Genomic DNA, 57,671 nt, shown 5'->3' on the forward strand with positions numbered 1-57,671 from the left:
AGTTTAACTCTTTTTGACTAGCCAGGACATATTTCGGCTGAAAATTCAAAAATCTTACTTCTTACGCCCAATTACTACACAATAGCTAGGTAATTTTTACCGAGTTAAATTTATACTTAAATTGTCTAAAATATTGATTGCTATGCATTTTTTTAGCTAAATTGACTTGATTTTTTCTAATTAGACTAAACTATTTATAAGATATAAATCTTAATAAGTGGTAATTAGAGGGGAATATGAGTCTTAATAAATTAACCAGTCAGTTTCAAAACGCCTTAGCGGAATCTCAATCTCTCGCTATCGGGCAGGATAATGCTTTTATTGAACCCATCCATTTGATGTCTGCTTTGTTGCAACAAGAGAATGGTACGGTTAAACCTTTATTGAGTAAAGCTAATGTTAATTTAAATCAATTAACTAAAAACTTGGATGAGGCAATTGCGCGTCTACCTAAAGTTCAGACTGCAACTCCAGGAGAGATTTATCCTTCTAAAGAGCTCGTTCGCTTACTGAATGTATGCGATAAGCTTGCACAGCAACGAAATGATGAATATTTAGCAAGCGAATTATTTGTACTTGCAGCTATAGATGATAAAAATATTTTGGGTGAATTATTAAGAAAAGCGGGCGCTAGCAAAGCTTTGCTTGAACAAGCAATAAAAGATGTAAGAGGCGGAGAGGCAGTGAATGATTCTGAAGCAGAAGGTCGTCGCGGCGCTTTGGAAAAATACACTATTGATCTAACAGCGCAGGCATCCCAAGGAAAACTCGATCCAGTCATTGGACGTGATGATGTGATACGTCGAACTATTCAAGTGCTGCAAAGACGAACAAAAAATAATCCAGTCCTTATTGGTGAGCCTGGTGTTGGTAAAACTGCTGTAGTGGAAGGACTTGCGCAACGAATTATTAATCATGAAGTCCCAGAAGGATTAAGAAACAAACGTTTACTTGCTTTAGATATGGGCTCACTGATTGCTGGAGCTAAATATCGAGGAGAATTCGAAGAACGATTAAAAGCCGTTTTAAATGAACTGGCAAAACAAGAAGGACAAATTATTTTATTTATTGATGAGTTGCATACCATGGTGGGTGCGGGAAAAGCAGAAGGAGCTATGGATGCAGGAAATATGCTAAAACCTGCTTTAGCGAGAGGTCAATTGCATTGTATTGGTGCAACTACTTTAAATGAATATCGGAATTATATTGAAAAAGATGCTGCGTTAGAACGCCGTTTTCAAAAAATTTTAGTAGATGAACCTAGCGTTGAAGATACTATAGCCATTTTGCGCGGCTTAAAACAACGGTATGAGATTCACCATGGTGTTGAAATTATGGATTCAGCTATTGTTGCTGCAGCCACTTTATCTCATCGCTACATCTCTGATAGAAACTTGCCTGATAAAGCAATTGATCTTATTGATGAGGCGGCTAGTCGGATTAGAATCGAGATTGATTCTAAGCCAGAAAAATTGGATCGTTTAGATAGACGATTAATTCAGTTAAAAATTGAACGAGAAGCCTTAAAAAAAGAAACCGATGAGGCTTCCAAGATTAGATTGGAAAATTTAGAAAAAGAGATTACTGAGCTTTCAAAAAAATATGCTGATCTCAATGAGGTTTGGAAGGCTGAAAAGGCAACTTTGCAGGGGGAGCAAAAAATTAAAAGTGAGCTTGAAAAGGCACAATTTGAGTTAGAAAAAGCGCGTCGTTCTGGCGATCTAAATCAAATGTCTGAATTACAATACGGTCATATCCCCGCCTTAGAAAAAAAATTGGTCGCAGCTCAGAAGATGGCAAAAAAAGAGCCTCATTTAGTGCGCAATAAAGTGAGTGAAAAGGAAATTGCAGAAATTGTTTCACAATGGACCGGCATTCCAGTTGCTAAGATGCTAGAAGGTGAGCGAGAAAAATTATTACATATGGAAGATGCGTTACATCGACGTGTGATTGGTCAAGATGAAGCGATTGCTGTTGTGGCGAATGCTATTCGACGTTCACGTGCGGGATTGTCAGATCCTAAGCGCCCGATTGGGTCATTTATTTTTTCAGGGCCGACCGGTGTTGGTAAAACAGAAGTGTGCAAAGCATTAGCAAGCTTTTTATTTGATTCTGACGACGCTATGGTGCGTTTAGATATGTCAGAATTTATGGAGAAACATTCTGTGGCACGTCTAATTGGTGCTCCTCCAGGATATGTCGGTTATGAAGAAGGGGGTTATCTTACCGAAGCAGTTCGTCGGAAACCTTATTCTGTAGTCCTTTTAGACGAAATTGAAAAAGCACACGCAGATGTATTTAATATCCTATTGCAGGTATTAGATGATGGTCGATTAACAGATGGGCAAGGACGCACAGTGGACTTTCGTAACACTGTTATAGTGATGACATCAAATTTAGGTTCGCAAATTATCCAAGAGTTGACGTCGAAAAAAGATTATGCAGCTTTAAAAAGTACGCTTATGGATATTATTGCGCAACATTTTCGACCGGAATTTATTAATCGTGTTGATGAGGTAGTTGTATTTCATGCGTTGTCTGAAAAACAGATTCATAAAATTACTTTAATTCAATTGGAAAGCCTACGTGAACGTCTCGGTGATCGTGATTTACAACTAGAAGTTAGCGAAGCTGCGATTAATCATATTGCTAAAATGGGTTACGATCCTGTTTATGGTGCACGTCCTCTAAAACGTACTATTCAACAAGAATTGGAGAATCCGATTGCCAAAGATATGCTCGAAGAAAAATTCTTACCCGGAGATAAAATTTTTGTAGACTACATTAATGAAAAAATAAAATTAACGGCAAAAAAAACAAATCTTAAAACTAAAAAGTAATTATTCTTTATTTAATTTTTCGTTTAATCTTTGATTATTTGGCAGTGTAGTTAAATAAATAGGATATTTTATAATATCAAAATAGGGAGAATAATCAAAATCGCGGGGTGAATACAGTCTTGGATTGCTTTTGTAAAGTTTAGTGCTATTTTTTTCAGTTTTTAAAATAGGTAATATTGGAAAATTGACGGATTGAAAAGCCTCAGCTAATAAGGAAGAACAGCTTTCTTTGGTTCTCATCCCTGGCTTGTAATTAAATAATGTAGAGTGCCATCTACCGGGTAAAAGTGGCCAAGGCATTAAAAAACGCCCTAAATCAAAAATTAATCTAAAATCATACTCTATACCTAATTTTTTTATAGCGTAGTTAATGATTTTTTGTCCTTCTTGATAAGAAATATTTCTTGGACGACAAATGCGAGTATGCTCTTTTTCATATTTTTTTAATGGCGAGATTAAAGCCCCTTTTCCTAACAAACTTTCAAATACTAATTGTTCGTTTGGATCACCAGAGTAAAACTCGATATTCTTTTTTGCATATCTTTATCTTCAATGTCGTATAAACGACCAATATACAGTGCAGCATGTGACCAGGAGCTGTGGGTAATGACTTTAATTATTTGACTAATACGGTTGCGACCTTCTATTAATAAAACATCGCAAGGACGTAGTTCATAACGAAGTTTGCTAAAATCACTTAAGGGGACAGTTTGAGATGGTTCTACTTCCTTATTTAGCCATTTAAAAAAAAAGTTAAATAGTTTGTTTGTTAAATCCATTTGCATAAGGGTTTCCAAATACAATTTTTCTAAAATCTTATTTAATTAATAATATAAACGCATTAAAATTTCAGATTGATTGTGCCAGCTCAGTCGCATAACCTAAATAACTAGTAGGCGATAATTCAAGTAATTTTTCTTTGATATCGTCAGGAATTTTTAGTTCGTTAATAAATTGATGAAGGGTTTCTTGATTAAGTTTTTTACCTTGCGTCAAGATTTTTAATTTTTCGTAGGGCATTTCAGTAGCATATCGTCTTAAAATAGTTTGTATGGCTTCAGCCAAAATTTCCCAATGTTGATTAAGATCTTCAAGCAATTTAGTATCATCGATGGAAATTTTTTCTAAACCACACTGTAAACTATTGTAAGCAACTAAATTATATGCAAACGCCGTTCCAAGATTACGTAATAATGTTGAGTCTCTTAAATCACGCTGCCAACGGGAGATAGGTAAGGTTCTTGAAAAATGTTGATATAAGTTATTAGCTAAACTGAGATTTCCTTCAGCATTTTCAAAATCGATGGGATTAATTTTATGCGGCATGGTCGATGAGCCAATTTCACCTATTTTGACTTTTTGTTTGAAATAACCCAAAGAAATATAACCCCAAAAATCGGCTGTCAAATTTATTAATATATTATTAATCCGTTTTAAACTATCACAATATTCTGCAATATAGTCATGAGGTTCAATCTGTGTAGTATAAGCATTCCAATCTAAATTTAGACTGGTTACAAATTTTTTACTAAGCTCAGGCCAATCAATCTCAGGATAAGCAATCCGATGAGCATTGTAATTGCCAATAGCGCCATTAAATTTACCGTAAATTTTTACTGCAGCGAATATTTTTTCCTGAGCTAATAAGCGTTGAGTAAAATTCGCAAATTCTTTACCCATTGTCGTAGGTACAGCGGGTTGGCCGTGCGTACGACCCAGCATAGGATGTGTGGAGTATTGATGTGAATATTTTTTTAAATAAATTATTAATTGCTGAATTGCAGGGAGTAAATGTTGAGTCCGTACGTCCTTGAGCATTAAAGCATAAGCTAAATTATTAATATCATCAGACGTACAGCCAAAATGTATAAATTCACGGATTGATTCGAACTCTGGATTTTTAGCTAGTTTTTCTTTTAAAAAATACTCAACGGCTTTAATATCGTGTCGCGTTGTTTTCTCTAATGTTTTAATTCTTTCAGCATCTTCCAAATTAAAATTTTCAATAATATGATTCAATTGTTGCTGAGTTGTTTGAGAAAATGCAGGAATTTCCTTGATACCAGAATGGTTAGCCAGGGCTTCTAGCCAGCGTATCTCAATTAATACTCTAAAATAAAATAAAGCATATTCGCTACATAAGGGACGCAAACTATCGGTTTTATCTGAATAACGACCATCAATAGGAGAAATTGCGGTTAAAGGATTGAGTTGCACAGGGGCCTCGATAAGTTTATTTAAAGCTCTTCGGATTCCTCTGGACCATATTTTTCTGATCTATCATGTCTTTTTTCTTTAATTTTTTGTTTATGTTTATTAATTTGCTGCTCTATTCTGTCAATTAAATTGTCAATTGCAGAATATAGATTTTCATTTTCAGCACTAGCATAAAATTCAGTACCATGTGTATGAACTAGCGCTTTAGCGACTTGATCTAAATTTTCAAGACTTAATGTGATATGTATGGCAGTAGTTTTATGAGTTATACGTTCCAGTCGTTTAAACTTATCTAGTATATATTGTTTTAAAGCGTCCGTAACTTTAATACCATCATCTGTAATAGTAATTTGCATTAGACCCTCTATCTTTATAATGTATTGTCTTTGATATTCTAAAATAATTTAGTGATTATACCTTAGGTTGAACAGTAAAGTAGAGCACGATCTATTCCCTAGAGTATTTTTTAACCCTAAGGGAATTTTTAAAGAAAGGCGGAAATTTAATTTTTTTCATAGGACAATTTGAGTAAAATTTAAACAATTTTTATCTATTTTACACAGATCTATGACTATAGATCAAATTCATGACCCAAATAGACTTCCCTAACACGTTGATTATTTAATACTTCTTTTGGAGTCCCCACATAGATAGTTTCTCCTTCACTCACTATATAAGCACGTTTACAAATCGTAAGAGTTTCTCGAACATTATGATCGGTAATCAAAACTCCGATGCCACGCCGACTAAGATGAATAATCATGCGTTTAATATCAACAACAGAAATGGGATCGATTCCAGCAAAAGGTTCATCTAATAACATGAATTTTGGCTCCATGGCCAAAGCACGGGCAATTTCAACACGACGCCGTTCCCCACCCGATAAGCTAATTCCTAATGTATCGCGGATATGAGTTATATGGAACTCATGAAGAAGATTTTCGAGATGTTGTTTACGTTGTTCTTTTGAAAGATCTTTACGTAATTGGAGTATAGCGAGAATATTATCAGCGACAGATAATTTACGAAATATTGAAGGTTCCTGAGGTAAGTAACCGATGCCTGCCTTAGCACGAGCATGCATCGGCAAACGAGTAATATTATGATTATCTAATAAAATTTTACCTTGTGCACTTTCAATTAGACCCACAATCAAATAAAAGCTTGTGGTTTTTCCAGCGCCATTAGGGCCTAACAAACCTACTACTTCTCCGGTTTCTAGTTCTAAAGAAACATTTTTGACAACAACGCGAGAATGGTAGCGTTTAGCCAAATTGATAGCTTGTAATTTACTCATGAGCGAACAGGTTGCAATGGTGCTATTAGTATTTGAGTATGCCCTTCTTTTGAGATAGGGGAACCAACGGTTTTCTTTTTAAAATCATAGTTAATTTGGGGGCCTTTGAGATGATTTTGTCCTTGCACAATCTCAGCATTACCCACAGCTTCTAACCAATCTTTCTGTGGATAATAATAGATCGTATTTCCAGTAGCAATTAACTTGGGTTGATTAGGAAATATAAGTGCCCGATAGCGTGCTGGATTTCCAATCGCGATTACTTTGGTGACTTGACCATTCTGGTCAGAATAACTGGTGGCATAGTCTGCTGTGAGAACTCCGTTCCCTTGAGTCAGCTTAATATGTCCCTGATAGATGCCTAATTTTGTTTCATTATTATATGACAAGGTATCAGATTCAAAATAGATAGTTTGTGCTAGATCTTCTGGATTAGCATATACAGGGATAGAAAGAGTACTAATTATGGATATGGCTAGAAATAATAAATAGCTTTTATTTATTTTAGATGGCTTTTTTTTCAAATGATCTTGAACCAACATCTTAAACCTCATTTACTTTTTGCAGGTTTGAGTTGCCCCTTTACTTGAGATAACAGTCGAATCGTTTTCCTATTAAAATTAGCGTGTAATCCTACAGCGTGTATCTCTTGATTTATCTGCGTTATTACGACTGGGGCGGACGTGTCAGCCGTTTTTTCTTTTAGATGAATATCTAAAGTGGATGTCGTTAGGGTTGAGACAGTTTTATTAGCGGGTCCTTGTTTTTGTTCAAGTTTGACATTATCCCAAAGCTGTAGAAGATCTTTACTTTCTTTCAGTTTGCCATAAAGAGATGAAAGTTGCCATGACTCTTTATTTTTTAAAAATAAAGTGAAAATAGGTGTGGTGAGAGAAATAATTCCGTCTAAGGGATAATGGATTGATAAAGGGGTGTTTAATTGATCATAAAGGTTCCCTGATTTATCAATATGGTAGACTATAACTTTTGTTGCGTAGGCGTCAGGTTGGTTTCCAGTAATAGCCGAGTTAACAGGTCTAGTTAGCTGTAACCATGTATACCATGTGCCTAATAAAATTAAAAAAATAAGAATAAGATTAATCAATAGCGTTTTAGAAAACATACTATTATATGGCTAGTTTAAATGGTTTAATTTATGTGTTTTTAATCATTACGAGCATCTGATCACGGCAATCCAGCAAAAAGCTTAATTTTTCCTGATACCACCCCTTACCTAACGTTCGGTCTGGTCATGACGGGCTCATTAATTTTTTTTGTTCTGTGCTAAGAAATATTTTAAGTAATTCTCTGGCTCAGAATATCATGAATATGCACAACGCCGAGAGGTTTTTTATCTTCATTTACAATAATTAAAGTAGTTATCTTGCTAGCTTCCATTATTCGCAAAGCTTCGGCCGCTAACCTATCTTTACTTATTGTTTTACAATTAGAGGTCATTACTTGATCGACCGGAGTACTCTGAAGATTTAATCCTTGATCTATTGCTCGCCTAAGATCGCCATCAGTAAAAATACCTAAGAGACGTTGATTTTTGTCAGTAACTATGGCCATTCCCAGTCTTTTCTGTGAAACTTCAAATAGAGTCTGAACTAAAGGAGTTCCAGATTTTACGTTTGGAATAGCTGCTCCGGTGTGCATTATATCAGCTACTTTTAATAATAAACGCCGACCCAGTTGCCCTTTTGGATGAACCTTAGCAAAATCATCACTACTAAAACCACGCATATCAAGCAGTGATATTGCGATGGCATCACCCAAAACTAACGCTGCTGTACTGCTCGAGGTTGGAGCTAAGCCTAAAGGGCAGGCTTCTTGCTCTATAGGGATATGCACAGTGACGGTTGCTTGTTGTGCTAAAGTAGATTGAACATTCCCAGTTATAAGTATAAAAGGAATATTGAGCAGTTTGAGTGTAGGAAGAATAGTAATGAGCTCGTCTGTTTCTCCTGAATGTGAAATAGCAAGGACCACATCTTTGGAATTAATCATGCCAAGATCACCATGATTCGCCTCAGCTGCATGAATAAAAAAGGCGGGACTTCCTGTACTGGCTAAAGTAGCTGCGATTTTATTACCAATATGGCCTGATTTACCTATCCCAATGACAACGATATGGCCTTGGCAATTTAAAAGGAATTCACACGCTTGTTCAAAATTCGAGTCAATTTGGTTTAATAAACTCAAAATGGTTTTTCCTTCTGTTTCAATTACTTTTCGAGCAGACTCGGAAAATTTTTTAGTATGCATCAGTTTTAACCATAGAGAAAATTAGAGTAGACCACTTGCGTAACCTGCATAATAGACTTGATTTCATCGTTAAACGCTAATTTACTGCCTTCATTTACTCATGTAAATTCCGGTCCTCGATTTATCGTTTGCCCTGAACTCAAGCTCATCACTGAGTTATACAAATTGCTTAATAAATTAAATTAAATTATCATTTAAATTTTGCTTAATGTTATATTTTATTGACTTAATTCGGATTCTCTAAGCTTAGCATCCCTGTATTGTTCGCATAAGCAAAGAGCTCTGCGTAACGACCCCAATCAATCACAGTACGCAGAACACGTTCAGCTTCTTTTTCGCTCAAATAATCTTCTAATTCATTCAAGAAACGTTCTCGAGACGCACGTTGACCGGTTGTGCGTCTTTCTTCTAGAACTTGCCGTATATGCTTTGCTAAGGGCACATAACGTAATAAATGAGCAGCAAAGATTTTTTTCCGCTCTAAGATATCAGCATTTGCAAATAATTTTCCAGCTTCGGTTAGGATTAATTCTCCATTATTGACATGAGCAAAACCTAAAATATCTAATACTTCGGTTAATGGGAATAAATCATCGACATCTAAATGAAGTGATTCAGTAAGCTCAGGTAAACTAATATGTCCTTGGTATTCAGATTGATCTAAAGTTTCAAGTAAACCTGTTAATTCAGAAATATCAGCATCAGGAAGACGATAACCTATATCGGTGATGCGAGGTAACTGTTCTTTAAGTAACAATTTTTTACGTTCGTCCATTTGACGGGTAATTAAGGAATATATTTGATCGACATATTTTCGAAATTCAGGGTTTTGCTCATTTCGTGGATAAGGTAAATCAATGATCAATTCTGCTCGTATGCTGCCAGGATCGCTATCAAATACGATGACACGATTTGCGAGCAAAACAGCTTCTTCAATATTGTGTGTTACAAATAAAATTCCCCGAGTCCCTGTTTGTTTTGCTTCCCATAAATCAAGCAGATCGCTTTTAAGATTATCAGCCGTGAGCACATCCAAGGCTGAAAAGGGTTCATCCATTAATAAAACATCTGGATTAATGACAAGCGCACGTGCAAAACCTACACGTTGGCGCATTCCACCGGATAATTCTTTTGGATAAGCAGATTCGAATCCATCGAGGCCGATAATATCGATAGCTTTTAAAGCTCGAGTTCTGCGTTCATCACGAGGGACTCGCAAGGCTTCGAGACCTAATTCAACATTTTCTAAAACGGTTAACCAGGGTAAGAGAGCAAAGTTTTGGAAAACCATCGCCATGCCTTGTACAGGTCCATTTACAACTTTTTCTCGATAAGTTACTGTACCACTGCTCGGCTCAGAGAGACCAGAAATGATGCGTAATAGTGTAGATTTTCCTGAGCCTGATTTACCTAGTAGTGCAACAATCTCATCTTCATAAAGTTGGAAATTAACTTTATCTAGTACTAATAATTCTTGTTGTTCAGCTTTTTTAAAGGATTTACTGATATCTTTTACAGTAAAAATGGGTTTCTTATTCATGTTATTCCCTCCTAGTCCAATCGATAACGTGACTGAGCTAAATTGTATAATGGACGCCAAACTAAATGATTCATAACTAAAACAAACACACTCATCATTGCCATTCCGAGCGCCACTCTTGGAAAATCACCCGCATCAGTCGATTTTGCAATATAAGCGCCTAGTCCAGTTGCGGTGAGTGTAGTAGAACCCCAACTGATTACTTCGGTTAAGATAGTCATATTCCAACCTCCGCCAATCGCTGTAATGGTACCTGTTATCCAATGAGGAAAAATTCCAGGTAAAACTAAACGATGCCACCATTGCCAACCTTTAACACCAAAGTTGCTGATTGCTTCTTTTAAATCTTCTGGTAGAGCGGCTGTGCCAGCGATAATATTAAATAAAATGTACCATTGTGTGCCTAGCAACAATAATGGTGTGGACCATATCTCGATATTTAAGTGGTATCTTAAGATTAAAATAACCGCAACAGGGAATAAGACGTTTGCTGGAAATGCTGCTAAAAATTGTGCAATAGGTTGTACCCATTCCGCAATACGACGATTTAATCCTATGAAAACTCCAATAGGGATCCAAATGATACTAGCTATTAAAATAATGGTAATGATTCTTAATGCTGTTACACAACCTAAAAATAGTACATGAATTATTTCATGTAATGAAAGATGCTTTAAAATAAAGTGTAATAATAGCCAAAGTGATATAGACACCATAAGTGTAATACAGCTATACCAAATAATTTCGATCGATTTATTAGGACTAGTTTTTTTGAATATAGCTTTCTTTTTTATATCCTTTGAAAAAGAAATATTGACGATGGCATCACCTAATTTCCCAAAAAAACGACCTAAGTATTTTAATATATAGGTTTGTTGTAAGAGTATATTAATCCATGAACGAGATACATATTCTTGACTAACTTGCTCAAATGTAAATTTTTTTGACCAATTTAATAAAGGTCTGAAAAGGAGTTGGTCATAAAGTAAAATGACAATGAGCATAGTCAAAATAGTGTAAATCACACCTGAAATGCTGGCTTGACTGATAGCAAGTCCTAGATAAGAACCAACACCAGGTAATACGATAGTTTGATTATTGACAGAAATACTTTCCGATGCAATTAGGAAAATCCAGCTGCCTGACATAGACATCATCATATTCCATAATAACCCGGGCATACTAAAAGGAACGTCAAGACGCCAAAAACGTTGCCAGGCAGATAAATGAAACATATCAGCAGCTTCTTTCAATTCAGTAGGTACCGAGCGTAGGCTTTGATAGAAGCTGAGTGTGATATTCCAAACTTGAGCAGTAAAAACTGCAAAAATAGCCGCAGCTTCAGGACCAAGTCTACTTCCATGAAATAAAGCGATAAACCCTACTATGGTAATAGATAACAGACCAATAACAGGGACAGACTGTAAGATATCAATGCAAGGGATGATAATGCTAGCGGCGCGTTTACTTTTAGCGGCTAGAGTTCCCACAGTAAAGGTGAATAATAAAGAAAATGCCATGGCCGTAAACAAACGTAAAACGGTAAACAAGGCATATTTAGGTAGTTGATGAGGATCTAAGGATAGTGCTAAGGTTTGACCGACTTGATAAGGAGCTGACATTTGTTTGCCTGCCCAAACAAATGCAGCAAGCATCCCTAACACAAAAATAAAGGCAATTAAATCCCAACCATTTGGAAGGATTTTGAAGGAATTTCTAAAAGAAAATCGATTGTAGAAAGTTGACATGGACCACCCCCACTAAGTTTGGGGGAGGTAGATATTTGACCCCACTAGCTTATACTCTTCGCGTTGGAATTTTGGCTGTCTTATAGCTAAAAAAAACACATAGTGAATAAGTCAAACTAGGGGAGGCATATATTTACCCCCTGAAATTTAACGGGAGCCTAGTTATATTTTTTTATTTTGTCAATAGCTAAATTAAACATTTAACCTTTACAGACTGAACGATAGATCCATCCTAAAATACCGAGTGTTGATAACACGCCAAATAGGCTAGCTAGCAAAGTGAGATGTTCGGGCATAAGACGTAATACATCGGTAGATTGTGCTAAAGTAAAAGGAATTGCTAACACCACGCCCATTAAGCAAGCTCCAGCGACTAAACCACAAGCCAAAGTGAGCCCGCGTTGCCTGGCGGTATTATCCGCTGATTTTTCGGTCTGAATGGGATGTTGTTTAATCAAGGTTCTTTCTACGAAATAGGAAGCAAGTCCACCCAAAATTAATCCAGATGAGGTATCCAAAGGAAGATAAATACCTATACCGACCGCCAATACAGGTAAGCGCATCCCGCGTTTTTGCAATATTCGGTCAATGAAAATACAAAAAATAGCTACGACGAAACCAATGCTAATTAATTTCCAGGGTAAGTTATGTTTAAATGCACCGGCAACTAAACTTGCCATAAGAGTAGCTTGAGGGGCAGATAACATTTGGGCAGGATCCATATGCCGTCCTGGAGGGGAAATTCCCCCAATTCCGTAAGCATTAAATAATAGTTCTAATGTGGGTGCTAAAATTAAAGCAGAAACTACGACACCTAAAATTAATATAACCTGTTGTTTCCAAGGAGTTGCCCCTACAATTTGGCCGGCTTTCAGATCTTGAATGGTATCGTTGGTAATGGCGCAACTACTACTTACTAATGTTCCTATAATGATTGCTAAACCTTCCCCTTCAAGTAAATGCTTAGTATCGTGAGTAAAGCCAGGAGCCCAACTAAAAATAGCGAGCAATGTAAGAGACGCGAACAATAGCACAGAAAGAGAAACACCTGAAATGGGACTTTGGCTACTTCCTATAAGCCCTGCAAAATAGCCACATAGTGAGGAAAAAAAGAAGCCAGTGATTAAAATAAAAACAATACCGATAAGTAGAGTTATTATTTGGATACTACTGGTTAGTCCCAATGCAGGGTGGTTTATAAAGCTAAATAAAATATATCCTAGTGGTAATATTAAAATACCTAATAAAGCTAAAGTATAGTGAATAGGTATATCACGTTCATGCTTAGGTAAGGAAGTATACCCGCTTTCTTTAATGGTTCTTAATGAGACAAAAGATGAATGTACGCCTCTAATAATAGGTTTAACGAGCAGAACCATCGTCCATAAGCCACCTACTAACATCGTGCCTACACCAATTGGACGTATACTGGATTGCCAAATGCTATTGGCTAAGCTGCTAGCAGATTGACTAGTAGCTATTGCTAGAGGGTGTAAGTAACTAAAAATAGGAATTCCAATGATCCATCCGATTGCCACACCGAGTAATGTACTCAGCGCTACACCAATACCAACTATATATCCAGCTGCTAATAATGCAGGTTCAAAACCAAACGTAAATCCAAAAATAAATTTATTATCTGCTCTAAACCATATTGGAAAATTATCCGCTATGATTTGGAAACCTGATTGAAAAAGCGCTACAAAAGCACCTAAAAGTCCACCTTGGATTAATTCTTTAAAATTTCCTTTAGCATCTTGGCTAATTTTTAAAATTTGACCTATCGCGGTACCTTCTGGAAAACGCAATGTAGGATCCGCTAATAAAACTCGGCGTAAAGGAATAGAAAATAAGACCCCTAAAATTCCACCCGTCAGGGAAATTATTACAGTTTGCCAATAATCAAAATGCTGCCAATAGTGAAGAATTATTAAGGCAGGGAGAATGAATGCGGTCCCTGCGGTCAATGCTTCTCCAGCCGATGCACCTGTTTGGACAATGTTGCTTTCAAGTATCGAAGAATTTTTAAAAAAACGCAGGATACCCATAGAAAGAATAGCTGCCGGAATAGATGCAGAAATAGTCAAGCCGACTTTTAGGCCTAAATAAGCATTTGCAGCAGCTAAAATGACAGCAAGCAAAATGGCTAATAGGATGGCACGAAAACTTATTTCAGATGGTTGTGATGACATGAAATCCGAATTTTTTTTAGTAATCATTTTATTTATCACATTGTGATGTATAGGTCAAAAAATTGATGTAAGAAAAAGGGAAGCTTTTGGGATAATTATTAAGAAAAATTCTAATTTATTTTGGATTTAGCCAAGTTAATATCCTACGACGTGCGCTTTCAATACCTATAGATTTTGTCGCAGAGAAGGTTTGTATTTCATAGAGGCTATCAAGAATAGCCAATTGTTGGGTAGTTAGTTTTAAGGCATTTGCGGCTTGATTACGTGTTAGCTTATCGGCTTTAGTCAGAAGAATATATATTGGTATTTGATGATGAGAAGCCCACGCTAACATAGTTTGGTCCCGATCCCTAAGTGGATGACGAATATCCATAGTGATAACAAGACCTTTTAAAGATTTTCTCATTTTTAGATAACTGGCTATGGTTTTCTCCCAATTAGCTTGTATATCTTTTGGGACGTTGGCAAAACCATAGCCTGGAAGATCGACCAAACGGAGATGTTCGTTGATTTGAAAAAAATTCAATAATTGAGTGCGCCCTGGAGTTTTACTGGTTTTGGCCAAACCTTTTTTTCCAGTAATTGAGTTAATTGCTGTAGATTTTCCAGAATTGGAACGACCAATAAATGCAACCTCTGCGCCTTGATCTTTAGGCAATTGGTCTAATTGAGCAGCGCTTTTTAAGAAGATGGTAAGTGGAAATACGTGGGAACTCAAGCTTATCTTCCGCTTAATTAAAAAAGAAAAATTCCCTGGCCTTTATGTTATTTTTATAATTTGTCAAAGCCTGAGAAAACTATAAACTAAAAAATTGCGTTTAGCAATATTAATTATTTCCTTCAATGGTGTTAGAAAAAAATTTTCATATGTTAGATTACAAAAATTTTACTTTTCTCTTTATATTCTTTTTTTTATTTGGGTTTTCGCCGAGTGATGCCAAAATTATTGAACAAAAATTCAATGATATTATCGCCGGATGTGAGTTATGTCATGGTATCCAAGGAAATTCCACGGTTAATAAAAATTGGCCGAAATTGGCGGGGCAGAACGCTAATTATTTAATCAAGCAAATGCAGGATTTTCAACCGAATGCGAAATGTGGGCGTGATAACTCAATAATGAACGCGTTAATTGTAGCATTATCGAAAAAAGAAAAAATAAAAATAGCAAATTATTATGCAACTTTGTTAGAAACTATTGATAGCGCACAACCCCGTTTACTTTCTTTAGGGCAAAGAATTTATCGTGGCGGAGATGCAAATAAAGGAGTGCCGGCTTGTTTAGCCTGTCATGGACCTGCAGGTTTGGGAAATCCATCGGCTGGATTTCCTCGCTTAAGTGGACAACATGCACGGTATATTGCCACTCAATTAAAAGCCTTTCGTGATGGCAAGCGGAATAATGATAAATTTCAGATGATGCCAATAATTAGTAAGAAAATGAATGACGCTGAAATTATCGCAGTAGCCAATTATATTTCAGGTTTATATTCTTAGGAACAGAACCTAACATTTATTCAGTGATATTTTCATACTCAGGCGTTATCAATAGGCACATTCCTTGTGGTGGCATAATTTGGTTTGTTTTAGGATAAGCATCTGGCGATATAAAAATAGGTGTGCTTGCTCGTAAACCATCAGGAAAATCTAATTCGACATACGATGCGCGCCAACCTTGTGTAACGTTTGGAATTATTAATTTGCTCTCTTGTTCGTTTACTATTATATCCGTTGGTTGATAATTAATTGCACAGGAGTAACGAAAATCTCGGGTAAGGGGATTATTTGCAGACCATACTATTATTTTTTCAGGTTTTTCAGAATAATGAATTTTTATTTCACCAGTCGTTTTTCTATTCCAAGTAATGATCGGTAACGTTTGATGAGAAATAATTCTCTTATAAAAAGCGGATAATGTAGAAGCTAATTGTGAGATCGAAGGTGAATATTCTATATAATGAGGGGAGTTCGGTAAATAAAATAATAATTTCTTTCCTGATAATGCTGGATAATAATACTGAGAACTATCGGGTGGAAAAAAATCATCTCCACTTGCATTAATAATATATTTAGACATCTCAGCTAACTTTTTTTGATAAACTGTGTCAGTAAAGTAAGTAAAAGGGTCTTCTATTTGTAATAACTTCAAATAATTTGTAAAAAAAGGACTTTTGGGGTCAGCATATTCAGGGATGTGTTGCTGATAATAATCCTTCAATGCTATGGGCCAATGCTGAGCGTAAACTTTATAAATATGTGGTATTTGTTTTTCTACATTTAATACATCAACTACAATGGGGATCATTGCAATGACTCGATGATCAAGCAAGGCAGTCATCCATGTTGCCCACCCGCGCTTTGAAGCGCCTATAACAACAAAATGATTTATGCTTATATGATGTTTCAGTAATATATTTTGTGCTAAGGTCATGGCTTGCTGTGCAGCAATTGCCATAGGAATATGTAAAGGATAATAAGCTAATTTTGGATTATGGATAAAACGATTCCAGGTAAAAGCAATAATTTCATCTTCTTTTAATTGTTTATCATTGATAGTTAAATATTGATTAGGATCATCTTTGAGTACAACGACAATATTATGTTGAATTAATTGACTAATAATTTTATCCGGAGCGTTGTTTCTTGTTATTTTAGAATGGATATATCCACCTGTAATATAAAGAGCAGCCATATCAACATTAGAATTTTCTTTAGGAATGAAAATATCTATTTCGTGCTTCCAAGCATTGGGCGTAATAATATCCGGAATACCCGTCTGAAAAATTTTCGGCCAAATAAGTGATACGAAGTCATATCTATATTGAGTGTATCGATTTGTTTTTTCTTCGCCTAGATAACTTAATTGTGAAGTGTGACTAGGTAATATCTTTCCAGCACAGGGCAATACATGGTGAGGATGTTGTAATAGATAAAGAGTATTTTCGCAATTTTTCCAATCCAAAGGAAAAGAATAAGTTTTTATTGCAGGATAAAAAAAAGATAAAGAAAACAAAATTAAACAGATTAATTTTTTTGATTTCATAGAGCACTTTAGAATTAATATTTAATGGTTTAGATCGTTAGTTTACCGTTATTTTTTTCTGAAAAATAAATAAACCTGTCTGAATAGCCTTATTTTCTTGCTGACGCCCCACTACATTTTTATAATTTAAGAGTGTTAACCGATTTTTTTTAGCTAATTCTCTTACATAAATTTCAGCATGTTGATATCGCCCATTAGCTTGTAAAGTGTATGAAGAAAAAGATTGGTCAGAAAGCTCAATAGAGATAGCCAACAAGCCATTAGCAGTTAAACAATGTAAAATTTTAGTAAAAAAATCATTAAGATTGCCAAAATATACTAAGGTATCGATACACAAAATAAGATCAAAATTTTCTTTTAATTCTGTTAAGCTATTCAAAATATCATTTTCTATTAAGATATCATAGCACGCTTTTTCTTTAGCTTTATTAAGCATATTTCGTGAAATATCTATACCGGTTATTTTTTTAGAAATATCAACGAAACACCGACCACTAAGACCGGTGCCACAACCTAGATCTAAAAGATTATATTTTTTTTTCTCCAAAAAAGCATTCAATTGTTTGCGCAATAATTCAGGTGTTTTATAAAGTAAAATGTTTTGCAAATGCTCATCAAATTGAAAGGCGTAATTGTCAAATAAATTTTTAATATAATCTAAAGGTGCAGTTTCAGGTAGAGATTGTCCAGTGAGTGCACTGATCATGTAATTAGCAATGGAATGTTTGTTGTTTAAATTTAAAATGGTTCGATAATGGGTTAAAGCAGTAACTGGATTGTTAAGTTTTAAATAAATGGCAGCAAGATTACAATGAGTATCTATTTGTGTTTCATCTATAGTCAAAATCTTTTTTAAATCATATATGGCTTCATGTAAATTTCCGATCAACATTAAACTATATGCTCGGTTAAAAAGCGCCTCTATATTTGAAGGATCTAAATTTAGATACAAGGAATAATGCCATATGGCTTCTTTCAATTGATTGTTTTGTAGTAAAATAGCTGCAAGATTGTTTCTTGAGGCTTTGTGCTTAGGATCAATAATGAGTGCCCGTTTAAAATAATCGATAGCTACATTAATTTGCTCTTTTTTTAGCATTAGAGCACCGAAATTATTTAATAATTCTACTGAATTTGGATCTAAATCGAATATTTTTTGATAATGATAATGGACTTTTTCTAGATCTTGATTTTGCCAATAAATATTGGCGAGTTGCCAATGTCCTTGAATAGAATTTGGATGTAAGTTTATTACATTTTTAAATTGAGTTATTGCAGCATTTTTTTCTTGTTGAGCTAAAAATACTAAACCTAAATTAAAATGTGCTTCCAGATAGTCCGTTTTTATATCAATGGCCTGAATATAATGTTGCCGAGCTGCATTTAATTGATTTTGTTTATAAAATAAACTCGCTAAATTATTATGAACTTCAGCATAGCGTGGATTCAAACGCAAAGCAGTTTGATAATGTGTTAATGCGAATTCAAATTGATTAATGTTTTTAAAGAGATTTGCTAAATGAAAGTGAAAACGTGCTGAATCGGGTTGAATAGATAAAGCGCGTTGTATCCAAGCAATCGCAGTCTCCCATTGCTCTAATTCAGAAGCGAGCATACCTAAAGCATGCATAGTTTCTATATGATCGGGTTGTATGTTTAGTATATATTCATAAATATCTCTAGCATATTTTACATTGCCTGATTCATGGGCACTTAAAGCTTGCTGAAAAAAAACTTCAATAGTAGTAGGGTTTTTAGATTGGATTAATTGAGCCATTTCATCATGATGAGTATTATTCATGTCCAGGCTCGATGAAAAACAGTAACGTTCCCTGTTTAGTTAGTAGATCTTCCCATTTTTCAATGTCAAAATTTATTGAGATTATCCCTGCGGGAGGCAAAATGATAGATTTTGTAGTTAAACATAATTTGTGGGCCAAGCAACTTAATGTAGGATTATGACCAATTATGAAAGCCTGTTGAGTTAAATTTAACAAAAAAAAGTCTTGTAAAATAGTTTTGTTATCGCCTGAATATAGTATAGGGCTAATCTTTAGCAGTCTTGGATTTATTTTTAATTTTTCGCAGAGAAGTTGAGCTGTTTGTATTGCACGTGTAGCTGGGCTACAAAGCAAATAATCTGGCAAAAATTTTTTTTCTATTAATTGGTTTGAAATATTCTCAATTTGGCGAAGACCAAATGGAGTGAGATTTCGATCTGTATCACTTTCAAAAATTTGTTGCGGATAGGTTTCGGCATGTCGAATAAACGTCAAATTTTTCATAATTCAGTTTTTTGTTAATCAATTATATTGTTGTTAACTCAGTTGCTATATCGACGACGATAGTAGACACCATTTTCAAAGTTATCAAAAAAATAATCTAATTCAGGATGTTCAATTGGATCTAACGTATCGTCCTTACTTAGATTTATTTCGGCTGCATATGCATGATGAACAGAGCCATGAACTAAAATATGATACCAAGGTTGGTTTTTAGGTGGGTTTCCCGGGGCGTTTTTGCTATACCAAGCATCATCCCCTTGAAAGCCAGCATCAGCGTCAATAATGACACCGCGATAGCCAAATAAACTATGCTGAACAATTTCTCCGATTCCAAAACGTGCTTTTATAGGCTCCATTATAAATAAATCCTAGTTAATATGTTGATAAGTTGCAATGACGGGAACGTGATCCGACGGTTTTTCCCACAATCGTATTTCTTTATCAATTTCGCAGGCAATACATTGAGGAATTAAAGCATTACTGCTTAATATATGATCGATACGTAAACCATGATTTCGTCGAAAAGCACCAGCTCTGTAATCCCACCATGTGTAATAACCGGGCTCATTATGAAATAACCGAAAACTATCCTTTAACCCTAAAGCTAATATATCATTTAAAGCGTGACGTTCCTCGGGACTAACTAACACCTTGTCTTGCCAAATTTGCGGATCATGAACGTCTATATCTTCTGGAGCGATATTAAAATCTCCTAGTACGATTAAATGTGGATGTATACTTAATTCTCTTTGTAAATAATTTTTTAATTGCTTTAACCATTGTAATTTATAGATAAATTTTTCAGATCCTAAATTTGAACCATTAGGTACGTAAACGTTGACAATACGTAAAGATCCTATGTTTGCCACTAAAATACGTCGTTGTGTATCATCAAAGTCCGGCAAGAAAGTCATTTCATTTTGCATGGGAATACGACTAATGAAGGCAACACCATTGTAGGTCTTTTGGCCATTATATAAGATATGGTAACCCGCTTTTTTGAAGGGTTCTTCAGGAAAATGGTGATTTTCAACTTTCGTTTCTTGTATCGCAAGTAGGTGGGGTTCATAGGAAGTCAGCCATGTTAAAACATGTTCTAAACGTACGCGCAATGAATTAACATTCCAAGTGGCAATTTTAAATAATTGAGTCATTTATAATAAAAAATTTTAATATCAGTGATAAAGCTTTCTGTTGCCGTAATTTTTTTTAATTTAGTTTCCAAGTCACTTTGATTACTGAATTCAATCGGTAATTTCAAATCAATCGTGATTTTACTATCCAAATAGTGAAAAGCAGCGGTTTTAATTGCTATTTCTGGCAGTAAATGTTGCCAATGTTTCTGCAAAATTTTTTGTAATGTAGCTCGATTAGGTAAATTATAAGAAGGATTAGTTAATTCATCATCTTCTGTATCAATATGAACAGTAACATCAGTAATATCTGGAAATGATGCAATCAAACGTTTATCGACTTCTTGACCTATGTAATGTCCTTCTGAAACACTAATAAAGGGATCAACTAAAACATGAACATCACAAAAGATGGATCCTGCAATTGAGCGGGTGCGAAGTTGATGAATTGCCTTTACACCAGGGATTTCTTTTATAAATAATTTAATTTTTTCAGTTTCTTCTATGCTGAGAGCGGTATCAACTAATTCACGAATACTATGCCAACCAAAATCCCAAGCCATTTTTAAAATCATTAATCCAACAATAATAGCTGCAACGGCATCTAATTTAGGGAAACCAAACCAAGCTCCAATCACACCTAATGCAACGGCTACAGAAGAAGCTGAATCACTACGATGATGCCAGGCATTGGTCATTAATAGCCTGGATTTAATTTTATTTGCTACGTGTTTGGTCCAGAAATAAAGTACCTCATTGAGTACAACTGAGCTAAGAGCAATCCATAAAACAATTTGAGTTGGTACGATATGGACATGAACCGCAGCGATAGTATTAAAAGCGTTTACAATGATTGCAAAAGCTGCAATAGCTAAAATTAATGCTAAAAAAACGGTAGCTGCTGTTTCAATACGACCATGTCCATAAGGATGATCCTCATCCGCTGCTTTATTGCCAAATTTTGAGGCAATAATAACAACGCTATCAACAATTAAATCAGATAGGGAGTGAATTCCATCAGCTAGTAAGCCATGAGAATGACCAATAATACCAAAGATTATTTTCAATCCTGCTAATAGGATATTTTTTAATCCGCCCCACAATGCGATAAAGCGTGTTTGTTGATAGCGAGAAGTCTTCATTAACAAGTACCTATTTGTATCGACATGAAAATTTCTCGACATTGTGTACTACTAGACAGTAAATAATGACCATGGATGCGACACCAAGCTGAAATATCAGAGAGGCTACCTTTATCAGTACATACAACCTCCAAAATATCACCAGGATTTAATTTTTTTACGTATTCTTGTACCTTAATAACAGGTAAAGGACAAAGTAAACGTCGAGCATCTAATTGGTGAGTCATAATCATTGGTTTTTGTAGGTAATCTAATATTAATTTATTGGAATTAGACTTGCTTTTAATAAAATACTTTACTTGGAAAATAAGATTAGCCCGAAATATACCACTCTTTAGGGATCTGATCTGCAGTAAAAGGGTTAACCTCCATTGTTTGTACAGAACCACTCAATGAGCAAATTTCCAAAGTTACCTTATCATTGGATTTAGCGTCGGTAAAGCGAGCAGCAATTTTTGCGGCATAATGGATGTATTCAGCATTAATTTTACCATCAATTAGGCTTAAAGGACCTAGATGACTAATGGGCTTTATCGAGGTATATTGATGTTGATAGGCTTCAAGGAAATGATTTTCACCTTCATCTCGGCCAATAATGAGCTTAAAATCAGGATTGGGCCGAATGTGCCGACCTACTTTCAGCAAGATGATATCATCAAATTCATAGTCTTTTTTTCCTCGGTGCTTCCACAGATCTCTTAGTTTTTTTGTGTAATGACCGTTAGTTAAAAAACAACAGCCTCCAGCCGGCTGTGCATATTCTTGAAAATCAAATTTTTTTGCTAAATCGAATTGAGGGTTACGACTACGACCAGAAAATCCTTGAAGTTTCTCACGATCTACCCACCCCTCACGTTCTACCAAAGTGGGTGCTAATAGTTTGGCACAAAGTGGGCGTAATAGAATGTCGTCTGCTTTAGATTCATGCGCGACTATAGGCATATTTCTCTTAAGTTGGGATTTCGGACGCTGACCAATGACTTCTCCAGTAATGATAAAATCAAAGTGATTTTCCTCCATCCATTGCTTGGCCCTATTCACCATAAAAATTTTACAATCCAGACAAGGATTGAGATGAGCGCCATAGCCATGTTTTGGGTTCAAGACTATCTGTTTATAGTCTTGAATAATATCAATAATATGTAATTTAATTCCTAATTGTTCAGCAGCCCATAACGCATTGTTGCGTTTAGGTTTGCTAGGTTGTAAATTACGAATAGCTCCTGTATGACCCTCAATGCAAAATCCCGTATAAAAATTAATACCTTCAACATAAATCCCTTGTTCTTGGATAACACGGACGGCAAGCATAGAATCCAAGCCGCCAGAAATAAGAGCAACTGCTTTTTTCATAATCGAACCATTCAAAAATTAAATACAAAATGTACTTGTTGATTTAGTAAGCTATCACGACATCTGCCCAAATCCTTACTAAAAGAATGTTCTACATTTGATGAGGGTATAGAAGGTCCTCGGATGGGACCGAATCCAGCGGGCATCGTACTGGAAGGGGTCTTAGCTTTCCCAGGAATAATTTTAAAAGTAAATGGTTCTGACGATATTAACCACCTATCAGAGCTTGGACTTGAATGACAAGCTAACAAAAATAAAGAAAAAAAAAGTAATAAAAATTTACTTTTATCCATAATAAAGAAATAAAATTTTTAGAATGTTAATCCATGTTTAAGATCATCAATAAGGTCTTGGGCAGCTTCTATTCCTACTGATAAGCGCAGTAGGCTATCAGTAATGCCAAGACGCTCACGAGTTTCTTTAGGTAAAGCAGCATGCGTCATAATGGCAGGATGATCAACAAGACTCTCTACGCAACCTAGGCTTTCTGCCAATGTAAATAAACGACAACGTTCAACAAAATGACGTGTTTCTTCTAAATTTCCATGCAACACAAAGCTTACAATTCCTCCGAAGCGGTTATGCATTTGTTTTTTAGCTAATTCATGTTGAGGATGACTCGCTAAGCCAGGATAAAAAACTTTTTCAACCTTGTTGTGTTGTTCCAAAAACTGAGCAATTTTTAATGCGTTTTCACAATGTCTTTGCATCCGTAACGCTAAAGTGTGCAAGCCTCGCAAGGCAAGGAAACTATCAAAAGGACCTTGTATGGCCCCCATGGCATTTTGTAAATAAGCTATTTTCTCAATTAATTCAGCATTCTCACCGACGACTACAATCCCTCCGACCATATCGGAATGTCCATTCAAATATTTTGTAGCAGAATGAACAACAAGATCACAGCCCAATGTTAAGGGTTGTTGGATCCAAGGAGTTGCAAACGTATTATCAAGTACAGTAATTAATTTATGTTGGCGAGCAATTTTTACTACTTGTTGTATATCAACTAATTTTGATAAGGGATTAGTCGGGGATTCCATCCATAATAATTTAGTTTCAGGTTTTATTTGCTTACTTAAATTAGTTAAATCAGTCATGTCCACATATGAAAAATTTAAATCTGATGATCGCTGCTTAATTTGGTTAAATAAACGTACGGTGCCACCATATAAGTCATCCATACCTATGATATGATCGCCAGGATTTAATAGCTCAATTATCGTATTAATAGCCGCCATTCCAGAAGCAAAAGCAAATCCTGCCTGACCATTTTCTAAATCGGCAATACAACGCTCGTAAGCAAACCGAGTAGGATTTTGAGTTCTGGAATACTCAAAGCCTTGATGTATCCCTGGGCTTTTTTGAACGTAAGTTGATGTTGCATAAATGGGAGTTATTAATGCACCAGTACTTGGATCAGGTATTTGTCCAGCATGTATGCAGCGAGTAGCAAATTCTAATTTTTTTTCATTATTTTTCATAAAGATGAATTATAAAATTCGTCTATGGTTTTAATTAAACGCAAGCAAATTTCATCCGCTTCAGCTTCTTGTAAAATTAAAGCAGGTAGAAGACGAATCGTATTATTAGAAACGACATTAAAAAGTAAATGATGTTTTAATCCAATTCTAGGGATATTACGACATTCAACATCAAGCTCAATACCTAGCATAAGCCCTTGCCCTTTTATAGTGACGACATGCGGATGGTTATTAAAACTATTTTGTAATTTTGAAAGCAAATAAGCTCCAATTTTTTTTACATGCGCAGAGAATTTTTCTTTTTCCAAGATATTTATAACTGTAATTGCAACAGCACAAGCTAATGCGCTACCAGCAAACGTAGAGCCATGTTTTCCAATGGGAAAAATATTATTTGCTTTTCCACGAGAACAATAAGCTCCAATAGGAAAGCCATTGCCTAAGGTTTTTGCAATAGTAACTATATCAGGTAAAATATTATAAGTTTGGTAAGCAAACCAAGGTCCGGTACGACAAAGGCCGGTTTGTATCTCATCGAGTATCATCAACCAATCGTGTTGATCACAGTAATCTCGAATAGCTTTTAAAAAATTGGACGTGGCTATTTTGATCCCACCATCTCCTTGAATAGGTTCTAACATAATTGCGGCTATATTTTTTTTATGTTTTTTTATAGCATTTTCTAGTGCAGCAACATCATTAAATGGGATATGGATAAAACGTTCTAATAAAGGTTCAAAACCAATTTGTAAACGCTCGCTGCCGGATAGGCTTAAGGTGGCCATGGTTCTGCCATGAAAAGCATTTTTCATGGCAATAATGATGGGCTGATCGATCCCTTTTTTTCGGGCATAAAGGCGCGTCATTTTGATAGCCGCTTCGTTTGATTCTGCACCTGAATTAGAAAAAAAAACTTGATCCATTCCAGATAGTCGTGCCAGTTCTGACGCTAATATTTCCTGTTCCGGAATATGATAAGTATTTGATGTGTGAATTAATTTTGCAGCTTGCTGGCAAATTGTCTCAGTGATAGCAGGATGAGCATGTCCTAAACCGCAAACTGCAATACCTGCTAAAGCATCTAAATATTTTTCACCTTGAGTATCTGTCAGCCACACTCCTGAGCCTTTTTCAAAGGCAACAGGAAGTCGATTTGGATAAATAGGCATCAAGGCAGATGTCATAGTTTTTTTCTCAGTTAACTGTTATTTTTCGAAATTTTCAGCAACAAAACCCCAATTCATTACTTCCCAAAATTTTTCCAGATATTTTGGGCGTGCATTGCGGTAGTCAATATAGTAAGCATGCTCCCAGACATCACAAGTAAACAGGCAAGATTTGTTATCCTGGATAGGAGTTTGTGCATTACTCGTTGTTTTTATCGTCACCCCCTGCGCGTCTTTTACCAGCCAAGCCCATCCAGAGCCGAATTGTCCAATGGCGGCCTTGACAAAATTTTCTTTAAATTTATCGACAGAACCAAAGGATTTATTTATTGCATCTTCTAGAGGCCCTTTCAACTTGTTTTTTGATGCTTCAGGAGTCATACAATGCCAATAAAAGGTATGATTCCATACTTGAGCAGCATTATTAAAAATAGGGCCTGGAGGAGCTTTTTTGATAATTTCTTCCAGAGATAAAGCTTCGAACTCTGTGCCAGGAATTAATTCATTCAGTTTGTCGACATAAGCTTTATGGTGTTTGCCATAATGGTATTCTAAGGTTTCTTTTGAAATAACGGGTGCCAAAGCATCTAAGGCATAGGGTAATGGGGGTAACTCATGTTTCATGGGGTATCCTATTTTTATCGATTTGCTAAAATTGCTATTACCAGTTTAAAATCCAGATAATGATAAGGCAAGCATTTAAATATGGCTAATTGTATTTTCGTTAAATAGTTTTACATAGAAAATCTGAGCGTAGTTTTAGATTAAAATTACCAAAATATATTATTAATGAGGAAAATAAATGTCTATTACTGAAGTGAATACCTTAGAAACAATTAAGCAGCAAATTGCGAAATACCCGTTAATTCTCTATATGAAAGGAACTCCCGAAAAGCCTTGTTGCGGTTTTTCGGCACGGGTAGTACAAATTCTAAAAATTTGCAGTGTAAAATTTGCACATGTTAATGTACTTGAAAATAGTGATATACGTCGCGAATTACCACAATATTCTAATTGGCCAACTTTTCCACAGCTTTTTTATCAAGGAGAGTTAATGGGTGGATGCGATATCGTTGAACAGCTTTATAAAACTGGCGACCTACAAAAAAAATTATCAGAAACTTGATTTAAATGGATTTAGCATCTATTTTCCTTTAATTGGTAAGTTTTCTTTATAGTTAAGGTAGTAAGGCGTATTTTATAATGAAACCATTGACATAGGTCATGGTGTTAGGTATAAAATGCAATAGCTATCTGGTCTTTAAGAAAAGCTATTTTCAGCACTAATAACAAAGTCTTGTACCTTCCAAATCGCTGAAAACTTAAAAAAATAAATAAAATGTTTGTAAAACGGTTCTGGTAAACCGCTAAGCAAGTCTCCGTTTAGAGTTTGCGAAACTGTAAATTGTAAATTTACAGCGGTGCCAAGACCAGGGTTGTTTAATTTTCGCCGATATCGCTTTTATAGAGCAGGAATGGAAATTAAACAGCCTTGGTAGGAAATAACAAGGGATAAGTATAAATAAATTGTTTTTGAATTATTTTTATGAACGTAGCATATTCCAACTTTTATCGGTGTGTTGCGGGCATGAAATTAAAGAAGTAATAGATTTTTGTAAAACTAATTTTTTGCTTGAGTCGATGTCTCGATTATCGATAAAAATAGAGCTAAAAATCTAGTTTTAAAATAAATCTAATGTTGAGTTAACAACCTATTAAGGAGATGGATGAGTATGAAACTCAAAGCGATTGTTGCTTCACTCGTAACACTTGGGCTTAGCGGTCCTGTATTGGCGATGCAGCCGTATATGTTGGACACATCCTATCAAATGGATGTAATGCGTTATCAAGTTAATAAACTTGATTCGATCCTTGACCGAAATCAACCTGGCGGATTTGATCAACCTTGCGGTTGGACTTGTCGCATCAACATCAGCGGTTGGATCAATACCGACGCTTATTTAGCTAATAAGCCACCGGTTTTCTGGGAGCCTAATCCAGCCTTTAATCCTACTGCACCCATAAATCTTGCTATAGTCCCACCTAATTCATTAACGATTCCAACATCAGGCAGAGCAAGTGATTTATTGCTGAATAATGCCAATTTATTTGTAGATGCCCGAGTTAATAACTGGGTGACGGCAAATATGTCGGTAGTTTATAGTTCTTTGTCAGGCCTTCCCGGTTCGACAGGGCCTTATAATATTGCTAACTCACTCTTTGTGTATCATCCATTGAATCGAACGGCGATAGACACTGCGTATGCGACCATAGGGAACTTCCAAGCTTCACCTATCTATTTTAGAGTGGGTAAAGAGTATATTCCATTTGGTGCTTATGATCCGTATGGATTTGTAACCCAAGAAAACCCAACCCAGTTATTCACTGAGATTACTGCAACTGCTGCACAATTAGGCTTTATCGTTCCGAACGGTCTGTATGGTTCGTTATATACGTTTGCGGGTAATCCTAAGATCACAGATGCTGGTTCGACGCGCCGTATTCAAAACGGTGGTGCGGATTTAGGATGGGGATGGAGAATGTTTAATAGTAAGTGGAATTTAAATGCAGGTTATATTGCGAATATAGCGGATTCAAATTTCTTATCTTCCTATTATCTAAATCAGATTGTTGAGGGAACAACTGTTCCAGGTTTACCAAATACAAAAGTACCTGCGTGGAACGTGAATGCAGATGTAACTTTCGGACCTTTTGATGCAAATGGACACTATATTTCAACAACACGTAGTTTAGCGAATCCAATCTTTTTAAGCGGTAATTCTGCACCAGGATTTCCAGTGTTAACTGCTCCGCCCGCACAGTTAGGTAAGCCTAACGTCTGGGGTTTAGAAGCTGGCTTGACGTTTCCAGTGATGGCACATCAATCACGTGTGGCAATTGGTTATCAAAAAACCACGCATTTAGCAACTTTCTTGCCACAACGTCGTATCTATGCGGACTATATGGTTAATTTAGCCAAATGGTTTGATGTTGGTATAGCAATATTCCAAGACCGAGATTACAACATTGGCGAAGGTTCTATTATTCGTACTGCAACAGCTGCAACAACACCTGTTGTAACTCCAGCTATAGGTACTCTTGCACATCGGGGAGCTACCGGTAATAAGTCAACGGTTGGTCAATTACGTGCCAGCATTAAATTTGCTTAATACCGACGATATATTTGATTAAAAACATTAAGCCCGCGTTAGCGGGCTTTTTTATAAATACAAAAAAATATATCTATCTTATTGAGATAGTTATAAAGTACTGCTAAGATAAACTCGATTTGACTTATTTTATCTATAATAGGTTTTCATAGATAGAAAATGAATCTAGGAAAAAACCTTTAACCGGTTGTAATTCTTAGGTTTAGCAAGAAAAAGTGATAGATGGAGTTAATTAATTCTACAAGGAGATGGTTTAGGATGAAACTCAAAGCGATTGTTGCTTCACTCGTAACACTTGGGCTTAGCGGTCCTGTATTGGCGATGCAGCCGTATATGTTGGACACATCCTATCAAATGGATGTAATGCGTTATCAAGTTAATAAACTTGATTCGATCCTTGACCGAAATCAACCTGGCGGATTTGATCAACCTTGCGGTTGGACTTGTCGCATCAACATCAGCGGTTGGATGAATACTGATGTTTATTTAGCGAATAAGCCTCCTGTTTTCTGGGAGTTTAATCCCGGGTTTAACCCACTGGCAGCGGTAAATCCGGCTGCAGTACCTCCTAATGTATTAACTATTCCAACATCAGGCAGAGCAAGTGATTTATTGCTGAATAATGCCAATTTATTTGTAGATGCTCGAGTTAATAATTGGGTGACGGCAAATATGTCGGTAGTTTATAGTTCTTTGTCAGGCCTTCCCGGTTCGACAGGGCCTTATAATATTGCTAACTCACTCTTTGTGTATCATCCATTGAATCGAACGGCGATAGACACTGCGTATGCGACCATAGGGAACTTCCAAGCTTCACCTATCTATTTTAGAGTGGGTAAAGAGTATATTCCATTTGGTGCTTATGATCCGTATGGATTTGTAACCCAAGAAAACCCAACCCAGTTATTCACTGAGATTACTGCAACTGCTGCACAATTAGGCTTTATCGTTCCGAACGGTCTGTATGGTTCGTTATATACGTTTGCGGGTAATCCTAAGATCACAGATGCTGGTTCGACGCGCCGTATTCAAAACGGTGGTGCGGATTTAGGATGGGGATGGAGAATGTTTAATAGTAAGTGGAATTTAAATGCAGGTTATATTGCGAATATAGCGGATTCAAATTTCTTATCTTCCTATTATCTAAATCAGATTGTTGAGGGAACAACTGTTCCAGGTTTACCAAATACAAAAGTACCTGCGTGGAACGTGAATGCAGATGTAACTTTCGGACCTTTTGATGCAAATGGACACTATATTTCAACAACACGTAGTTTAGCGAATCCAATCTTTTTAAGCGGTAATACCTCGCCAGGATTTCCAGTAGCTATTCCATCTGGTCAATCTAAATTAGGTAAACCAGTTGTATGGGGCTTGGAAGCTGGCTTGACGTTTCCAGTGATGGCACATCAATCACGTGTGGCAATTGGTTATCAAAAAACAACGCATTTAGCGACGTTCTTACCACAACGCCGCATCTATGCCGACTATATGGTTAATTTTGCCAAATGGTTTGATCTCGGTATAGCTGTATTCCAAGACCGAGATTACAACGTTGGCGAAGGTGCTATTACTATTCCTGGGACTGCTGGCACAGCAGTCATACCTGCTAGAACAATACATTCTGGCGCAACAGGTAATAAATCAACCGTAGGTCAATTACGTGCCAGCATTAAGTTTGCTTAATACCGACGATATATTTGGTTAAAAACATTAAGCCTGCGTTAGCGGGCTTTTTTTATTGGGGGATCCGCTAAGCTTAGCTATCTTAAAGATTTTCTTATTGATGGAAAAGTTTTCTTAATAATTCAACAGATTTGTAAATGTTTGTGAACGTTATTAAAAATAGTACAGCTATTGAATGCTGAGAATTTGATGTACTCTACAGTCTAAATGCATTCAAATTTTCAGAGGATAATTATGTTTGAATTATTTTTTTCTCCGGAAGCTTGGATTAGTTTACTTACACTAACAGCTTTAGAAATTATTTTGGGTATTGATAATCTGGTTTTCATTGCTATCGTAACAAATAGGCTTGCACAATCTCAACAAAGTTCAGCTCGTCAATTCGGTTTATTACTCGCCTGTGTGACGCGTTTACTTTTATTGGCAACGCTTGCTTGGATGACTAAGTTTACGCAACCGCTCTTTACTTTGGTAGGGCATGTTTTCTCAGGAAGGGATTTAATTCTTATCTTAGGGGGATTATTTTTACTTGCAAAAGGGACAAGTGAACTTCATTTTAATGTAACAATTGTGACAGAGAAAAAAAGCAGCTTGCATCGATATTCGCGATTTTCGATGGTTATCATTCAAATTATGTTGTTAGATATTATTTTTTCATTGGATAGTGTGATCACTGCAGTAGGAATGGCCCAGGAATTTATAATTATGGCCTTAGCTATTATCATCGCAATCGCATTAATGATATGGGCTAGTGGACCATTGAGTCATTTTATTAACACCTACCCGAACCTAAAGATTCTCGGTTTAAGTTTTTTATTATTAATAGGATTAGTACTAGTAGCTGATGGATTTGGGATGCATGTACCTAGAGCTTATCTGTATTTTGCTATTGCTTTCTCTGTATTTGTAGAATGGCTAAATATTCTGGCTAACCGATGGCGACAGAAGAAAAATTCGAATTAGAAGGTTATTTCTTAAAACATCTAGCTGACATTAAGGGGATCGAATCCTTAGATAGGCCTGCCCTAGATAAATTAGGCTTGCATTCATCACTTTTTTTTGATACATAGAGGGATTAATACTTATTTTAATAATAAGGTGTCCCTCATGCTAAGTAACAAATATAAATTAACGACGCTTATGGCAGGGGTGTGTTGGTTAAGTTTACAAGGAAATGTTGCATTAGCTAATGAAATCACACAGCCAAGTAATGACAAGGAAATTATAAAATTGTCGCAACGGACTCAAGCCCTAGAATCCGAGCTACAGCGCGTGCAAAATCAAGTGGCGACCTTGCGCAGACAATCAAACCAGACAGCAGTTTCTACTACTACTGAAACACCTGCTGAAACGGCCGCACATCAAAGTTTGGTTACTGCTTTACATCCTTTTTTTATTATAGGTACACCAGTTATTAGTTCGCCCTTTATAGGTATTAACTCAGAATATAATGCATCTGATTTAGTGGTTAACCAACCCTATGTGAATGAAGATCTTAATTTATTGCAACAACGAAAACAAATTTACAATTATTTGCAACAAAATGGACATCAACTTTCAGATACTCCTATTATTAATTTAAGCGGAAAAATAGAATCGCAAATTTTTCATACCAGTCATTTTGGTAATTTTCAAAATAACTCGGCTACAGATATTGATTTGACTGGCATCGAATTAGATACTGAGATTTTAGTCAATCAATGGGTAACAGGCTTGATTGCGTTTGTTTATGATAATACCCCGCCAACGGATATGTCGCCTAGACGAATTGATAATTCTCGTGTTCTTTTAGAACGAGGGTTTTTAACGATAGGAAATTTAGCTAAATTTCCTCTGTATGCAACTATGGGTCAGTTTTATGTACCATTTGGTCAATATTCATCTTCGATGATTAGTGATCCATTTACTAAAACCTTAGGTAGAACCAAAGCTAGAGCTCTGGAGCTAGGTTTTTCAAAACAATTTAATGATGAAAATGATTTAAATTTATCGGCTTTTGTTTTCAGAGGGCCAAGCCGAACTAGCATAGATAATAATGGTCTACGAAATTATGGTGCTAACGCTGAATATATTTTCACGAAGCCAAAATGGAATATTGATATAGCAGGAAGTTATATTCGTAGTATTGCAGATTCTTTAGGTATGCAGCATAACGGTAACAGTGGACCTGGAAATTTTGAAGGATTTGCTACAAACAATAATACTGAGCTAATGAACCCTGTGTCAGGGTTGGATGCACGCGGAACTTTAAGCGTGGGTGCTTTTAGCTTAACTAGCGAGTATGTTACCGCTAGCCGCTCATTTACACAGTCAGTATTATCCATTAATGGGCAAGGTGCTAAGCCAGCAGCTTTTCACACCGAAGCGGCTTATAAGTTTGATGTCTTAGAAAAACCAAGTGCAATTATTATTGGATATGATCAATCAAAGGATGCCTTAGGGCTACTTATTCCTAAGAAGCGTTATATAGCCACAGTAAGTACATCTGTTTGGAAAGATACCATTGAAAGTTTAGAATTTCGTCACGATATTGACTATAGCGCAACGGATGTTGCCACTGGTCAATCCGGCTTTAATCCCATTAATGGAACAGGAAAAAGTGGTAATACAATTACTTTACAAATAGGTTTATATTTTTAAAAACTTACTCTGCGCACTTGAGTTTTTGACTGTGTTGACGTTCAATTCACAATCCGCATGTATTTGAATACATTCGGGTTGTTTTACTACGCAGTCCATTCTAAAAATCCAATTTGCTTTGAGTAAAAATTAAAATGTTATAAAAAGGGGCATTACTTTTAATGCTCCTTTTTGTTATTCTAAGCCAATGAACAAACGCATATTATTGGGTATTACAGGTAGTATTGCTGCTTATAAAACTCCGGAACTTATTAGAAAACTCAAAGAACAACATCATGATATCAGAGTTGTTTTAACTTCTTGTGGCAAAGCTTTTGTAACACCTTTGACACTGCAAACAGTTTCACAACACAAAATATATGAAGAACTTATAGATGTTGAAGCTGAAGCTGCAATGAGTCATATTGACCTTGCACGATGGCCCGATTGTATTTTGATAGCTCCTGCGACAGCACATGTGATTGCTAAATTAGCTCACGGTTTTGCTGATGATTTATTGAGTACCTTATGTTTGGCGTCCAACACACGTTTAATTATTGTACCTGCGATGAATCAAACGATGTGGTTTAATCAAGCAACGCAAGATAATGTTAATACACTTAAAGAAAGAGATTGTTTATTTATAGGGCCTGGAGAAGGGAGTCAAGCCTGTGGAGAGTTTGGATTAGGGCGGATGCTGGAACCTTTAGAGATAGTGGAATCTTTATCAAAAGTATTTATCAAACCCTACTTACACAATCAAAGAATTTTAATTACTGCAGGTCCAACTCAAGAATGCATCGATCCCGTGCGCTATTTATCGAATCGTAGTTCGGGTAAGATGGGGTTTGCTTTAGCCCAGGCTGCTATAGAAGCGGGTGCTAAAGTTACACTCATTAGTGGACCTGTCGCTTTAACACCACCAAGGAAATTGAAATTTATATCAGTGAAAACTGCCAGCGAAATGCTATCGGCTGTGGAGCAGGAAATTAGTCAACAGACGGTTTTTATCAGTACTGCTGCTGTAGCAGATTATCAAGTTGTAAACCCAGCGTTACACAAAATTAAAAAATCGAATGCACCGTTAACTTTACAATTAAAACCTACCATTGACATTTTGAATACTGTTAGTCAAATGAACTTAGAAGCTAAACCTTTATTGGTTGGTTTTGCTGCCGAAACTGAATATACCTTAAAATTTGCTGAAGAGAAGCGTAGGAGTAAAAACATAGATTTAATGGTGGTTAATGATGTTAGTCAAGTGGATATTGGTTTTGATAGTGATAAAAATGAAGTAACTGTATTATCTTCTGATGTTCCTATCCACTTAGCGTGTGCACCTAAACAATTAATAGCCCAACAATTACTGCAAATAGTGGCGAATCATATGCATAATACTGCAAAATGTTAACATTCTCTTAGTATTCTTTTTATTTCTTTAATAGTTGAAAAATACAAAGAAATACTTTTTTGATTCTAGGATCATTTCCAAAAATACAACTATATAGGCGGACTGCTTGATAATTGGACATTAGCACTTTAAACTATGCCTTTGCTCCTATTCCTGGTGAAAGGAGACAGTAATTCTTTTCAAAAAGCAATGAGGACTTGATCATGCGACAGGTACCTAATGTTCAATGCTATTGTTATCTCTTTTTGGTGACTAGCACATGAACGTTTTAGAATTTACTAAAAAAAAAATAACTAAAGAAAAAATCGTAATCTTAACTTGTTATGATTATAGTACCGCAAAAATCCTTAATGATTCTTCGCTAGATGCATTATTAATTGGTGATAGTCTTGCCATGACTATGCATGGGTTTAAAGATACCATTATGGCAACAATGACTATAATGGAACTTCATACTGCTGCGGTATACCGAGGTGCTCCTTCTAAATTTCTCATTACCGATCTTCCTTTTTTAAGTTATCGCCGATCATTAAGTCGTAGTGTCATCGCTGTACAAAAGCTTATGCAAGCAGGCGCACAAGCTGTTAAATTAGAAGGTGCAGCAGGAAATCTTTCCTTGATAAGGCATTTAGTCGAATCAGGTATTCCAGTTATGGGTCATCTAGGTTTAACTCCTCAATTTGTTCATAGTTTGGGTGGATATAAAGTCCAGGGAAAAACTCATATGCAGGCAGCGCGACTTAAAGAAGATGCCTTTGCTTTAGAGCAAGCGGGTTGTTTTGCTATAGTTCTCGAGTGTGTTCCAGCACAACTGGCAAAAGAAATAACAACTTCCTTAAAAATTTCAACAATTGGTATAGGAGCTGGTGTTGATACTGACGGTCAGGTTTTAGTTTTGCAAGATTTATTAGGGCTCAATCTAGATTTCAAACCAAAATTTGTTAACCACTTTCTAAATGGTAATCAGTTGATTCGAAAAGCAGTGGATCACTACAGCCATTCTGTTAAACACAAAGAATTTCCTGGTTATGAACATAGTTACTAATCTTGAAGATTGGCAAACCATAAGGAAAAAAAATAATAATAAAAATATAGGATTTGTTCATACCATGGGTCATTTGCATGCAGGACATTTAAGTCTTTGTGCTCGTTCTCAGGCTGAAAATGATTTGACTATAGTAGCTATTTTCGTAAATGCTAAGCAATTTAATCAAATAGAGGATTTTATACATTATCCACGTAGTTTAGATGAAGATATTGTTTTATTAACCAAGCAAAAAGTAGATTATTTGCTATTGTTAGATTCTGAAACCGTTTATGCTGATAATTATCAAATTCAAATTCACGATACCAGTGATCTAAGCCAAGAATTAGAAGCAAAGTTTCGTCCTGGGCATTTTATTGGGATGTTAACAGTCGTCTTAAAATATCTGAATATTGTAAGACCGACTCATGCATATTATGGCGAAAAAGATTATCAACAGTTACTACTCATCAAAAAAATGGCTCAAGCACTTTTTTTGGGAACAGAAATCGTTGCTTGTTCAATAATTCGTGCAACAGATGGTTTAGCTTTAAGTTCGAGGAATACTCGTTTGAGTTTAGAGCAACGCGCGAAGGCGAGTCATTTTCCAACAATTTTAAAACAAGCTCCAAGCTCAGAAGCTGCAGAGAAACAATTAAAAAACATAGGGTTTAAAGTTGATTACGTTGCGGATCATTGGGGGAGGCGTTTAGCAGCAATTTACGTGGGAGATATTAGGTTAATCGATGCTTTTCCTATTAGTCTTCACATTTGAATTTTTGATTGTTAGTAAAATTTAGGATAATTTTTTATAATGAAAGATGACGACTAATTTTTATTATACATTGGATTGTGCGTAAAAAGCGGATGACTTTGGCTAAATGTTTGCGATTGAATACTGATAAAGTAAAATGAATAATACTATGTTTTCTATCGCGACTTTCTACTTTAATATTTTCAATATTAGCATCGGCTTTAGCAATATTATGTGTTAATAATGCTAATACACCGTGTTGATTAATAGTTTCAATATAAATATCAGTTTTAAAAAAACCGTTAGTTTGTTTTTCCCATTGTATGGAAATGGCGCGTTCTGGATTTTTTTTAATAAGTCGTGTTGCATATTTACATCGTTGTAAATGCACAGTAAGACCATGCCCGGCATTGAGTAAACCTATAATTTCATCGCCTGGGATAGGTCGACAACATTCGGCAAACTTGATTAAACCATTATCTGCATTTTTAAGAAATAATGGCAATGAATTAATTTGATTTTTAAAATTGGGTTTCAAAATACATAATGAATAAGCGACTAAAGTAGGGTGTATATAACCGAGTCCAATAGCTTCGAGTAAGTTTTCTAAAGAATCGTATTGAAACTTTTGTAAGGTCTTATTTAAATTTTTAGAGTTGATATTTGTACTATCTTGTCCTAAAGGAGTTAAATTGTTGTCCAGCAGGCGCTGGCCTAATTGTACTGCTTCATTATGCTGCTTATTTTTGAAAAATTGTCTGATATGACTACGAGCGCGTCCTGTTGCTACAAACTCTAACCAGCGTGAATCAGGAAAAGTTTTCTGATCAGTTATGATTTCTACTGTTTGACCACTTTGTAGGTGGGTGCTAAGTGGTACTAGATGCTTATCAACTCTAGCTGCAATACAATGGTTCCCAATATCAGAATGGATTGCGTAAGCAAAATCGATCAAAGTTGCTTTGTGAGGGAGCTCAATGATGTCACCTTTAGGAGTAAAGATATATATATCCGTGGGAAAAAGATCGATTTTAACTGTCTCCATAAATTCTAATGAACTAGGAGTCGTTTGTTGAATGTCAAGTAAGCGTTTAAGCCATTCCCTTGCTCGTAAATGTGGACGGAGTTCGTTAGCTTTAGTTTTTTCTTCTAACCAGTAACTTACAATACCGTGATCAGCACCATTATCCATCATAGTCGTACGAATTTGTATGTGAATTGAAGTGGCAGCAGGGCCAAATAAAGTAGTATGTAATGCTTGATAACCATTCGCTTTAGGAAGTGCGATATAGTCATGGAAATGATCCGGTAGAGGTTTATAAAGGTTATGCACAGCACCCAATACGCGATAGCAACTATCAATATTATCTACAATAATACAAAAAATAGGGACATCAATGATCTCATTGAAGGCTAAATGATTTTCCCGCATTTTTTTATAAATTTGATAAAGATGCTTTTTTTTATGCCAAATAGTATGAAAAGGTAAATGATGTTTGTCCAAACACTCTTTTAAAGCGGATTCTATTTTATGGATACTTGTTTTATGCTTGCGACGATTTTTTTGTATCGTTTCTTGTAATATTCGATACCGCCATGGATATAGATTTAAAAAACAAAGATCTTCTAATTCTATGCGTACTATATGCATACCTAATCGCTGTGCGATAGGGGCGTAAATATCTAATGTTTCTTTAGCAATACGATGACGTTTTTCTGCAGGAACTGCAGATAATGTGCGCATATTATGCAAACGATCAGCTAATTTTATGATAATGATGCGAATATCTTTTGCCATGGCTAGCAGCATTTTACGAAAATTTTCTGCTTGAGCTTCAGCGCGACTTTGGAATTGAATTTGGGTTAGTTTACTCATCCCATCAACAAGTTCTGCTATTTCATTGCCAAATGTCGTAGTTAAAACAGTTTTTTCAATAGGAGTGTCTTCAATCACATCATGTAAAATTGCAACGTTTATGGTTTGAACGTCCATGCGCATTTGAGCGAGAATTTTAGCAACTGCAATTGGATGGCTAATGTAAGGATCTCCACTATGGCGTTTTTGGCCAGAATGGGCCCTAGCAGCAAATTGATAAGCGTTATAAACTTGTTTTATTTGCTGAGGGGATAGATAGATTTGTAGTTCTTGTTTGAGGTCACTAAACATGTGCATGCAAGCGCCCCCGGCTTTTTAAAAGCCCATAGATTGTGATCCACTTATGCCGCCGCCAATTTCCTCATTTGATTTTTCTCCTGCATCATTGAGTTTTCCATCAGCGATTTCTCTTAAGGCTATTACTGTAGGTTTGTCGTTTTCGGGGTCAACCATGGCCATGCCGCCTTTAGCAATTTGCCTGGCCCGTTTCGAGGCTAGAATGACTAATTCAAAATGATTTTTAACTTTCTTTAAACAATCTTCTACAGTTACGCGTGCCATATGAATTCTCTATTAATTGAGCGAAATTGAACCTAATACTATAACATTATTTGGCTATATCTATACTATATTTCCGATAAAAGTATAGCTTTTCCCTTAATTTCTCGGGTTTATACTTCAAAGTCCTTCTCATAACCTGTTAATTTTCGAGCCCACATTTATGTCTAAAATATCATTTTTACCGATAAATTAAGCTGCATTCATTAATGCAGTGGTAACATCCAGCATCCGATTAGAAAATCCCCATTCATTGTCATACCAAGCAAGAACCTTAACAAAATCGCCAATGACACGAGTTTGGTTTGCATCTACAGTGGAAGATGCTGGATTGTGATTGTAATCTATAGAAACGAGGGGTTCTTCACTGTAATTAAGCAGACCTTTGAGCGAGCTACTTTCAGAGGCTTTTTTTAAGATTTCATTGACTTCTTTTGCGGTCGTTATGCGTTTTGCTTGAAAACTTAAATCGACTAAAGACACATTTATCGTAGGAACGCGTATAGCTAAACCATCAAGTTTTCCGGCGAGTTCAGGTAACACTAAACCGAGTGCCGAAGCCGCTCCTGTTTTGGCAGGTATCATAGAATGAGTTGCGGATCGTGCCCGATACATATCGGGGTGATAAGTGTCGATAAGCACTTGATCGTTAGTGTAAGCATGAATAGTGGTCATTAAACCCTGCATAATCCCTAAATTTTCATGTAAAGCTTTAGCTAGAGGGGCTAAACAATTGGTGGTGCAAGAAGCATTAGAAATAATAGTATCGCTACTTTTTAAGGTATGGTGATTAACCCCATAAACAATAGTGGCATCAGCCCCATTACCAGCGGGAGCGGAAATAATAACTTTTTTTGCCCCTGCTTTGATATGTTTCCCAGCTTTCTCTGGTGAAGTGAATAGGCCAGTACATTCATGAACAACATCAATATCTAATTCTTTCCAAGGTAGATTTTCTGGATCCCGTTCTGAGAAAATTTTTATCCGCTGGTTATTGACAATTAAATAATCTTTATCGATGTTTATGGTTCCTTTAAATTTCCCATGAGTAGTATCGTAGCGGGTTAGGTGAGCATTAATTTCGATATTACCTAAGTCATTTATTGCTATAATTTCTACATCATGCTGCTTAGGATTTTCAAAAAAAGCTCTTAAAATATTACGGCCTATACGACCATAACCATTAATAGCGATACGTATTGTCATAATGCTTCCCCCTAGTTTAATCGGTTAATAGTTGATTTAGTGTTTTAATAATATTTTCAGTAGTAAACCCAAAATTTTTAAAGACTTCAGTACCCGGTGCAGATTCGCCGAACTGGTTAAGTCCGATCACTTTACCTTTATTACCTACATACCGGTACCAAAAATCTTCAGTTCCTGCTTCTATAGCGAGGCGTAATGTAATCGAATTAGGCAAAATTTTAGCTTTATAGGCTAAATCTTGTTGTTCAAAACGATCAGCAGAAGGCATAGATACCACTCTGATTTGTCTGCCTTGTTGATTTAAAGATTGTGCAGCACTCATAGCTAAACTGACTTCAGAGCCTGTTGCAATGATAATGGCTTCCGGTGTTGATGAACTATCCAAAAGAATATAAGCGCCACGATGGATAGATTGTAAAGTTTCTTGGTTGTGGGTTTGCGAGGGTATAGCTTGTCGCGTGAGTAATAAACAAGTGGGCCCTAAATGTTGTATAGCTTGTTGCCAGGCAACTGTGGTTTCTAGTGCGTCACAAGGCCGCCAAACCGAAAGATTTGGTATAAGTCTTAAACTATTGATATGTTCAATAGGTTGATGTGTTGGACCGTCTTCGCCTAGTCCGATCGAATCGTGAGTATAAATAAAGATTACATGCTGTTTCATTAACGCGGATAAACGAACAGCGTTGCGTGCATAATCACTAAAGACTAAAAAAGTTCCTCCATAAGGAATGAATCCTCCATGGAGGGCTATACCGTTCATCATGGCGGACATACCGAATTCTCGCACGCCGTAGTGAATATAATTACCTGATGGGTTTTTTTTAGTTAAAACAATAGAGCCTTTCCAAAGGGTAGAATTAGATTCTGTGAGGTCTGCAGATCCACCTAAAAGTTCTGGTAAAAGCGGGGCAAGGACATTTAACGCATTCTGCGAGGCTTTACGTGTTGCTATTTTTTCTGAAGGATTTTTGTAAACATCCTCTATAATTTTTTTGGTTTTTTCTTCCCAATTTGAAGGCAATTTTCGATTAATTCTGCGTTGGTATTCTTTGGCGAGCTCCGGAAACGCTGTTTGATAGACATGCCATTTTTCTTCCCAAGCTTTTACTAAAGCTTTTCCCTTAGAGCGAGCATCCCATGCTTGATAAATATCTTCTGGTATTTCGAAAGGTGGATAATTCCAATGTAATGCCAGTCTGGTGGCAGCAACTTCTTTTTCGCCTAATGCGGCTCCATGTGCTTGATGACTGTCCACTAAATTAGGGGCGCCAAATGCAATTTTTGTTTTACAACAAAGTAAGCTTGGCTTATCAGTAACAGCACGAGCATTTTCTATAGCTATTTTAATTTGCTTAGGATCATGGCCATCAATATCAGAAATAACATGCCAATGATAAGCCCTAAAGCGTTCAGGGGTATTATCTTTAAACCAGCCTGAAACATTACCATCAATAGAAATGTTATTGTTATCCCAAAAAGCAATTAATTTACCTAAACCTAAACATCCTGCCAAAGAAGCTGCTTCATGAGAAATGCCTTCCATCAAACAGCCATCACCCAAGAATACATAAGTAAAATGATCGGTAATGGTGTGAGAAGGACGATTAAAATAAGCGGCTAAATTTTTTTCGGCTAAGGCCATACCCACTGCATTTGCAAATCCTTGACCGAGAGGTCCGGTTGTTGTTTCTATACCAGGAGTTAAATGAACTTCAGGATGCCCAGGTGTTTTTGAATGTAATTGACGAAATCTTTTAATTTCGTCTAGTGAAAGATCATAACCGGTCAAATGAAGTAGCGCATAATGCAGCATCGATCCATGACCATTGGATAAAATAAAGCGGTCGCGATTACTCCAGTTTGGATCACTGGGGTCATGAATTAAAAATTCTCTCCATAAGACAGTTGCAATATCAGCCATGCCCATGGGCATGCCAGGATGACCTGATTTAGCTTTTTCCACAGCATCTATGCTTAGAAATCGAATCGCATCCGCATATTTTTTTTGGTAAGACATTTAAGATTTCCTATTTACCCCATTATCAGAAATATTCAGAACTCAAAAAATACAATTTAAATATACTCACAGCAATGGATTTTTTGAGAGCGGCTCGCTTAGTGAAGCAACCAGAATGTATTCAAGATACATCAGGATTGCGAGTTGAACGGCAACGCAGACAAAAATTCAAGTGCGAAGAGTATAAATTAAAAAACATCAGCTATAATCGCATGCGCAATAATAATAGAGGAGCACAGGATCAGCAAACATAATAATTTTTTTCCGCCCATTACGCGATAGGAGGCATTAATTTGTTGTTGGTAACGCCCAGACCAAGCCATTAATGCGGGAAGCAAAGCCAATAAAACAGCACAGCATATGCCAGCATAATTCAATGCTAGCATAAATGAAGCGGGGTAAAATAAAACAACCATTAAAGGAGGTAAAAATGTAAGTAAATACACGATAAATTTATTTTTTTCGGTTTGGCTCAACGCTAAACCATCAAGTAAGAAATCAGATAAACTAATACCGACACCTAAAAAAGAAGTTGCTAAACAAATGGATGTAAAAATCCAAGTAAATAAAGTAATGCTATTTTTGTTTAGTAAATGGCTCAATGTGTTGGTCAGATGGCTAGTAGATTGGCTGGACTGGGCAATTGTTAAAAGTTTATTGATAGGAATAACTCCCATGATAGCTCCATTCCAGAAAATGTAACAAATAAGTGGGATTAAACTACCTAAAATAATGACTTGACGTAATTGTTTAACATTACTATGAAAATAACTGCGTAAACTTGGAATAATGGCGGCAAAGCCGAATGATGTAATAATGATAGTAAGGCTTTTTGGTAAGTAATGTATATTACCCTGCGCTAATTGTTTGGCAGATATAAAAGGCAATAAAAATAATATAAGGAGAAAAAAAATAAGTAATTTTCCTCCCATTAGAATTCGATTCATTAAATCCACAGAATGCATTCCTTTGTACACAATAGGGCCTAAGCACAGTACAAATAAAATGGTTGTAACAATTGTTGAAAAATGGAAATTTATTTTCTGTAAGATACCTTGTAAAAAATCTGAACCACCCGCGATATACGCTGCTAGCAAAGCATATAGCAATAATAAATAACATAACCAGGCAATGATCTCGCCTGGAACTCCCAAAGTTGCACGCGCCATGGATATTAAATGACTATTAGGAGGGAACCAAAGATTTATTTCTAAAATGAGTAACCCTCCGGCTAGCATAATACCCCAACAAACAATCAAAAAAAGTGACGAATTTAAAAAACCTACTTGAACAGTTGCAAGAGGTAAAGCTAACATCCCGCCACCTATGGCATTGCCAGTAATTAATAAAATACCGCCGAATTGTTTTATATTCATAGGATTTGTTAGTAAGTGAAGCTTAAAATAATAATAAATAATGCTATTATCATTAAACTAAGTAATAAAAGCTTTCCTCCGCCAACTTGATATCCTAAAGCACATTTTTTAATGTACCGTCCACTCCATGCCATCATAGCGGGAAGAAGTATTAATAAAATGGCACAAAGAACCCCTGCATAAGATAAAGCCATAATGAAAGCATGAGGATAATGATTGGCAATGAATAACGGAGGAAAAAAAGTAAGTGCATAAAGAGCCAACTTCTTTAAACCTTTTTTTTCAATTTGTAGTCCATCACTAAAAAAATCAAATAGACTTAAAGCAACTCCTAAAAAAGAAGTAGCAAAACATATGGATGTAAATATTTTTGCTAAAAAATTCACTAATCTATTATCCAGTAAATGATTCAAGGCAGATATTAAGTCGCTAGTGGAATGTCCCGAATGATACATGAATAGTAAACCTAAATTTCCATGTGTGGGTATGGCGCCCATAATAGTTAATTCCCACAAAATATAGCAGAATAATGGAATTAAGCTGCCAATAAGAATAGCTCTACGTAACATAAAAAAATCATTATTAAAATAGCTACGTAAGCTTGGAACAATTACAGCAAAGCCAAATGAGGTCATAATAACCGTTGTACTACTTAAAATAACACTAAGCTGAAATGCATTTTCCAAGCTAAATAAGTAATGAAAAGAAATAAAAGGAAAAATACAAATCACTAATAAAATAAAGGCTAATAATTTGCTAGACATTAAAGCTCTGTTAACATAATCGACCGAGCCTAATCCTTTATAAACGATTACACTTAATAATCCTGCAAATAATAATGCGGAAATTTTTGTGGATAGGTGCAAATGAAATGTTAATAGTAGATGTTGTAAGAAATCGCTGCCACCCGCAATATAAGCCGCTAATAAAGCATATAACAATAAAAGATAGCTAAGCCAGGCAACGGCTTGACCAAACTTACCTAGGGTCGTTTTAGCCATACTAATTAAATTGCTGTTTACACTATGCCAAAGATTAACTTCTAAAATAAGCAATGCAGCAGCGGTCATTATAGCCCAACACAATACTAAAAAAATTAGTGCATTTATAAAGCCTAATTGTGCAGTAGCAATTGGCAGGGCTAACATTCCTCCTCCAATACTGGTGCCAATGATAAGTAAAATGCCGCCGATAAGTTTATTGTTCATATTTGTTTTTAATAGAGATACGGATCATTTTTGGGGCGTGTTTTAAAGCGTCGATGTATCCAAAGATATTGATCGGGGTGGGCACGAACAGCTTGTTCTAACAATTGGTTAAAACGCAGCATATCTTGGTAGTCATCTTCCTGGCCAAAACTTTCTAAAATAGGCCCGATAGTTATTTGATAACCTTTTCCTTTTGGAAGGCGATGATAAAATAGGGTGACAACTTGTGCTTCAGTTCGATTGGCATAGCGACTTGGTGTTGAGATGGTAGCAGTAGAAATGTTAAAAAATGGCGGAAAAATGCTGTGCGTAGGTCCATAGTCTTGATCGGCAGCATACCAAATAGCTTTGTTTTGTTTCAAAGTTTTAATAATTTGGCGAATAGCATGGCGATGTATAGGTTGCATCCAGTTAAAATTACGATGTTGTTTTAATAATCTATCGATGACTCGGTTCTTTTGTTCACGGTAAACAACATACATCGGAAAAATATTAGAAAAAAGACGCCCACAGATATCCAAAGATGTAAAATGGGCACTTAAAATAAGTACACCTTTTTTTTTGGCGAGTGCTTCTTGCAAATGTTCTAAGCCTTGTACATGAATTAGAGAATCTAGTTTATGATCAGGCATCCACCACGCCATGGCAGACTCAATGAGTCCCATTCCTAAGGATTGAAATTGTTTTTTAAGTAAATTTTCTCGTTCTTCATTGGATAATTCAGGAAAACAAAGTTTCAGGTTAATTTCTGCAATACGTCGAAATTTTTTTAATAAATAATAGGAAATTCGACCTAAATTTTTACCAAATTGGAGTTGTAGTTTATAAGGAAATTTGATTATGAGATATAGGATTCCTAATCCTAACCAAGTAGGCCAATAACGAGGATGTATCAGTTCTAAAAAATTATTTTGCATTAGGTAATAGTAATCGATGTGCTATTTGTTGTTTAACTAAGTGTTGTTCAATAATCTCGTCAATATCATGCTGTGTTTCATAGTGATACCAGGCGCTTTCAGGGTAAATCACCAAGATTGGCCCTAAACTACACCGTCCTAGACACCCGGAAGAGCTTACTCGAATTTTTTGTTGCTGATTTTCAGTCAGTTGTTTTATCTTATTTTTTAGATAATCAAATAAGGGCTGGGCGCCGCGTTTAGCACAACAATCTTTATTATTTTCCCGTAGATTAGTACATACGAAGATATGATGTTGATAATAGGACATAAATTTTATTTTAAAGTAAAAATAAGAAAGTTTTTACTTTACCAGAAATACGCAAGTATCTCTATTAAACAGCCGTTTTTCTGCCTTGAATTCGAATTTCTGGAAAAAGGATGAAGTAAATGATTAAAGTGATCAAATGAGCCTTTTTGAGTTAAACTAATAGCTTAAACAAGGAGGAAAATAGTTTATGTCAAATATTATACGGTATAGATCCCCTTCTTTATTACACCAATTACACCGGCTTTCGCAAGAATGGGATCAGTTGTTTGATCCCAGTCACCAACTTATTGAAAATAGTTCCATGATAGAAACTAGTCATTGGGCGCCTGCAGTGGATATCAAAGAAGAACCTACTCGTTTCGTGCTTTTTGCAGATATTCCAGGTGTTGATCCGAAAGATATCGAAATTTCAATGGAAAATGGAATATTAACAATTAAAGGCGAAAGAGCTGCTATCCGCACCGAAGAAAATGAAGGGTATACACGAATTGAACGATCCAAAGGAAGTTTTTATCGCCGTTTTGCTTTGCCTGATACTGCAAACGCCGATGAGATAACTGCAGAAGGAAAGCAGGGGGTACTTAGAATCATTATTACTAAAAGGGATAAAGTTGCAGCCAAAAAAATAAAGGTGGAGGATCAAAAAGATTAATTTTTTAATCGTCAGCATATGAATTCGATTAGGAATTCGTGTATAAGCTAATAATCTCTAAGCAGATCTTAATACGGTAGTGCATGCTGCATGTAGAGCTGGGAGGGTGATTTTTTCAAACCATGAATTTCGCTTTAACCAAATATTATTCCTGGGTGAGGGATGAGGTAATGGAAAATAGGTCGGAAGATATTCTGTGTAGGCAGCGACGGTTTCTGTTAAATTTACTTTAGCACGACTACCTAAGTAATGTTTTTGTGCATACTGACCAATTAATAAGATTAATTGAATGTTTGGAAGATTAGCTAAAAGTTTAGGTAACCAAGTACTTGCACATTCTTTTCGCGGAGGTAAATCGCCCGAAGGTCCTGTTCCTGGGTAGCAGAAACCCATGGGAATGATGGCAATTTGATTTGTATCATAAAATGTTTTTTTATCAAGTTGTAACCAGTGCCGTAAACGATCTCCACTAGGATCGTTCCAAGGAATTCCTGTGTTGTGTACGCGAATTCCTGGCGCTTGACCAACGATAAGCAAACGACTTAGGTTGTGTGCTTGCAGTATGGGTCTGGGAGTTAAGGGTAAGTGATTGGCACAGAGTTGACATTCACGAATGTTTTTGATTAGAGGTAAAATTTTATTCATAACAGGATGGAGGTTCTATACTCTTGTAATTGGACTTTGTTATTTGCTGTGGCTAGGATGCGAGTTGGGCAGCAATACAGACAAAAATTCAAGTGTAAGAGTATACTTGCCAAATGGGTATTATACCCACTAAAGTAAGCGCTAAAAATAGGCTGCTATTATTTAATAGGTAGGATCTATGGAGTATAAAGAAACAGAGGCTTTATTAGAAGAAGATGATGGTGATGGAAGTAGTGATACTGAATTGCCACCTAATATCTTAGATATTGAAGATGAAGAATTAGATACATGGCCTGAAGAATTGGCCTTAGATGCATTAAATAAGAAAGCAAAAGTCTCACCTGTTCGATTTTCGCTTGAAAAGCGCCGAGCTATTGAAGATTATTTAGAGCAACGACGATTACGAGAAGAATTCGATTATGAGTTTGAAAATGAACTCATATCAGAAGCTTCTGATGCAACAAAAAGTGAGTAGCTATGCACTTTAAGTTTTTGGATTTTGAACAACCCATTGCAGAGCTTGGGGCAAAAATAGAAGAGCTACGTAAGTTGGGTAACGATGCCGATCTTAATGTCAACGAAGAAATTAAACGTTTAGAACAAAAGAAAATAGAATTAACTGAATCTATTTTCCAGTCCTTAAATGCTTGGCAAATAGTTCAATTGGCCCGTCATCCACACCGACCTTATTTTTCAGATTATATTAGCAGAATTTTTTCTGATTTCGATGAACTACATGGTGATAGAGAATTTTCAGATGATCCTTCTATTATCGGTGGAATTGCTTATTTAGCGGATCAACCGGTTGTTATCATGGGTCAGCAAAAAGGACGTACCACCAATGAAAAAGTTCTACGTAATTTTGGAATGCCTAAACCAGAAGGTTATCGTAAAGCAATTCGGTTAATGGAATTAGCTGAAAGATTTAAACTGCCCATTCTGACTTTTATTGATACACCGGGTGCTTATCCTGGTATAGATGCAGAAGAACGTAACCAAAGTGGTGCGATCGCACAAAATTTACAAATGATGTCCCAGTTAAAGACACCAATTATTTCCACAATAATTGGAGAAGGTGGTTCAGGAGGAGCTTTAGCTATTGGTGTGGCAGACAGAATTTTGATGTTGCAATATAGTGTTTATTCAGTTATTTCCCCTGAGGGATGTGCATCTATTTTATGGAAAAGTGCTGAAAAAGCGTCCGAAGCAGCAGAAGCGATGGCTATGAATGCTGATCGTTTATATAAACTTAAATTGATAGATGCAGTGATTCAAGAGCCTTTAGGTGGTGCCCATACCGATTTTGATGAAATGGCTAATCAGCTAAAAATTGAACTTGTTAAGCAATTAGCACAAATCCAATATTTTTCTATGGAAAAATTACTCGAACTGCGTTACAACAAGATTTTAGCTATTGGTGTTTAATTTATAGCGCATATAGCTGCCAATTTAAAATTAAAATATGAAACTTTTATCTATCGAAGCAATAGCTTTTACTTCAGGAATAGTAAACATTTATCTTTTAACACGTTGTAGTTTATGGAATTGGCTTTTTGGGATATTGACCGTTTCTCTGTATGCAATCATTTTTTTTAATATCAAGCTGTATGCCGATATGAGTTTACAGGGAGTTTTTTTATTTTTTCAGTTTTATGGGCTGTACCAATGGCGCTATGGTAGTAAAGAAAACAAGCCAATTGCTATGCAAGTTGTGAGTTTATCTACTTGCTTGATGTTATTTGCAGCGGCTATTATTTTATTTGCAGGCATTAGTTTTATTTTAAAATATAGTACTGACTCTACAACTATTTATGCCGATGCCACGATTACAGCATTAAGTTTGATTGCTCAATGGATGATGAGTAAAAAATATTTACAGCATTGGGTTTTATGGATAATTATCGATTTAATTTCTATTAATTTGTATATTAGTAAAAACTTGTATTTAACAGCATTGCTTTATTTGGTCTTTATGCTGCTATGTTTCAAAGGCTACTATCAATGGAGGGAAACTTTAAATAAATCGACATGGGCTTATTCCATCGCATAAATTAAATCTAATTTATTCTCATTATTTTATTTTTTCATAGATATTTCTATTAAGCTTTACAATTCCCAGGCAAATTTTGTATGGTTGCTGTATGTTTACACACGAAAAACTTGAGTATTTATTAAAACAATACCCCACATCGGCTAGGTTTTGGGTTGCCTATAGTGGAGGGTTGGATTCGCAAGTTTTACTCCATGCATTAAGTCGCATGTTCCCTAAACAACGTTTACGGGCTATCCATGTCAATCATGGTTGGCATGCTGATTCAATTAAATGGGCTAATATTTGTCGAGATAACTGTGAAAAATTAGGTATTTATTGCAATATTGTTCCCATAGATGCCTGTCCTAAATTTGGTGAGAGCCTAGAAGCATACGCCCGAGTGGCACGGTATGGGGCCATAGCCAAACTAATTCCCAAAGGAGATTATTTATTAACAGCGCATCACCGCAATGATCAAGCAGAAACTTTTTTATTACAAATGTTACGAGGGGCAGGTCTAAAAGGCTTAATGAGCATGCCATTTTGTCAGGTATTTTCAAAAGCCTATCTAATACGACCTTTGCTAGATTTTACTCGTTCAGAGCTTTATGAGTATGCTCATGTGCATCAATTAACTTGGATCGAAGATGATAGTAATATGGATTTACGCTTTAATCGTAACTATATTCGTCATCAAGTGTTGCCACTTATTCAGCAACGTTGGCCTCAGGCTGACAAAACTATCGCAAGAGCTGCTGCAAATTTAGCTGAAGCCCATTCACTGCTTGATGAAATAGCCTACCAGGATTGGTGTATGGTTCAAGGATCTGCACCGAATATGATAATTATTTCTTGCTTAAAGAAGCTAAGTGCTAAACGGCGAACTAATGTTTTACGTTATTGGTTAAGGCAGTTACATTGCGCTTTACCTAGTCAGAAACAATTACAGCAAATTGAATTTTTATTAGAGAGTAGAATGGATGCATCTCCGCAAGTTAATTGGGGAGATATACAATTACGTCGTTACAGAGATTATATGTATGTTCTTAATTTGGTAGAAAATGAAAAAATTTTTAAAAGAGGTTTGATTACATGGAAGTTGGGTCAGACAATTACATTGCCTACATTGGATCAATTGACAACAAAGCAGGTTTTTGGCGCAGGATTGAACTATTCATTACTAAATGAACGGCAAGTCGATGTGACTTTTCGCCAAGGAGGAGAAAGATTTTATGCAAGCAATCGTCAAGGTTCTCATCCTTTAAAAAAATTATTTCAAGAATGGGGCACCCCTCCATGGCAGCGCAATAAGGTCCCGCTCATTTACTATCAAAAGGAACTAATTGCTGTGGCTGGCTATGATGTAGATCCTCGTTTTGCAGCAAAGGAAAATGAGTTAGGTCTTGTTATTGAACTTATTCCAAATTTTTCCAGTAATAATCGATTTCTAACCAATTGATTAGAGCCTTTTATTTAATCACCACGAATCTAATGCCGCCCCGCGATAATACGTTAACTAAAAGTTCTTGTTTACTATGTTTAGCGACCTCTTGGAGCTGAGCAACATTAGTTACATCGACTTGATTCGCAGATATTATGACGTCTCCAGGTCGGATACCCGCATGCCAGGCCATACTATCTTCATCTGTATCAACGACTTCTACTCCAATCAAATGACCTTGGCCAGTAATAGTTTGACTGAAATCACGTAATACTAATCCATACAGAAACGGATTATCATGTTCAGCTATTTTTTTATAATCTTTAGGATCAGTTAGGGTTATTACTGTATTGATGGTTTTCCCTTTGCGTAATAGTTTAATATTAACTTTATCTCCGACTCTTAACATACCGACGATATTTTTTACTTGCCCGCCATTATGGATGGGTATGCTGTTAATCGATTGAATAATATCACCGGTTTGAATTCCTGCAGTTTGGGCTGGTGAGTAGTTAGGCACCTGGGAGACTAATGCTCCGTTAGTCTCTGTGGAAATATGCAGCGCGGTTGTAAGTGCAGGTGTCAAATCTTGGACTAGCACACCCATTAATCCCCGTTTTACTGAACCATATTCAGCTAATTGTTTCATAACACCGTGCGCCATATTAACAGGAATAGCAAAACCAATACCTATGTTTCCTGCATTGGAGCCGGGTGCCAATATAGCTGTGTTGATTCCCATTAATTGTCCTTGTAAATTAATCAAAGCACCACCAGAATTACCTGGATTAATAGGAGCATCGGTCTGAATAAAATTCTCAAAACCTTCTATCCCCAATCCAGTACGCTGTAATGCGCTGACAATACCTGAAGTGACTGTTTGATTAAGTCCAAAAGGATTTCCTATAGCAGCTACAAAATCACCTACTTTTAGGTTATCCGAATTACCCAGAGGAATAGCAGTTAAATGATCAGGTGTAATGGTAAGTAAAGCAATATCAGAAGCAGGGTCTGAACCTTTTAGCGTCGCTTTAAAAACGCGACCATCACTTAAAGTGACTGTAATGGTTTTAGCTTCATGAATAACATGTGCGTTAGTTAAAATATAGCCTGCTTTAGCATCTACAATGACGCCTGAACCCATGCTTTCAAAATGGCGTGGATAAGGATGTCCAGGTACAGGAGGTGGTAATTGATTGAGTGGAATATCGCCCTGAACAGAAACATTCACCACAGCCGGTAAAATAGGCTGTAACATTTGAGAGATACTATCTTTGTTTATTTGATGAGCTAAGCTAAAAGGCCAGCCGGCGTAGCTTAAAGGGCAAAAACCGATCACGAGTAAGGAACTGAGTAATAATTGGTATAATATTTTTTTCATAGATGTATGAGATCAAATTAACAGCTTGTTAAGCTTAACGTATTTTTTGGTTTTGTTGCAATTATTGAGTATTATACACTCTAAAGGTTATTAAATGCGCTATTATTCTCTCTGGGATCAGTTAATTATTCATATCGATGAAGCATTATCTTCCATACAGCCGCTTTCTGCTTCTACTCGCCCCAGTCCGGCCGAAATTTTGACAACGCAAGATAGCAGTTTAAATAAAAAGGAACGTCAGCTTTCAGGTGGTTTAATGCGAATAAACCATGTGGGTGAAGTTTGCGCCCAAGCGCTATATACCGGTCAAGCGATTACTGCTCGCTGCAAAGATACTAAAGAAAAATTAAAAAAAGCTGCGAAAGAAGAGGTCGATCACCTTAATTGGTGCCAGCATCGTATTCACCAATTAGATACCCACGTTAGCTATTTGAATCCCATTTGGTATATAAGTTCTTTATTAATAGGTTTGACTGCCGGTTTAGGGGGAGATAAGGTGAGCTTAGGTTTTTTGGCTGAGACAGAACATCAAGTAGAAAGGCATTTGCATAAGCATTTGAATAAATTGCCTTTACAGGATAAAAAAAGTCGTGCAATTGTGGAGCAAATGCGTAAAGAGGAACTGGAGCATGCTCTAACAGCTGAAGGTGCTGGGGCTATTCCTTTACCATTAGTAATTCAATGGGGCATGCAAGGCTTAGCTAAATTTATGTCTATAGTTGCTTATCGAATTTGACCACCGTGTCAGAAAAAAGGTAAATTTTTTGCAAACATTATTTAAAACCTTACTACAATTTTGTATGCTGAAAGCATTAATTATCCTTACAATAACGGCTGTACTCTGTTTTTTATTGCCCATTGTCTATCAGAAATACCAACAACGTTTAGGCCGTAATTCCCATATTTTAAGCGTTGCATTACTAGAGTCTATTTATAGACCGTTATTGGTGTTGATTGCTATCATGGGCATACTTTATGCGTTAGAGTCACTATGTATAACTTGGCAAGGGATTAGCGCTGCTCAATTTCATTTAGTTCGGAATTTAGCCTTTATAGGATTACTCGCTTGGTTTTTATGGCGGTTTGCTTCTTTTGCTGAAGAAGCTTTTCTCCAAGCCTATAAAAACAAAACTATTGATAAAACCCTAGTCCATGCAATGAGCCAGATCGCAAAATTCGCGATAATTATTTTAACTGCTTTATCCTTATTTCAAACTTTTGGTTTAAGTATTGCAGGAGCCTTAGCTTTTGGTGGCATGGGAGGGGTCGTTATAGGATTTGCCGCTAAAGATCTGCTCGCTAACTTATTTGGTAGCTTCATGCTTTTTTTAGATAGGCCTTTTGTGATAGGTGATCAAATTAGCTTACCTGCACTTAAAGTGGAAGGTACTGTAGAAGCAATAAGTTGGCGTGTTTGTAGAGTTCGAATGCCTGATTGTCGTCCTGTGTATATTCCTAATGCTTTATTTTCAAATTTAGTCGTAGAAAATCCATCAAGAAGAAAATATAGACGATTCTATTGTCAAATTAGTTTACGTTACCAAGATTTAATGAAGGTTCCGGCTATATTAGAAGACATGCAAGCATTATTAAAAAAAAATACAGCGATTGATAAAAATAGACCTATAACCGTTAATCTTAACGAATTAGGGAATACTTCTCTTAATTTAGTAGTGATAGCTTATACTAATATCATTAACAGCACAGACTTTTTAAAGATACAACAAGCCTTGTTTCTGGAGTTATTAGCATGTATTCAACAACATGGGGCAGAATGGTCTTTCCCAAGTCATAATGTATATTTAAATAAAGAAGCGGGTGAATTGATTAGCTCTCAAAATAATAAACAATGAAATTAAAACTTAGCATTATAGGTTGTGGACGTTTAGGTAAAACTTTAGGGGCTCTACTTGTTGGTACAAAGCTTGTTTCTATTCAGGATATCGTTAATTTAAGTAGAGTTAGTAGTGCAAAGGCTGTTGCTTTTCTAGGGCAAGGTAGAGTTTGTTCGACGTTTAAACAACTAAAACATGCTGATATCTATTTAATTGCTACACCGGATGATCGTATTGAATTTATAGCCCAACAAATAACTTCGCAAGGCGCATTAAAGCCAGGGGACGTGGTTTTTCATTGTAGTGGGTTGTTATCCTCTGAATGCCTGAATTCCGTTGCGAGTTTAGGTTGTTATGTAGCTAGTTTACATCCAGTTTTAAGTTTTTCTGAGCTGATGCTGGATATAAAAAACTTTAGCGGAACGCATTGTGCATTTGAAGGCAATGTTAAAGCCTTAGAACGATTGTTACCATTACTTAATGCAATAGAGGCAAAGATATTTTCAATCGAAAAAAAAGATAAGCCGCTTTATCATACTGCCAGCATATTGGCATCTAATTATTTGATTACCTTATCGGCTATGGCTAAGGATTGTTACTCTAAAGCTGGTTTAAATGATGCATTAGCTGAAAATCTTACATTAGGACTCATGTCTCAAGCCTTAGGAAAAGTACAAAGGTTGAAGCCTAAAGAAGCATTGACAGGGCCTTTGCAACGAGCGGATATAGAGACTCTAAAAAAACATTTATCTGCGTTGAAATCTTTTCCCGAATTAGAATATATATATAAAAGTTTGGGTAAAGCTACCTTAGCATTGACTAGGCACGAAGAAAGCCTAAAAAGATCATTAACGCAGATTTTTAATAGTTAATTGAGAACTTTAGGCAGCAGTAGGTGTTAATTTACGAATTCTAGCTAATAAACGACTTTTATGTCTAGCTGCTTTGTTTTTATGAATAAAACCTTTATCTGCCATACGATCAATTACAGGCAGAGCGATTTGGTAGGCTGCATCAGCTTCTGGCGCTTTTCCACTCTCAATAGCAACAACAACACGTTTAATATATGTCCGCATCATAGAGCGATAGCTAGTATTATGCTGGCGGTGTTTTTCTGCTTGTCGTACACGTTTTTTTGCTTGTTTTGTATTGGCCAATGGACAACCTCCTGAATTAACAACAAACGAACTTACAATAATAGAATTAATGTAAGTCGAGTAAAATAGGCGCCAATCATGCCCTTATAGAGGTTATTTGTCAATCCAGAGAAGAGTTATTATCATTTATTTCCAAGGAATCTTCTGTATCGTGAGTTTTGTTGGAATTTGTTTTTGAAAAGTCTTGATCCGAAGGATTTTTGTTAGATCTATCTGACTGTGCATCTTGATTTTTATCAGACTTAACAGGAGGGACATCATCTTCAATTTCGTTGATATCTTCATCGTCTTCCTCATCTTCGGCTTCTGTTTTTTTAACTTTGGGTGGAGTTGAAGTATCTGTTTGTGGAGAATTTGATAGATTTTTAGATTCGTCTAACGAGTTATTCGATTTTTTTTCAGGGGCAATTACTGGAAGAACTTGCGGAATAGTTATCGTTGGTATGGGCGAAGGCGGGATTAAGTAATAATCTAAAAGCTTACGAGCAATTTGAGGGGCTGGCGTAACGCTATTCTGGATAACAATAGCAAGAGCAATAGAAGGTTTTTCAACTGGGGCAAAAGCAATAAATAATGAATTATCACGCAGCTTGGCAGCGACTGTCTTGGTATCATAACGTTCATCGTTTTTTAAACTATATACTTGCGCAGTTCCAGTTTTGCCTGCCAAGGTATAGGGAACACCTGGAAAAAAGCGTTCGGCCGTTCCTCCTGGTGCATTAACAACATGTTGCATAGCGGTACGGATAAAGCTCAAAATATCTTGAGGTAAATTAATGGGCTCTAAACGTTGTGGTTTAATAAGCTCTACCGCTCCATCATTCTTGCGCCAGCTTAATACCACATGGGGTTTCCAACGTTCTCCCCATTCTGCAAGTGCGCTGACTGCGAATGCTAACTGTATAGGCGTCACTAATAGAAAACCTTGGCCAATGCCGCAATTCAACGTGTCTCCGCCATACCAGGGTGTGTTATAGGATTTTTCTTTCCATTGAGGATTAGGCAAAATTCCACTGCTTTCATCAGGCAGATCGATACCTGTTGGGCTTCCAAATCCAAATCGTTTTAAGCTAGTGTAAATCCGATGTATTCCCATACGAAGGCTCAGATTATAAAAATAAATATCAGAAGAGACAGTCAATGCTTTAAGTAAATTGACATCACCATAAGCATGACGACGGAAGTTATGATAGATCCTTCCTTTTCCGTTTATTTGAAATTCTCCTGTATCATGAATGCTAAAGGTGGGAGTAACCACATTTTCAAGGAGAGCGCCCGTGCTGATGAAAGGTTTGATGGTTGAGCCAGGGTGATAAGCGCCACGTAAGGCGCGATTAAAGAGAGGGGTACCCGGTTCGTTTTGTAATATTTCGTAATCATGCTGCCGAATCCCACTTACAAATAGATTGGGGTCAAAAGATGGATTGCTGACAAAAGCTAGAACTTCACCATTCCGAGGGTCTAAGGCTACTATAGCTCCTTTTTGGCTACCTAAAGCTTGTTGCGCAAGTTTTTGCAAACTACTATCGATAGTTAAAGTAATACTTCTGCCTGCTATAGGTCGGGTTTGTTTTAGTACACGTATAATTTGACCATGCACATTTGTTTCTACCTGCTGATAGCCGACTGTACCATGAAGTTGGGCTTCATAATATTTTTCTACGCCTGTTTTACCAATGAAATTACTTGCACTGTAATTGACCGGATCTACATTTTGCAGTTCTTTTTCATTAATTCTCCCCATATAACCCACTATCGCTGCAAAAGGGGTACCCTGAGGGTAATAACGTATCATTTGCGCTTGAATTGCTACTCCCGGAAAGTGATATCTTTCAAGCGCAAATTTAGCGACTTCTTCTTCATTTAATTTTAAGCGTATTGGGACAGGTTCAAAACGGTGATGTAAGCGTCGTTGACGGTTAAACTGTTTTAAATCCTCAGCATCTATTTTTATGAAAGCGCTTAATTGTTGGATAGTAGCATCTATATTTTTTACTAAATCAGGCGTAATAACAAGATTAAAAATAGGTTTATTTTCTGCCAGTAAGACGCCATTTCTATCATAAATTAAGCCGCGATTAGGCTCGATCGGCACTAGACCTAGCTGATTTTGACGGGCTAAGGTGGTATAAAGCTTATGCTGAAAAACTTGTAAATAAATTAGCCGACCCAGTAACAAAATACTTAGAAAAGATATACCGATAAGGATAGCGATAGCCCTACGCTTAAACAATTTATGCTCTTGATGAGTATTTTTAAATGTATTAATTGGCTTGAGCATAAAGTTGATCGTGCCTTATTTAATGCTGAATAACAGCATGGTCCTTGTTATATACTCTTCACTATTGAATTTTTGGCCTATGTTGCTATTCAAATTGTATTCCCTCTAAAGCACAAATGTAGGCCTAATGATGACATTTTTGCTCTAATTTATCGTTTACAATTGAGTAAACTATCGCCAGATACAAAAAAGTATATTTTATCAAACATTTAATTTTTCTGAGTATATAAAAAACTAAAGGTTTAAGACAGGTCTAAGTTATATATGATTTCTTCACATGAGTTATTTAGTAAAGCTAAGCAGTTTATCCCAGGAGGGGTTAATTCCCCGGTTCGTGCCTTTAATGCCGTGGGTGGCGATCCGATATTCTTTTCACATGGGAAAGGAGCTTACTTATTTGATGTTCAAGG

Annotated in this window: 55 protein-coding genes (1 of these 55 only partly in view); 19 read left to right on the forward strand and 36 right to left on the reverse strand. The window is 36.2% G+C overall.

Annotation, left to right across the window (positions count from 1 at the left end):
- The first annotated feature begins 236 nt into the window (after nucleotides 1-236).
- On the forward strand, nucleotides 237-2,840 hold the full coding sequence (gene clpB, locus AAHI99_RS00300; RefSeq protein ID WP_342227705.1) for an ATP-dependent chaperone ClpB: 2,604 nt from the start codon (nucleotides 237-239) through the stop codon (nucleotides 2,838-2,840).
- On the opposite strand, the gene AAHI99_RS00305 is transcribed toward clpB, so the two are convergent.
- The 12 genes from AAHI99_RS00305 to yihA form a co-directional block, all read right to left on the reverse strand.
- Complete coding sequence (locus AAHI99_RS00305) at nucleotides 2,841-3,317, reverse strand: hypothetical protein (RefSeq protein WP_342227706.1); 477 nt, start codon at nucleotides 3,315-3,317, stop codon at nucleotides 2,841-2,843.
- A gap of 11 nt (nucleotides 3,318-3,328) precedes the next feature.
- Nucleotides 3,329-3,625 carry a hypothetical protein gene (locus tag AAHI99_RS00310; protein WP_342227707.1) on the reverse strand — a complete coding sequence of 99 codons (297 nt, stop codon included), beginning with the start codon at nucleotides 3,623-3,625 and terminating at the stop codon, nucleotides 3,329-3,331.
- Between the two features lie 64 nt (nucleotides 3,626-3,689).
- Nucleotides 3,690-5,057, reverse strand: coding sequence for an adenylosuccinate lyase (gene purB / locus AAHI99_RS00315; protein WP_342227708.1), 1,368 nt, complete (start codon nucleotides 5,055-5,057; stop codon nucleotides 3,690-3,692).
- Nucleotides 5,058-5,077: 20 nt separating this feature from the next.
- Nucleotides 5,078-5,413 (reverse strand): ribosome hibernation-promoting factor, HPF/YfiA family, encoded by a 336-nt coding sequence (hpf, locus tag AAHI99_RS00320; protein WP_342227709.1) that lies wholly within the window; start codon nucleotides 5,411-5,413, stop codon nucleotides 5,078-5,080.
- A 215-nt stretch (nucleotides 5,414-5,628) separates the two neighbouring features.
- On the reverse strand, nucleotides 5,629-6,354 hold the full coding sequence (lptB, locus tag AAHI99_RS00325; RefSeq protein ID WP_339050580.1) for an LPS export ABC transporter ATP-binding protein: 726 nt from the start codon (nucleotides 6,352-6,354) through the stop codon (nucleotides 5,629-5,631).
- On the reverse strand, nucleotides 6,351-6,896 hold the full coding sequence (gene lptA / locus AAHI99_RS00330) for a lipopolysaccharide transport periplasmic protein LptA (protein ID WP_342227710.1): 546 nt from the start codon (nucleotides 6,894-6,896) through the stop codon (nucleotides 6,351-6,353). Before lptA ends, lptB begins: the two co-directional genes overlap by 4 nt.
- 8 nt (nucleotides 6,897-6,904) lie before the next feature.
- Nucleotides 6,905-7,477: an LPS export ABC transporter periplasmic protein LptC gene (gene lptC, locus AAHI99_RS00335; protein ID WP_342227711.1), complete on the reverse strand. Its 573-nt coding sequence runs from the start codon at nucleotides 7,475-7,477 to the stop codon at nucleotides 6,905-6,907.
- Nucleotides 7,478-7,650: 173 nt separating this feature from the next.
- Nucleotides 7,651-8,622, reverse strand: a complete 972-nt coding sequence (locus AAHI99_RS00340) for a KpsF/GutQ family sugar-phosphate isomerase (RefSeq protein WP_342227712.1) — start codon at nucleotides 8,620-8,622, stop codon at nucleotides 7,651-7,653.
- Nucleotides 8,623-8,848: 226 nt separating this feature from the next.
- Nucleotides 8,849-10,162 (reverse strand): nitrate/sulfonate/bicarbonate ABC transporter ATP-binding protein, encoded by a 1,314-nt coding sequence (locus AAHI99_RS00345; RefSeq protein ID WP_339050585.1) that lies wholly within the window; start codon nucleotides 10,160-10,162, stop codon nucleotides 8,849-8,851.
- 11 nt (nucleotides 10,163-10,173) lie between these two features.
- Nucleotides 10,174-11,910, reverse strand: coding sequence for an ABC transporter permease (locus AAHI99_RS00350; protein WP_342227713.1), 1,737 nt, complete (start codon nucleotides 11,908-11,910; stop codon nucleotides 10,174-10,176).
- A 200-nt stretch (nucleotides 11,911-12,110) separates the two neighbouring features.
- Complete coding sequence (locus AAHI99_RS00355; RefSeq protein WP_342227714.1) at nucleotides 12,111-14,102, reverse strand: OPT family oligopeptide transporter; 1,992 nt, start codon at nucleotides 14,100-14,102, stop codon at nucleotides 12,111-12,113.
- A gap of 115 nt (nucleotides 14,103-14,217) precedes the next feature.
- On the reverse strand, nucleotides 14,218-14,820 hold the full coding sequence (gene yihA, locus AAHI99_RS00360; RefSeq protein WP_342227715.1) for a ribosome biogenesis GTP-binding protein YihA/YsxC: 603 nt from the start codon (nucleotides 14,818-14,820) through the stop codon (nucleotides 14,218-14,220).
- Between the two features lie 149 nt (nucleotides 14,821-14,969).
- Here yihA and AAHI99_RS00365 point away from each other — a divergent pair, with 149 nt between their 5' ends.
- Nucleotides 14,970-15,599: a c-type cytochrome gene (locus tag AAHI99_RS00365; protein ID WP_342227716.1), complete on the forward strand. Its 630-nt coding sequence runs from the start codon at nucleotides 14,970-14,972 to the stop codon at nucleotides 15,597-15,599.
- 16 nt (nucleotides 15,600-15,615) lie between these two features.
- Here AAHI99_RS00365 and AAHI99_RS00370 read toward each other — a convergent pair whose 3' ends face one another.
- The 12 genes from AAHI99_RS00370 to AAHI99_RS00425 form a co-directional block, all read right to left on the reverse strand.
- On the reverse strand, nucleotides 15,616-17,145 hold the full coding sequence (locus AAHI99_RS00370; RefSeq protein WP_342227717.1) for a PhoPQ-activated protein PqaA family protein: 1,530 nt from the start codon (nucleotides 17,143-17,145) through the stop codon (nucleotides 15,616-15,618).
- Between the two features lie 37 nt (nucleotides 17,146-17,182).
- Nucleotides 17,183-18,946: a tetratricopeptide repeat protein gene (locus AAHI99_RS00375; protein WP_342227718.1), complete on the reverse strand. Its 1,764-nt coding sequence runs from the start codon at nucleotides 18,944-18,946 to the stop codon at nucleotides 17,183-17,185.
- The gene (locus AAHI99_RS00380; protein WP_342227719.1) at nucleotides 18,939-19,430 is read right to left on the reverse strand and encodes a SixA phosphatase family protein; all 492 of its coding nucleotides are present in this window, start codon (nucleotides 19,428-19,430) and stop codon (nucleotides 18,939-18,941) included. Before AAHI99_RS00380 ends, AAHI99_RS00375 begins: the two co-directional genes overlap by 8 nt.
- A 38-nt stretch (nucleotides 19,431-19,468) precedes the next feature.
- The gene (hspQ, locus tag AAHI99_RS00385) at nucleotides 19,469-19,786 is read right to left on the reverse strand and encodes a heat shock protein HspQ (RefSeq protein WP_342227720.1); all 318 of its coding nucleotides are present in this window, start codon (nucleotides 19,784-19,786) and stop codon (nucleotides 19,469-19,471) included.
- 12 nt (nucleotides 19,787-19,798) lie between these two features.
- Nucleotides 19,799-20,584, reverse strand: coding sequence for an exodeoxyribonuclease III (gene xth, locus AAHI99_RS00390; protein ID WP_342227721.1), 786 nt, complete (start codon nucleotides 20,582-20,584; stop codon nucleotides 19,799-19,801).
- Nucleotides 20,581-21,705 carry a cation diffusion facilitator family transporter gene (locus tag AAHI99_RS00395; RefSeq protein ID WP_342227722.1) on the reverse strand — a complete coding sequence of 375 codons (1,125 nt, stop codon included), beginning with the start codon at nucleotides 21,703-21,705 and terminating at the stop codon, nucleotides 20,581-20,583. The genes xth and AAHI99_RS00395 overlap by 4 nt, the downstream gene beginning before the upstream one ends.
- A complete protein-coding gene (locus AAHI99_RS00400; protein WP_339050603.1) occupies nucleotides 21,705-21,932 on the reverse strand; it encodes a sulfurtransferase TusA family protein in 228 nt (75 codons plus the stop codon). Before AAHI99_RS00400 ends, AAHI99_RS00395 begins: the two co-directional genes overlap by 1 nt.
- Before the next feature lie 85 nt (nucleotides 21,933-22,017).
- Nucleotides 22,018-23,058 (reverse strand): tRNA (5-methylaminomethyl-2-thiouridylate)-methyltransferase, encoded by a 1,041-nt coding sequence (locus tag AAHI99_RS00405; protein WP_342227723.1) that lies wholly within the window; start codon nucleotides 23,056-23,058, stop codon nucleotides 22,018-22,020.
- A gap of 11 nt (nucleotides 23,059-23,069) precedes the next feature.
- A complete protein-coding gene (locus AAHI99_RS00410) occupies nucleotides 23,070-23,351 on the reverse strand; it encodes a hypothetical protein (RefSeq protein WP_342227724.1) in 282 nt (93 codons plus the stop codon).
- A gap of 18 nt (nucleotides 23,352-23,369) precedes the next feature.
- Nucleotides 23,370-24,539 carry a PLP-dependent aspartate aminotransferase family protein gene (locus AAHI99_RS00415; RefSeq protein ID WP_342227725.1) on the reverse strand — a complete coding sequence of 390 codons (1,170 nt, stop codon included), beginning with the start codon at nucleotides 24,537-24,539 and terminating at the stop codon, nucleotides 23,370-23,372.
- Entirely contained in the window at nucleotides 24,536-25,723 is a 1,188-nt protein-coding gene (locus AAHI99_RS00420; RefSeq protein ID WP_342227726.1) for an aspartate aminotransferase family protein, read from the reverse strand. Before AAHI99_RS00420 ends, AAHI99_RS00415 begins: the two co-directional genes overlap by 4 nt.
- 21 nt (nucleotides 25,724-25,744) lie before the next feature.
- The gene (locus tag AAHI99_RS00425; RefSeq protein ID WP_342227727.1) at nucleotides 25,745-26,329 is read right to left on the reverse strand and encodes a superoxide dismutase; all 585 of its coding nucleotides are present in this window, start codon (nucleotides 26,327-26,329) and stop codon (nucleotides 25,745-25,747) included.
- A 178-nt stretch (nucleotides 26,330-26,507) separates the two neighbouring features.
- On the opposite strand from AAHI99_RS00425, the gene grxD reads away from it, so the two are divergent.
- The 8 genes from grxD to panC all read left to right on the forward strand — a co-directional run bounded on the left by grxD (nucleotide 26,508) and on the right by panC (nucleotide 36,390).
- The gene (grxD, locus tag AAHI99_RS00430) at nucleotides 26,508-26,831 is read left to right on the forward strand and encodes a Grx4 family monothiol glutaredoxin (RefSeq protein ID WP_342227728.1); all 324 of its coding nucleotides are present in this window, start codon (nucleotides 26,508-26,510) and stop codon (nucleotides 26,829-26,831) included.
- Between the two features lie 607 nt (nucleotides 26,832-27,438).
- The gene (locus tag AAHI99_RS00435) at nucleotides 27,439-28,875 is read left to right on the forward strand and encodes an LbtU family siderophore porin (protein ID WP_342227729.1); all 1,437 of its coding nucleotides are present in this window, start codon (nucleotides 27,439-27,441) and stop codon (nucleotides 28,873-28,875) included.
- Nucleotides 28,876-29,133: 258 nt separating this feature from the next.
- Complete coding sequence (locus AAHI99_RS00440) at nucleotides 29,134-30,561, forward strand: LbtU family siderophore porin (RefSeq protein WP_342227730.1); 1,428 nt, start codon at nucleotides 29,134-29,136, stop codon at nucleotides 30,559-30,561.
- A gap of 234 nt (nucleotides 30,562-30,795) precedes the next feature.
- Nucleotides 30,796-31,524 carry a TerC family protein gene (locus AAHI99_RS00445; RefSeq protein ID WP_342227731.1) on the forward strand — a complete coding sequence of 243 codons (729 nt, stop codon included), beginning with the start codon at nucleotides 30,796-30,798 and terminating at the stop codon, nucleotides 31,522-31,524.
- Nucleotides 31,525-31,668: 144 nt separating this feature from the next.
- Nucleotides 31,669-33,201 (forward strand): LbtU family siderophore porin, encoded by a 1,533-nt coding sequence (locus AAHI99_RS00450; protein WP_342227732.1) that lies wholly within the window; start codon nucleotides 31,669-31,671, stop codon nucleotides 33,199-33,201.
- 187 nt (nucleotides 33,202-33,388) lie between these two features.
- Entirely contained in the window at nucleotides 33,389-34,591 is a 1,203-nt protein-coding gene (gene coaBC / locus AAHI99_RS00455; protein ID WP_342227733.1) for a bifunctional phosphopantothenoylcysteine decarboxylase/phosphopantothenate--cysteine ligase CoaBC, read from the forward strand.
- Between the two features lie 259 nt (nucleotides 34,592-34,850).
- A complete protein-coding gene (gene panB / locus AAHI99_RS00460) occupies nucleotides 34,851-35,636 on the forward strand; it encodes a 3-methyl-2-oxobutanoate hydroxymethyltransferase (RefSeq protein WP_342227734.1) in 786 nt (261 codons plus the stop codon).
- Nucleotides 35,620-36,390: a pantoate--beta-alanine ligase gene (gene panC / locus AAHI99_RS00465; RefSeq protein ID WP_342227735.1), complete on the forward strand. Its 771-nt coding sequence runs from the start codon at nucleotides 35,620-35,622 to the stop codon at nucleotides 36,388-36,390. Before panB ends, panC begins: the two co-directional genes overlap by 17 nt.
- 34 nt (nucleotides 36,391-36,424) lie before the next feature.
- Here panC and AAHI99_RS00470 read toward each other — a convergent pair whose 3' ends face one another.
- The 8 genes from AAHI99_RS00470 to AAHI99_RS00505 all read right to left on the reverse strand — a co-directional run bounded on the left by AAHI99_RS00470 (nucleotide 36,425) and on the right by AAHI99_RS00505 (nucleotide 45,837).
- Complete coding sequence (locus AAHI99_RS00470) at nucleotides 36,425-38,542, reverse strand: bifunctional (p)ppGpp synthetase/guanosine-3',5'-bis(diphosphate) 3'-pyrophosphohydrolase (RefSeq protein WP_342227736.1); 2,118 nt, start codon at nucleotides 38,540-38,542, stop codon at nucleotides 36,425-36,427.
- A gap of 18 nt (nucleotides 38,543-38,560) precedes the next feature.
- On the reverse strand, nucleotides 38,561-38,806 hold the full coding sequence (gene rpoZ, locus AAHI99_RS00475; RefSeq protein WP_342227737.1) for a DNA-directed RNA polymerase subunit omega: 246 nt from the start codon (nucleotides 38,804-38,806) through the stop codon (nucleotides 38,561-38,563).
- A gap of 189 nt (nucleotides 38,807-38,995) precedes the next feature.
- Nucleotides 38,996-40,009, reverse strand: a complete 1,014-nt coding sequence (gene gap / locus AAHI99_RS00480; protein WP_342227738.1) for a type I glyceraldehyde-3-phosphate dehydrogenase — start codon at nucleotides 40,007-40,009, stop codon at nucleotides 38,996-38,998.
- A 16-nt stretch (nucleotides 40,010-40,025) separates the two neighbouring features.
- Nucleotides 40,026-42,026, reverse strand: a complete 2,001-nt coding sequence (gene tkt / locus AAHI99_RS00485; protein WP_342227739.1) for a transketolase — start codon at nucleotides 42,024-42,026, stop codon at nucleotides 40,026-40,028.
- 188 nt (nucleotides 42,027-42,214) lie between these two features.
- Nucleotides 42,215-43,402: an amino acid permease gene (locus tag AAHI99_RS00490; RefSeq protein ID WP_342227740.1), complete on the reverse strand. Its 1,188-nt coding sequence runs from the start codon at nucleotides 43,400-43,402 to the stop codon at nucleotides 42,215-42,217.
- Nucleotides 43,403-43,410: 8 nt separating this feature from the next.
- On the reverse strand, nucleotides 43,411-44,610 hold the full coding sequence (locus AAHI99_RS00495; protein ID WP_342227741.1) for an amino acid permease: 1,200 nt from the start codon (nucleotides 44,608-44,610) through the stop codon (nucleotides 43,411-43,413).
- Between the two features lie 8 nt (nucleotides 44,611-44,618).
- On the reverse strand, nucleotides 44,619-45,527 hold the full coding sequence (lpxL, locus tag AAHI99_RS00500; protein WP_342227742.1) for an LpxL/LpxP family Kdo(2)-lipid IV(A) lauroyl/palmitoleoyl acyltransferase: 909 nt from the start codon (nucleotides 45,525-45,527) through the stop codon (nucleotides 44,619-44,621).
- On the reverse strand, nucleotides 45,517-45,837 hold the full coding sequence (locus AAHI99_RS00505; protein WP_342227743.1) for a (2Fe-2S) ferredoxin domain-containing protein: 321 nt from the start codon (nucleotides 45,835-45,837) through the stop codon (nucleotides 45,517-45,519). Before AAHI99_RS00505 ends, lpxL begins: the two co-directional genes overlap by 11 nt.
- A 187-nt stretch (nucleotides 45,838-46,024) precedes the next feature.
- On the opposite strand from AAHI99_RS00505, the gene AAHI99_RS00510 reads away from it, so the two are divergent.
- Nucleotides 46,025-46,489, forward strand: a complete 465-nt coding sequence (locus AAHI99_RS00510; RefSeq protein WP_342227744.1) for an Hsp20/alpha crystallin family protein — start codon at nucleotides 46,025-46,027, stop codon at nucleotides 46,487-46,489.
- Between the two features lie 57 nt (nucleotides 46,490-46,546).
- Here AAHI99_RS00510 and AAHI99_RS00515 read toward each other — a convergent pair whose 3' ends face one another.
- Nucleotides 46,547-47,134 (reverse strand): uracil-DNA glycosylase family protein, encoded by a 588-nt coding sequence (locus AAHI99_RS00515; protein WP_342227745.1) that lies wholly within the window; start codon nucleotides 47,132-47,134, stop codon nucleotides 46,547-46,549.
- Nucleotides 47,135-47,312: 178 nt separating this feature from the next.
- Between AAHI99_RS00515 and AAHI99_RS00520 the strand changes: the two genes are divergently transcribed.
- The 4 genes from AAHI99_RS00520 (at nucleotide 47,313) to tilS (ending at nucleotide 50,625) form a co-directional block, all read left to right on the forward strand.
- Nucleotides 47,313-47,609, forward strand: coding sequence for a PA3496 family putative envelope integrity protein (locus AAHI99_RS00520; protein ID WP_342227746.1), 297 nt, complete (start codon nucleotides 47,313-47,315; stop codon nucleotides 47,607-47,609).
- 2 nt (nucleotides 47,610-47,611) lie between these two features.
- The gene (locus tag AAHI99_RS00525) at nucleotides 47,612-48,559 is read left to right on the forward strand and encodes an acetyl-CoA carboxylase carboxyltransferase subunit alpha (RefSeq protein WP_342227747.1); all 948 of its coding nucleotides are present in this window, start codon (nucleotides 47,612-47,614) and stop codon (nucleotides 48,557-48,559) included.
- Between the two features lie 37 nt (nucleotides 48,560-48,596).
- Nucleotides 48,597-49,184 (forward strand): nicotinamide riboside transporter PnuC, encoded by a 588-nt coding sequence (pnuC, locus tag AAHI99_RS00530; RefSeq protein ID WP_342227748.1) that lies wholly within the window; start codon nucleotides 48,597-48,599, stop codon nucleotides 49,182-49,184.
- 91 nt (nucleotides 49,185-49,275) lie between these two features.
- Nucleotides 49,276-50,625, forward strand: coding sequence for a tRNA lysidine(34) synthetase TilS (gene tilS, locus AAHI99_RS00535; protein ID WP_342227749.1), 1,350 nt, complete (start codon nucleotides 49,276-49,278; stop codon nucleotides 50,623-50,625).
- A 10-nt stretch (nucleotides 50,626-50,635) separates the two neighbouring features.
- Here tilS and AAHI99_RS00540 read toward each other — a convergent pair whose 3' ends face one another.
- Nucleotides 50,636-51,988 carry a Do family serine endopeptidase gene (locus tag AAHI99_RS00540; protein ID WP_342227750.1) on the reverse strand — a complete coding sequence of 451 codons (1,353 nt, stop codon included), beginning with the start codon at nucleotides 51,986-51,988 and terminating at the stop codon, nucleotides 50,636-50,638.
- 94 nt (nucleotides 51,989-52,082) lie between these two features.
- On the opposite strand from AAHI99_RS00540, the gene coq7 reads away from it, so the two are divergent.
- From coq7 to AAHI99_RS00555, 3 genes are read left to right on the forward strand one after another with little or no spacing between them, the layout of a single operon-like run.
- Nucleotides 52,083-52,724 (forward strand): 2-polyprenyl-3-methyl-6-methoxy-1,4-benzoquinone monooxygenase, encoded by a 642-nt coding sequence (coq7, locus tag AAHI99_RS00545; RefSeq protein WP_342227751.1) that lies wholly within the window; start codon nucleotides 52,083-52,085, stop codon nucleotides 52,722-52,724.
- Nucleotides 52,725-52,752: 28 nt separating this feature from the next.
- A complete protein-coding gene (locus AAHI99_RS00550; RefSeq protein WP_342227752.1) occupies nucleotides 52,753-53,841 on the forward strand; it encodes a mechanosensitive ion channel family protein in 1,089 nt (362 codons plus the stop codon).
- Entirely contained in the window at nucleotides 53,838-54,695 is an 858-nt protein-coding gene (locus AAHI99_RS00555) for a Rossmann-like and DUF2520 domain-containing protein (protein ID WP_342227753.1), read from the forward strand. Before AAHI99_RS00550 ends, AAHI99_RS00555 begins: the two co-directional genes overlap by 4 nt.
- Before the next feature lie 9 nt (nucleotides 54,696-54,704).
- On the opposite strand, the gene rpsT is transcribed toward AAHI99_RS00555, so the two are convergent.
- Nucleotides 54,705-54,980: a 30S ribosomal protein S20 gene (gene rpsT / locus AAHI99_RS00560; protein ID WP_342227754.1), complete on the reverse strand. Its 276-nt coding sequence runs from the start codon at nucleotides 54,978-54,980 to the stop codon at nucleotides 54,705-54,707.
- Between the two features lie 100 nt (nucleotides 54,981-55,080).
- On the reverse strand, nucleotides 55,081-57,261 hold the full coding sequence (gene mrdA / locus AAHI99_RS00565) for a penicillin-binding protein 2 (RefSeq protein ID WP_342227755.1): 2,181 nt from the start codon (nucleotides 57,259-57,261) through the stop codon (nucleotides 55,081-55,083).
- 264 nt (nucleotides 57,262-57,525) lie between these two features.
- On the opposite strand from mrdA, the gene hemL reads away from it, so the two are divergent.
- Nucleotides 57,526-57,671, forward strand: partial view of a glutamate-1-semialdehyde 2,1-aminomutase gene (hemL, locus tag AAHI99_RS00570; protein ID WP_342227756.1) — the 5' end (the start) only. Its footprint extends 1,159 nt past the window's final position; 146 of the gene's 1,305 nt are visible here — the first part of the coding sequence; the start codon lies at nucleotides 57,526-57,528; the stop codon falls past the right edge of the window.

The organism is Rickettsiella endosymbiont of Rhagonycha lignosa (assembly GCF_964031165.1).
In the GTDB taxonomy this organism is placed as follows: domain Bacteria; phylum Pseudomonadota; class Gammaproteobacteria; order Diplorickettsiales; family Diplorickettsiaceae; genus Aquirickettsiella.

Excerpts from the sequence above, each read along its gene's own strand:
- clpB (WP_342227705.1), top strand. The coding sequence starts at position 237 with ATGAGTCTTAATAAATTAACCAGTCAGTTTCAAAACGCCTTAGCGGAA.
- AAHI99_RS00310 (WP_342227707.1), bottom strand. The coding sequence starts at position 3,625 with ATGCAAATGGATTTAACAAACAAACTATTTAACTTTTTTTTTAAATGG.
- hpf (WP_342227709.1), bottom strand. The coding sequence starts at position 5,413 with ATGCAAATTACTATTACAGATGATGGTATTAAAGTTACGGACGCTTTA.
- lptB (WP_339050580.1), bottom strand. The coding sequence starts at position 6,354 with ATGAGTAAATTACAAGCTATCAATTTGGCTAAACGCTACCATTCTCGC.
- lptA (WP_342227710.1), bottom strand. The coding sequence starts at position 6,896 with ATGTTGGTTCAAGATCATTTGAAAAAAAAGCCATCTAAAATAAATAAA.
- lptC (WP_342227711.1), bottom strand. The coding sequence starts at position 7,477 with ATGTTTTCTAAAACGCTATTGATTAATCTTATTCTTATTTTTTTAATT.
- AAHI99_RS00340 (WP_342227712.1), bottom strand. The coding sequence starts at position 8,622 with ATGCATACTAAAAAATTTTCCGAGTCTGCTCGAAAAGTAATTGAAACA.
- AAHI99_RS00345 (WP_339050585.1), bottom strand. The coding sequence starts at position 10,162 with ATGAATAAGAAACCCATTTTTACTGTAAAAGATATCAGTAAATCCTTT.
- AAHI99_RS00350 (WP_342227713.1), bottom strand. The coding sequence starts at position 11,910 with ATGTCAACTTTCTACAATCGATTTTCTTTTAGAAATTCCTTCAAAATC.
- AAHI99_RS00355 (WP_342227714.1), bottom strand. The coding sequence starts at position 14,102 with ATGTCATCACAACCATCTGAAATAAGTTTTCGTGCCATCCTATTAGCC.
- AAHI99_RS00365 (WP_342227716.1), top strand. The coding sequence starts at position 14,970 with ATGTTAGATTACAAAAATTTTACTTTTCTCTTTATATTCTTTTTTTTA.
- AAHI99_RS00370 (WP_342227717.1), bottom strand. The coding sequence starts at position 17,145 with ATGAAATCAAAAAAATTAATCTGTTTAATTTTGTTTTCTTTATCTTTT.
- AAHI99_RS00375 (WP_342227718.1), bottom strand. The coding sequence starts at position 18,946 with ATGAATAATACTCATCATGATGAAATGGCTCAATTAATCCAATCTAAA.
- AAHI99_RS00380 (WP_342227719.1), bottom strand. The coding sequence starts at position 19,430 with ATGAAAAATTTGACGTTTATTCGACATGCCGAAACCTATCCGCAACAA.
- hspQ (WP_342227720.1), bottom strand. The coding sequence starts at position 19,786 with ATGGAGCCTATAAAAGCACGTTTTGGAATCGGAGAAATTGTTCAGCAT.
- xth (WP_342227721.1), bottom strand. The coding sequence starts at position 20,584 with ATGACTCAATTATTTAAAATTGCCACTTGGAATGTTAATTCATTGCGC.
- AAHI99_RS00395 (WP_342227722.1), bottom strand. The coding sequence starts at position 21,705 with ATGAAGACTTCTCGCTATCAACAAACACGCTTTATCGCATTGTGGGGC.
- AAHI99_RS00400 (WP_339050603.1), bottom strand. The coding sequence starts at position 21,932 with ATGACTCACCAATTAGATGCTCGACGTTTACTTTGTCCTTTACCTGTT.
- AAHI99_RS00405 (WP_342227723.1), bottom strand. The coding sequence starts at position 23,058 with ATGAAAAAAGCAGTTGCTCTTATTTCTGGCGGCTTGGATTCTATGCTT.
- AAHI99_RS00410 (WP_342227724.1), bottom strand. The coding sequence starts at position 23,351 with ATGGATAAAAGTAAATTTTTATTACTTTTTTTTTCTTTATTTTTGTTA.
- AAHI99_RS00415 (WP_342227725.1), bottom strand. The coding sequence starts at position 24,539 with ATGAAAAATAATGAAAAAAAATTAGAATTTGCTACTCGCTGCATACAT.
- AAHI99_RS00420 (WP_342227726.1), bottom strand. The coding sequence starts at position 25,723 with ATGACATCTGCCTTGATGCCTATTTATCCAAATCGACTTCCTGTTGCC.
- AAHI99_RS00425 (WP_342227727.1), bottom strand. The coding sequence starts at position 26,329 with ATGAAACATGAGTTACCCCCATTACCCTATGCCTTAGATGCTTTGGCA.
- grxD (WP_342227728.1), top strand. The coding sequence starts at position 26,508 with ATGTCTATTACTGAAGTGAATACCTTAGAAACAATTAAGCAGCAAATT.
- AAHI99_RS00435 (WP_342227729.1), top strand. The coding sequence starts at position 27,439 with ATGAAACTCAAAGCGATTGTTGCTTCACTCGTAACACTTGGGCTTAGC.
- AAHI99_RS00440 (WP_342227730.1), top strand. The coding sequence starts at position 29,134 with ATGAAACTCAAAGCGATTGTTGCTTCACTCGTAACACTTGGGCTTAGC.
- AAHI99_RS00445 (WP_342227731.1), top strand. The coding sequence starts at position 30,796 with ATGTTTGAATTATTTTTTTCTCCGGAAGCTTGGATTAGTTTACTTACA.
- AAHI99_RS00450 (WP_342227732.1), top strand. The coding sequence starts at position 31,669 with ATGCTAAGTAACAAATATAAATTAACGACGCTTATGGCAGGGGTGTGT.
- coaBC (WP_342227733.1), top strand. The coding sequence starts at position 33,389 with ATGAACAAACGCATATTATTGGGTATTACAGGTAGTATTGCTGCTTAT.
- panB (WP_342227734.1), top strand. The coding sequence starts at position 34,851 with ATGAACGTTTTAGAATTTACTAAAAAAAAAATAACTAAAGAAAAAATC.
- panC (WP_342227735.1), top strand. The coding sequence starts at position 35,620 with ATGAACATAGTTACTAATCTTGAAGATTGGCAAACCATAAGGAAAAAA.
- AAHI99_RS00470 (WP_342227736.1), bottom strand. The coding sequence starts at position 38,542 with ATGCACATGTTTAGTGACCTCAAACAAGAACTACAAATCTATCTATCC.
- rpoZ (WP_342227737.1), bottom strand. The coding sequence starts at position 38,806 with ATGGCACGCGTAACTGTAGAAGATTGTTTAAAGAAAGTTAAAAATCAT.
- gap (WP_342227738.1), bottom strand. The coding sequence starts at position 40,009 with ATGACAATACGTATCGCTATTAATGGTTATGGTCGTATAGGCCGTAAT.
- tkt (WP_342227739.1), bottom strand. The coding sequence starts at position 42,026 with ATGTCTTACCAAAAAAAATATGCGGATGCGATTCGATTTCTAAGCATA.
- AAHI99_RS00490 (WP_342227740.1), bottom strand. The coding sequence starts at position 43,402 with ATGAATATAAAACAATTCGGCGGTATTTTATTAATTACTGGCAATGCC.
- AAHI99_RS00495 (WP_342227741.1), bottom strand. The coding sequence starts at position 44,610 with ATGAACAATAAACTTATCGGCGGCATTTTACTTATCATTGGCACCAGT.
- lpxL (WP_342227742.1), bottom strand. The coding sequence starts at position 45,527 with ATGCAAAATAATTTTTTAGAACTGATACATCCTCGTTATTGGCCTACT.
- AAHI99_RS00505 (WP_342227743.1), bottom strand. The coding sequence starts at position 45,837 with ATGTCCTATTATCAACATCATATCTTCGTATGTACTAATCTACGGGAA.
- AAHI99_RS00510 (WP_342227744.1), top strand. The coding sequence starts at position 46,025 with ATGTCAAATATTATACGGTATAGATCCCCTTCTTTATTACACCAATTA.
- AAHI99_RS00515 (WP_342227745.1), bottom strand. The coding sequence starts at position 47,134 with ATGAATAAAATTTTACCTCTAATCAAAAACATTCGTGAATGTCAACTC.
- AAHI99_RS00520 (WP_342227746.1), top strand. The coding sequence starts at position 47,313 with ATGGAGTATAAAGAAACAGAGGCTTTATTAGAAGAAGATGATGGTGAT.
- AAHI99_RS00525 (WP_342227747.1), top strand. The coding sequence starts at position 47,612 with ATGCACTTTAAGTTTTTGGATTTTGAACAACCCATTGCAGAGCTTGGG.
- pnuC (WP_342227748.1), top strand. The coding sequence starts at position 48,597 with ATGAAACTTTTATCTATCGAAGCAATAGCTTTTACTTCAGGAATAGTA.
- tilS (WP_342227749.1), top strand. The coding sequence starts at position 49,276 with ATGTTTACACACGAAAAACTTGAGTATTTATTAAAACAATACCCCACA.
- AAHI99_RS00540 (WP_342227750.1), bottom strand. The coding sequence starts at position 51,988 with ATGAAAAAAATATTATACCAATTATTACTCAGTTCCTTACTCGTGATC.
- coq7 (WP_342227751.1), top strand. The coding sequence starts at position 52,083 with ATGCGCTATTATTCTCTCTGGGATCAGTTAATTATTCATATCGATGAA.
- AAHI99_RS00555 (WP_342227753.1), top strand. The coding sequence starts at position 53,838 with ATGAAATTAAAACTTAGCATTATAGGTTGTGGACGTTTAGGTAAAACT.
- mrdA (WP_342227755.1), bottom strand. The coding sequence starts at position 57,261 with ATGCTCAAGCCAATTAATACATTTAAAAATACTCATCAAGAGCATAAA.